The sequence below is a fragment of the uncultured Mailhella sp. genome, assembly GCF_944324615.1.
GTDB lineage: Bacteria > Desulfobacterota > Desulfovibrionia > Desulfovibrionales > Desulfovibrionaceae > Mailhella.
The window spans coordinates 57,672-111,045 of sequence record NZ_CALUWY010000004.1 but is presented as its reverse complement, the minus strand read 5'-3'; the positions used below and the strand labels follow the sequence as shown (position 1 = coordinate 111,045).

Annotated in this window: 39 protein-coding genes and 2 pseudogenes (1 of these 41 running past the window's edge); 24 read left to right on the top strand and 17 right to left on the bottom strand. The window is 60.9% G+C overall.

Going from position 1 to position 53,374, the window contains the following annotated elements; translation table 11 throughout:
* Window positions 1-121 precede the first annotated feature (121 nt).
* The 3 genes and pseudogenes from Q0K07_RS13280 to Q0K07_RS02110 form a co-directional block, all read right to left on the bottom strand.
* The gene (locus Q0K07_RS13280; RefSeq protein ID WP_367178862.1) at window positions 122-421 is read right to left on the bottom strand and encodes an ErpA-related iron-sulfur cluster insertion protein; all 300 of its coding nucleotides are present in this window, start codon (window positions 419-421) and stop codon (window positions 122-124) included.
* Between the two features lie 15 nt (window positions 422-436).
* A complete protein-coding gene (locus Q0K07_RS02115; protein ID WP_294555739.1) occupies window positions 437-1,330 on the bottom strand; it encodes a glycyl-radical enzyme activating protein in 894 nt (297 codons plus the stop codon).
* A 129-nt stretch (window positions 1,331-1,459) separates the two neighbouring features.
* A pseudogene (locus tag Q0K07_RS02110) lies at window positions 1,460-3,905 on the bottom strand (glycyl radical protein).
* Window positions 3,906-4,153: 248 nt separating this feature from the next.
* On the opposite strand from Q0K07_RS02110, the gene Q0K07_RS02105 reads away from it, so the two are divergent.
* From Q0K07_RS02105 to Q0K07_RS02095, 3 genes are all read left to right on the top strand, one after another.
* Window positions 4,154-5,626: a sigma 54-interacting transcriptional regulator gene (locus tag Q0K07_RS02105; protein WP_294555736.1), complete on the top strand. Its 1,473-nt coding sequence runs from the start codon at window positions 4,154-4,156 to the stop codon at window positions 5,624-5,626.
* Between the two features lie 623 nt (window positions 5,627-6,249).
* The gene (locus Q0K07_RS02100) at window positions 6,250-7,752 is read left to right on the top strand and encodes an APC family permease (RefSeq protein ID WP_294555734.1); all 1,503 of its coding nucleotides are present in this window, start codon (window positions 6,250-6,252) and stop codon (window positions 7,750-7,752) included.
* A 172-nt stretch (window positions 7,753-7,924) separates the two neighbouring features.
* Window positions 7,925-8,656 carry a sulfite exporter TauE/SafE family protein gene (locus tag Q0K07_RS02095; RefSeq protein ID WP_294555732.1) on the top strand — a complete coding sequence of 244 codons (732 nt, stop codon included), beginning with the start codon at window positions 7,925-7,927 and terminating at the stop codon, window positions 8,654-8,656.
* 27 nt (window positions 8,657-8,683) lie between these two features.
* Here the strand turns inward: Q0K07_RS02095 and tnpA are convergent.
* Window positions 8,684-9,225 (bottom strand): annotated as a pseudogene (gene tnpA / locus Q0K07_RS02090) (IS200/IS605 family transposase).
* Window positions 9,226-9,384: 159 nt separating this feature from the next.
* A complete protein-coding gene (locus tag Q0K07_RS02085; RefSeq protein ID WP_294555730.1) occupies window positions 9,385-10,293 on the bottom strand; it encodes a 1,4-dihydroxy-2-naphthoate polyprenyltransferase in 909 nt (302 codons plus the stop codon).
* 155 nt (window positions 10,294-10,448) lie between these two features.
* On the opposite strand from Q0K07_RS02085, the gene Q0K07_RS02080 reads away from it, so the two are divergent.
* The 5 genes from Q0K07_RS02080 to Q0K07_RS02060 all read left to right on the top strand — a co-directional run bounded on the left by Q0K07_RS02080 (window position 10,449) and on the right by Q0K07_RS02060 (window position 15,912).
* Window positions 10,449-11,108, top strand: coding sequence for a TetR/AcrR family transcriptional regulator (locus Q0K07_RS02080; RefSeq protein WP_294555728.1), 660 nt, complete (start codon window positions 10,449-10,451; stop codon window positions 11,106-11,108).
* Window positions 11,109-11,230: 122 nt separating this feature from the next.
* On the top strand, window positions 11,231-11,797 hold the full coding sequence (locus Q0K07_RS02075) for a flavodoxin family protein (protein WP_294555726.1): 567 nt from the start codon (window positions 11,231-11,233) through the stop codon (window positions 11,795-11,797).
* A gap of 303 nt (window positions 11,798-12,100) precedes the next feature.
* The gene (locus tag Q0K07_RS02070; protein ID WP_294555724.1) at window positions 12,101-13,804 is read left to right on the top strand and encodes a glutamine--tRNA ligase/YqeY domain fusion protein; all 1,704 of its coding nucleotides are present in this window, start codon (window positions 12,101-12,103) and stop codon (window positions 13,802-13,804) included.
* A 62-nt stretch (window positions 13,805-13,866) separates the two neighbouring features.
* Window positions 13,867-15,186: a phosphomethylpyrimidine synthase ThiC gene (gene thiC / locus Q0K07_RS02065; RefSeq protein ID WP_294555722.1), complete on the top strand. Its 1,320-nt coding sequence runs from the start codon at window positions 13,867-13,869 to the stop codon at window positions 15,184-15,186.
* Between the two features lie 90 nt (window positions 15,187-15,276).
* The gene (locus Q0K07_RS02060) at window positions 15,277-15,912 is read left to right on the top strand and encodes a hypothetical protein (RefSeq protein WP_294555720.1); all 636 of its coding nucleotides are present in this window, start codon (window positions 15,277-15,279) and stop codon (window positions 15,910-15,912) included.
* Window positions 15,913-16,028: 116 nt separating this feature from the next.
* Here Q0K07_RS02060 and argB read toward each other — a convergent pair whose 3' ends face one another.
* The gene (argB, locus tag Q0K07_RS02055; protein ID WP_294555755.1) at window positions 16,029-16,925 is read right to left on the bottom strand and encodes an acetylglutamate kinase; all 897 of its coding nucleotides are present in this window, start codon (window positions 16,923-16,925) and stop codon (window positions 16,029-16,031) included.
* Between the two features lie 230 nt (window positions 16,926-17,155).
* On the opposite strand from argB, the gene yajC reads away from it, so the two are divergent.
* The 3 genes from yajC to secF all read left to right on the top strand — a co-directional run bounded on the left by yajC (window position 17,156) and on the right by secF (window position 20,403).
* Window positions 17,156-17,521: a preprotein translocase subunit YajC gene (yajC, locus tag Q0K07_RS02050; RefSeq protein WP_294555718.1), complete on the top strand. Its 366-nt coding sequence runs from the start codon at window positions 17,156-17,158 to the stop codon at window positions 17,519-17,521.
* 114 nt (window positions 17,522-17,635) lie between these two features.
* Window positions 17,636-19,216: a protein translocase subunit SecD gene (gene secD / locus Q0K07_RS02045; protein ID WP_294555716.1), complete on the top strand. Its 1,581-nt coding sequence runs from the start codon at window positions 17,636-17,638 to the stop codon at window positions 19,214-19,216.
* Window positions 19,217-19,287: 71 nt separating this feature from the next.
* Window positions 19,288-20,403, top strand: a complete 1,116-nt coding sequence (secF, locus tag Q0K07_RS02040; RefSeq protein ID WP_294555714.1) for a protein translocase subunit SecF — start codon at window positions 19,288-19,290, stop codon at window positions 20,401-20,403.
* A gap of 237 nt (window positions 20,404-20,640) precedes the next feature.
* On the opposite strand, the gene Q0K07_RS02035 is transcribed toward secF, so the two are convergent.
* On the bottom strand, window positions 20,641-21,789 hold the full coding sequence (locus Q0K07_RS02035; protein WP_294555712.1) for an ATP-grasp domain-containing protein: 1,149 nt from the start codon (window positions 21,787-21,789) through the stop codon (window positions 20,641-20,643).
* A gap of 8 nt (window positions 21,790-21,797) precedes the next feature.
* Window positions 21,798-22,769 carry an ABC transporter ATP-binding protein gene (locus tag Q0K07_RS02030; RefSeq protein WP_294555709.1) on the bottom strand — a complete coding sequence of 324 codons (972 nt, stop codon included), beginning with the start codon at window positions 22,767-22,769 and terminating at the stop codon, window positions 21,798-21,800.
* Window positions 22,770-23,059: 290 nt separating this feature from the next.
* Here Q0K07_RS02030 and Q0K07_RS02025 point away from each other — a divergent pair, with 290 nt between their 5' ends.
* Window positions 23,060-24,670 carry a glucan biosynthesis protein gene (locus Q0K07_RS02025; protein ID WP_294555707.1) on the top strand — a complete coding sequence of 537 codons (1,611 nt, stop codon included), beginning with the start codon at window positions 23,060-23,062 and terminating at the stop codon, window positions 24,668-24,670.
* A 124-nt stretch (window positions 24,671-24,794) separates the two neighbouring features.
* The gene (gene mdoH, locus Q0K07_RS02020; protein WP_294555705.1) at window positions 24,795-27,257 is read left to right on the top strand and encodes a glucans biosynthesis glucosyltransferase MdoH; all 2,463 of its coding nucleotides are present in this window, start codon (window positions 24,795-24,797) and stop codon (window positions 27,255-27,257) included.
* Between the two features lie 437 nt (window positions 27,258-27,694).
* On the opposite strand, the gene infB is transcribed toward mdoH, so the two are convergent.
* The 4 genes from infB to Q0K07_RS02000 are packed head-to-tail and all read right to left on the bottom strand — an operon-like array spanning window position 27,695 to window position 33,035.
* A complete protein-coding gene (gene infB, locus Q0K07_RS02015; RefSeq protein WP_294555703.1) occupies window positions 27,695-30,886 on the bottom strand; it encodes a translation initiation factor IF-2 in 3,192 nt (1,063 codons plus the stop codon).
* Window positions 30,879-31,094, bottom strand: coding sequence for a DUF448 domain-containing protein (locus tag Q0K07_RS02010; protein WP_367178863.1), 216 nt, complete (start codon window positions 31,092-31,094; stop codon window positions 30,879-30,881). Before Q0K07_RS02010 ends, infB begins: the two co-directional genes overlap by 8 nt.
* Window positions 31,095-31,125: 31 nt before the next feature.
* Window positions 31,126-32,406, bottom strand: coding sequence for a transcription termination factor NusA (nusA, locus tag Q0K07_RS02005; RefSeq protein WP_294555699.1), 1,281 nt, complete (start codon window positions 32,404-32,406; stop codon window positions 31,126-31,128).
* Window positions 32,403-33,035: a ribosome maturation factor gene (locus Q0K07_RS02000; protein WP_294555698.1), complete on the bottom strand. Its 633-nt coding sequence runs from the start codon at window positions 33,033-33,035 to the stop codon at window positions 32,403-32,405. Before Q0K07_RS02000 ends, nusA begins: the two co-directional genes overlap by 4 nt.
* A gap of 502 nt (window positions 33,036-33,537) precedes the next feature.
* On the opposite strand from Q0K07_RS02000, the gene Q0K07_RS01995 reads away from it, so the two are divergent.
* The 11 genes from Q0K07_RS01995 (at window position 33,538) to pnp (ending at window position 47,469) form a co-directional block, all read left to right on the top strand.
* A complete protein-coding gene (locus tag Q0K07_RS01995) occupies window positions 33,538-35,826 on the top strand; it encodes an anaerobic ribonucleoside triphosphate reductase (RefSeq protein WP_294555696.1) in 2,289 nt (762 codons plus the stop codon).
* Between the two features lie 11 nt (window positions 35,827-35,837).
* Window positions 35,838-36,023, top strand: a complete 186-nt coding sequence (gene nrdD, locus Q0K07_RS01990) for an anaerobic ribonucleoside-triphosphate reductase (RefSeq protein ID WP_077073998.1) — start codon at window positions 35,838-35,840, stop codon at window positions 36,021-36,023.
* A gap of 307 nt (window positions 36,024-36,330) precedes the next feature.
* Window positions 36,331-38,343 (top strand): cation:proton antiporter, encoded by a 2,013-nt coding sequence (locus Q0K07_RS01985; RefSeq protein WP_294555692.1) that lies wholly within the window; start codon window positions 36,331-36,333, stop codon window positions 38,341-38,343.
* Window positions 38,340-39,617 (top strand): DNA-processing protein DprA, encoded by a 1,278-nt coding sequence (gene dprA, locus Q0K07_RS01980; protein WP_294555690.1) that lies wholly within the window; start codon window positions 38,340-38,342, stop codon window positions 39,615-39,617. The genes Q0K07_RS01985 and dprA overlap by 4 nt, the downstream gene beginning before the upstream one ends.
* Window positions 39,614-40,600, top strand: a complete 987-nt coding sequence (locus Q0K07_RS01975) for a tyrosine recombinase XerC (RefSeq protein WP_294555688.1) — start codon at window positions 39,614-39,616, stop codon at window positions 40,598-40,600. The genes dprA and Q0K07_RS01975 overlap by 4 nt, the downstream gene beginning before the upstream one ends.
* A 105-nt stretch (window positions 40,601-40,705) precedes the next feature.
* A complete protein-coding gene (locus Q0K07_RS01970) occupies window positions 40,706-41,503 on the top strand; it encodes a type III pantothenate kinase (RefSeq protein ID WP_294555685.1) in 798 nt (265 codons plus the stop codon).
* Window positions 41,504-41,557: 54 nt separating this feature from the next.
* Window positions 41,558-42,874: a phosphopyruvate hydratase gene (gene eno / locus Q0K07_RS01965; RefSeq protein ID WP_294555682.1), complete on the top strand. Its 1,317-nt coding sequence runs from the start codon at window positions 41,558-41,560 to the stop codon at window positions 42,872-42,874.
* A gap of 109 nt (window positions 42,875-42,983) precedes the next feature.
* Window positions 42,984-43,676 (top strand): outer-membrane lipoprotein carrier protein LolA, encoded by a 693-nt coding sequence (locus Q0K07_RS01960; protein ID WP_294555680.1) that lies wholly within the window; start codon window positions 42,984-42,986, stop codon window positions 43,674-43,676.
* A gap of 149 nt (window positions 43,677-43,825) precedes the next feature.
* On the top strand, window positions 43,826-44,752 hold the full coding sequence (truB, locus tag Q0K07_RS01955; protein ID WP_294555678.1) for a tRNA pseudouridine(55) synthase TruB: 927 nt from the start codon (window positions 43,826-43,828) through the stop codon (window positions 44,750-44,752).
* A 39-nt stretch (window positions 44,753-44,791) separates the two neighbouring features.
* Window positions 44,792-45,055, top strand: coding sequence for a 30S ribosomal protein S15 (gene rpsO, locus Q0K07_RS01950; RefSeq protein WP_144277213.1), 264 nt, complete (start codon window positions 44,792-44,794; stop codon window positions 45,053-45,055).
* Between the two features lie 161 nt (window positions 45,056-45,216).
* Complete coding sequence (gene pnp, locus Q0K07_RS01945) at window positions 45,217-47,469, top strand: polyribonucleotide nucleotidyltransferase (RefSeq protein WP_294555750.1); 2,253 nt, start codon at window positions 45,217-45,219, stop codon at window positions 47,467-47,469.
* A gap of 217 nt (window positions 47,470-47,686) precedes the next feature.
* Here the strand turns inward: pnp and Q0K07_RS01940 are convergent, their stop codons facing one another.
* The 5 genes from Q0K07_RS01940 to Q0K07_RS01920 all read right to left on the bottom strand — a co-directional run.
* Window positions 47,687-48,457 (bottom strand): SDR family NAD(P)-dependent oxidoreductase, encoded by a 771-nt coding sequence (locus Q0K07_RS01940; RefSeq protein ID WP_294555675.1) that lies wholly within the window; start codon window positions 48,455-48,457, stop codon window positions 47,687-47,689.
* 78 nt (window positions 48,458-48,535) lie between these two features.
* Entirely contained in the window at window positions 48,536-49,429 is an 894-nt protein-coding gene (locus tag Q0K07_RS01935; RefSeq protein ID WP_077071572.1) for a DMT family transporter, read from the bottom strand.
* Between the two features lie 224 nt (window positions 49,430-49,653).
* The gene (locus Q0K07_RS01930; protein ID WP_077071573.1) at window positions 49,654-51,504 is read right to left on the bottom strand and encodes a TRAP transporter large permease subunit; all 1,851 of its coding nucleotides are present in this window, start codon (window positions 51,502-51,504) and stop codon (window positions 49,654-49,656) included.
* A 78-nt stretch (window positions 51,505-51,582) separates the two neighbouring features.
* On the bottom strand, window positions 51,583-52,590 hold the full coding sequence (locus tag Q0K07_RS01925) for a TRAP transporter substrate-binding protein (RefSeq protein WP_294555671.1): 1,008 nt from the start codon (window positions 52,588-52,590) through the stop codon (window positions 51,583-51,585).
* A 148-nt stretch (window positions 52,591-52,738) separates the two neighbouring features.
* Window positions 52,739-53,374: the final stretch of an FAD-dependent oxidoreductase gene (locus Q0K07_RS01920; protein ID WP_294555668.1), read on the bottom strand. 1,356 nt of this gene lie beyond the right edge of the window; the window shows 636 of its 1,992 coding nt (coding positions 1,357-1,992); its start codon lies off the right edge, out of view; its stop codon occupies window positions 52,739-52,741.

The window sequence follows — 53,374 nt, the reverse complement described above, 5'->3', positions numbered from 1 at the left end:
GAAAGTAGCGTTTGATACGAGCAATCTGTTCATGAGAAAGATAAAAAAGTTCCTTCATGGCATCCTCCCTATGCCGATAATAAGAACTTTTTACCCTTTTGGCAATTAATGAGTCCTGAGCCTAGATCTGCGCGTTCAGCGCGGTAAGCACCACCTGCCTGTCTTCGTTGAAGCTCAGCTCAAAGGCCTTGCCGTATTTCGTGAGAAAATCGTTGTCGGCAATGAAGGGGACATCCTCCACGACAATCTTTTCGTCCTCATCCTCATCCATTTCATCCATGCCCAGACCGAGCACGATCTTGCAGTGTCATCCGCCCCCGACTTTGTATTCACGAAGGCGCACGCAGGCTTCCTCATCCTCGTCTTCCAGCATGGCGCGGAGCTTTTCCAGCATCTCTTCGCCGATGGTCACGGTAAACATGGTCAGCATCCTCTTTTATACGATAACGGTGGAAAGGCCGTGCCTTGCAAAACGCTCGCGCACCCTCTGCAGAGCCTCCGGCGTGTACTGCTCCACTGCCGGGAAGGGCAGGGAGAGCGCCGCATACTTGTTGCGGCCGAAGGCGTGACACGGCATGATTTCTATTTCATGGCGACCGAAGGTTCCGAAAAAGTCCGCCATGGCAGTGATGTTTTCCTCGGAGTCATTAAGGCCGGGCATGAGCGGCATGCGGATATGCACTTCCCTGCCGGAGAGAAGCGCCGCCCTCATGTTGCGGAGAATAAGGGCGTTGTCCTGCCCCGTGAGGGCCTTGTGCTGTTCGGGGTCCATGTGCTTGATGTCGAAAAGGAAAAGATCCGCCATCTTCAGGACCTTGTGGAAACGCTCCTCCGGGCAGAAACCGCAGGTGTCCACGGCGACGTGCCAGCCTTCCAGAACCGAGGCTTCCACAAGATCCAGAAAGAACTGACCGCCGGAAGTGGGCTCCCCGCCGCCGAACGTGACGCCGCCGCCGGAATTTTCATAAAAAAGCGCGTCCTTGCGCAGTACGGCCATCACCTCTTCCACACTCATGAGCCGTCCGCTCATTTCCCTTGCCCTGGTGGGGCATACCAAGGCGCAGGCGCCGCAGTCGCGGCACTGTTCCCTGTCCAGGCGGGAAACGCCCTCTTCCATGGAGGAAGCGCCGGAGCGGCAGGCTCTGACGCAGGCGCCGCAACCCGTGCAGAGGTTGCGGAAGAAAAGCAGCTGGGGAGTGAAAAGCTGGGATTCGGGATTGCTGCACCAGAGACAGTGCAGCGGGCAGCCCTTGAGAAACACGGTGGTTCTGATACCGGGCCCGTCCTTGGTGGACATGCGCTGAATATTGTACACGGTTCCCTGGCTCATGATCCTTCCTCCCCGAAGGCGGCCGTTTTGCGGGCCGGAGGATGTCTTTCCCACCCATCCTCCGGCCGGTTGTCTGTCATGGGCGGAGCCGCTGCTCCGCCCGCTTCTGTGCCTCAGGCTTTCCTGCGGTCAGCCCGCATATTCCGTGCGCTTGATGATCTCGTTCTGCACACCGCGGTCGAGGCGGGTGAAGTAGGCGCTGAAGCCGGCCACGCGGACCACGAGATCCTTGTATTCCTGCGGGTTGTCCTGCGCATGCTGCAGAGTGTCGGAGCTGACGCAGTTGAACTGGATGTGCGAGCCGCCGTAATCGCAGTAGGTCTTGATGAGCGCAATGAGATTGCGCGCGCCCTGCGGGCCTTCCAGCGCGGAGGGCAGGAACTTCACGTTGAAGTGGTTGGCCCCGTAGCGCACGGTGTCGATGGCTTCCGCGCCGGACTTGATGAGCGCGGTGATGCCTTCGTGGTCGGTGCCGGGCATGGCGGACACACTGCCGTCGGTAAGGGCGACGCCCGCCTTGCGGCCCGTGGGCAGAGCGCCCATGAGCGAACCGAAGTAGTTGTGGTACGAGAGGGAATAGGCATCCAGGGGCGTTCTGTAACCGAAGCAGTCCGGGCCGATGGAGCTGTGGATTTCGTCCACGTCATGGTAGAAGCGCTGCACGAAGGCCTCGATTTCGGGATAGTCGTTGCCGTGCTTGGGCGCTTCAAAGCACATCTTGCGGATGTCTTCGTAGCCTTCAAAGTTGGCCTTGAGCGCTTCCAGAAGCTGATCCATGGTGATCTTCTTCGTGTCGAACACCAGATGCTTGATGGCCAGCAGAGAGTTGGCGGCATCCACACCGGCGGTCATGATGGGGTTCACCTGCGGATAGCGGGTGCCGCCGGCTTCCTCGCACATGCCCTTCTCGATGCAGCCGTCGTACATGACGGAACGGAACACGCTGGGCACCACCTGCAGACGCGCCATCTGGCTGAGGTCGGAATGGTGGCGGGAAATGGTGAACAGGTGCCTGAGCTGTTCCTTGCAGGCTCCGTACAGTTCTTCAAAGTCCTTGAATTCGCGCGGATCGCCGGTTTCCACACCCACCACCTTCTTGGTGGAGGGGTCCTTGCCGTTGTTGAGCAGAAGTTCCACCACCTTGGCCAGGCAGGGCTGGTCTTCCTGCGTGATGAAGCTTCCCTTGCCGCAGATGCCGGTGGACACGCAGCCGTAGTTGCCGCAGTTGCGGGCGTCTTCCAGGGTGATGCCGTCCTTATACTGGGCGAAGCGGGCGAGGTTGCGCTCGATGACCACGGTGTTGTTGAGAATCTGGGGCTGGCCGGAACCGCCGCGGATGCACTCCACCACCTTGTTCAGGTACGAGGGCTTGAGCTTGGGATGATAGAGCAGCGTCAGCGTGGGCTGAATGCCGCGCATGCGGATCTGCGTTTCCAGCAGCAGTTCTTCCAGCTCGGTGCTGGCGTCGCGGCCGTCGGCATCCACACCGCCGATGGTGATGGTCTGGCCGGTATGGCCGGACAGGGTCTTGGCATAGGAGCCGCCCTGGTATTCGCCGAGTTCCATGTGCTTGATCCACTGGAACTTGAGCAGAGTGATGACCTGCTCCCGGGTGAGCTTTCCTTCCTCGATGTCCTTCTTGTAGAAGGGGTACATGTACTGGCCATAACGGCCGGGAGAGGTGGCGCAGGCCATCTGTTCCACTTCAATGGCCAGATGCACGAACCAGAAGGACTGGATGGCTTCGCGGAAGTTGCGGGCGGGGTATTCGGGCACGCGGCGGCAGATTTCCGCGATTTCCAGAAGTTCGGCCTTGTTCTTCGGATCGGTTTCAGCTTCGGCCGTCTTTTCCGCAAGCTCGGCATAGCGGTGGGAATGGGCGATGACGGCTTCCACGGCCACGATCATGGCACGGTAAAGGTCGTGACGTTCCTTGTTGTCCAGGGTGGTGGGGCAGTCGCGCAGGCGCTGTTTCAGATCATCGACCACCCAGCGCAGGCCCTTGTTGAGCGCCTTGGGGTAATCGGCAATGCCGGAACCGGAAGCCACGCTCACGTTGTCGTAGTACATGCCCGCCTTGGAATACTGCGCGGGATTCACCCCGTACTTGTCCTTGTACATCTTGTTGTTCAGGGCGATGCAGGTACGGTTCTTCCACTTCTTGTACACCTTTTCCAGAAGCTCTTCCGTCTCCTGGGGAATCTTCATTTCCCCGAGGGAGGTCATCTTGGCGAGCTGCATTTCGTCCTTGATCCAGGAAACGTTCCATTCCGGATAGGGGATTCACGCCGCAGCGAATGCCCGTGAGCGTGCCCACAATGGGGTTGCCGTCGAGAAAGATCTTCTTGGTCAGAAGCACGCGCTCAAAGAGCTTTGCACGGATGTACAGGGTGGATTCTCCGGCAAATTCCTCGTACACGTCCAGAAGGCAGCGAAGCCTTTCCGGGTCCATGACCTGGGGGGCGGTCATGAGGAAGTCCTTCAGTTCCGAGACGCGCTGTTCGGCAGTGTCCCAGTTGATGGCGTAACCCTGCCCTTCCACGGGGGCAGAGGGAGTGAACTCTATGACGGACATGGGTGTCTCCTGTTGGAAATGTTAGAGGCCGGGGAAAAATCGCTTGCTTGTGCCCATGGCAATGCACAAAGCGTGCCAAAATTCCCATGCTATATATAACATATTGAAATAATACTATTTATTATGATTTTCCCGCGTGTTTTTCCCGGTGAAATTTTTTCGAGGCTATAAAAAAACTTTCTTTTTAGAAAAGAATTTTTATACATGGGAAAATTTTATCACTCTTTCCCCAAAGAGAGGATTCTCCCATGTTCATCGGTACGGATACTTTCACCAATGTCAGCAGGTCGACCGTGATGAGCCCTGCCATGCGGTCGGTATGGGATCGCATGAGCATAGGAGTGGCCGTGGTGGACGCCACCGGCACCTGTGTCTACATGAACGACATCCAGCGCAGGGTGGACGGCTTCACCGGATCGGTGGTGGGCAAGCACATCACCGAGCTTTATGTGCCCAACGAAATGGACTGCATCCCCACCATGGAATGCCTGAGCCGGGGGGTGCCGCTTTTAAGGAAGGCCTACTGGTACAAGACCATCAACAATTCCCTGTTCTCCTCGGTGACGGACTTTTTCCCGCTCTTCGAGAACGGCCGCAAGGACGGCGTTCTGGCCTTCACCATCTGGGTGGACAGCGCGCTTCTCACCGGGGAGACGCGGGCGCGCACACGCCCGCCCGCGCCTTCCAGCGAAGACACAAGGTACACCTTTGAAAGCATCATCGGGCGCGACCCTGCCCTGCGCGGAGCCATAAGCGACGCCAGAGTGGCGGCCAAAAGCGCCGTCCCCGTGATGATCTGGGGTGAAAACGGCACGGGCAAGGAACTTTTCGCCCAGGCCCTGCATGCGGCAAGCCCCCGGCGGCAGCGCCCCTTCATTGCCGTGAACTGTGCGGCCATCCCGGAAAATCTCCTGGAAGGCATCCTGTTCGGCACCTCGAAGGGCGCGTATACCGACGCCGGGGACAAGCCCGGCCTTTTTGAAAAGGCCGACGGCGGAACCCTGCTTCTCGACGAGCTCAACTCCATGCCTCTCGGCCTTCAGGCCAAGCTTCTGCGCGTGCTTCAGGAAAAGAAGATACGCAGACTCGGGGCCCATACGGAAAAGGATGTGGATGTACGCGTCGTCAGCATCCTGAACGAACCTCCGCTCACCGCCGTGGAAAAAGGCATACTGCGCAACGACCTCTACTACCGCCTCGCCGTGGTGGGCATCTGCGTTCCGCCCCTGCGGGAGAGGCGCGAAGACATTCCCCTTCTGGTCTCCTCCTTCCTGCTGCGTCCGGAAAACGCGGCGGAGGATGTCCGCGTTTCCGACGCGGTCATGAAGCTTTTCTGGGAATATTCCTGGCCCGGCAACATCCGCGAGCTTCTGCACGTCATGGAAGGTTCCCTGGCCCTTCTCGGCGACCGCACCGTCATTGATGAAGACTGCCTGCCCCGCCAGTTCCGCGACGCCTGCTTCGGAAACCGCAAGGTCTCCACAGGCCTCGCCCCCATGGGCAAGGAACCCATCTCCGTGCCGGACGACTACCGCGACGTGAAGCGCAACAGCGTCATTCCCCTCAAGGAAAGGCTCAACGCCTTTGAATCGCGCTGCATCCGCAACGTACTGCGCGTCACCGGCGGCAACATTTCCAAGGCTGCGCGCATCATGGAGCTCACCGGCCCCGGCCTGCGCTACAAGATGAAGCAGCTCGGCATAAGCGAAGACGACTATTGATCCCGGAAAACGCCGGGAAAAACGCGCCGTTACAGGAATATTGCGCAGAAAAACCGCGCTTTTCCGTGCCGTGCGGCCGTGCCCCTGAAAAATCTCTTCCGCAGTCTCCGGCGCGCAGCTTCCCGCGCCGGAAAACCATGCGCGGCGCACGAAAAAGGCGCCGGCATACGCTTTCCCCGCTCAGCGCGGCTTTGCCGGGCCGCGCTGAGCGTTTTTTACCGGCGAATTAAAGAAAAAAATAACAAATCAGAGGCTGTTTCACCCTGCCGTTCCGGTTTTTCCCTTCTTTCCCTCTTCCCGTTCGCTCTTATTTTCACATTTTTCTTTCTAAAAAGAAAAAATTTTTTTCATTTTTTGTACTTTTCTTTTTCTCCGCTTTCAGGCAGTCTCGTGCACACATTTTTAATCCTTTGTTTTTCAAGGATTAGCGGGGAGTTCTCCAGAAACGGAATGTTGGCACGCTTTTTGCTTTCATGTTCCGCAACTCACATTTTCTATGGGCTCATCGCATAGAAAACCGCTTGCTTGTGTCTGTCCGCTGCATCGCTCCCTCAGGAGAGTACCCGCACAGAACTTCCTCTTTTGAAGCTTCTGTTTCCCCTACATCACTCAAGGGCAACGTCATGTCTGAAGCAAAACTTAAAAAATCCCTTTCTCCCATGCAGGTCTGCGCTCTCGCGCTGGGTTCCATCGTCGGCTGGGGCTGCTTCGTTCTTCCGGGCGACCTCTTTCTTCCCTCCGACGGCCCTCTCGGCACGCTGCTCGGCTTCCTTGCCGGTGCCATACTCATTTCCTTCGTCGGGGTATGCTACAGTTACATGGTCAAATACGCCCCCGTGGCGGGCGGCGCCTTCACCTATGCCTATATCGGCTTCGGGCCTACCGCGTCCTTCATCTGCGGCTGGGCGCTGGTCATAGGCTATGTGGCCATCGTCATGATAGACATTGCGGCGCTCTCGCTCATTTTCCGCTTCCTGTTCCCCGGAGTCTTTGAATTCGGAGAGCTGTACACCATCGCGGGATGGAAGGTGTACATGGGCGAAGTGCTGCTCATGACGGCCGGTACCTTTGTCTTCGGCCTGCTGAACTACCGCAGCGTGGGCATGGCGGGCAAGCTGCAGCTCATCCTCGCCTTCATGCTCACCTTCGGCATCATCGCCTTCTTCTTCGGCGCCAACTCCCTTGATTCCGCCGGTATCAGCAATCTCGTTCCCCTGTTTGCGGAAAACAAGTCCCAGGCCGCCTGCGTCATCAGCATCTTTGCCCTTTCTCCCTTCCTCTTCGTGGGCTTCGACACCGTGCCGCAGGCTTCGGAAGAATTCGCCTTCGATCCCGGCCGCTGCCGCAACATCATGGTCATTTCCATCTTCGTGGGCATGATGCTCTACGCCATGGTCATGCTGGGCGTGGCCATCGCCATCCCCTACCCTGAACTGCTGGCCAAGATGGAAGAAATGCGCAATGCGGGCGGCCATGCCTGGGCCACCGGCTATGTGGCCACGCTGGCCTTCGGCAAGTTCGGCTCCATCATTCTGGCCTGCGCCGTGTTCGGCGCGGTGTGCACCGGCATCAACGGCTTCTTCGTGGCCGCCTCCCGTCTGCTTCTCGCCATGGCCAGAGGCCGCATCCTGCCCGAATGGTTCGGCCGCATCCACCCCACCTACCACACCCCCTACAACGCCATTCTCTTCACCGCCATTCTCGCCCTGTTCACCCCCTTCGCCGGCCGTTCCGCCGTGGGCTGGACCGTGGACATGAGTTCCGTGGGCACCGGCATCGGCTACCTCTTCACCTGCCTCGTCGCCCGCCGCGCCATCCTGAGCAGCAGCAATGCCGCCGGAAAGAACCTCGGACTGTTCTGCTGCATCATGGGCACCATCTGCTCCATCCTCACCCTGGTGCTGCTGCTCACGCCCGGTTCCCCCGCCTACATCTCCTTCGCGCCCCGCTGCGTGCTGGCTCTCTGGGTGATTCTCGGCTTCGTGTTCTACTACTCCAACAAGAAGGTGTGGAGCGATCTTTCCACGGAAGAACTCTCCCACAACATTCTCGGCGGCGCCGACATCCCGGTGCTGTTCAAGAAAAATTCCCTTCAGAATCAGCCTGAAAAAGAACTTCAGGCCTGAGCAACACCCCGGCCTGCGGGCCGGGGTTTCCTCCCGCCGGCCTTTCCCCTGCGCGCCCGGGAAAGGCCGGCTTTTTTCTGAGAAGCTCCGGGCCGGACCGCTCCCGCTCTCCGGGACGCCGCCCCTTTCCGCCGCCTCCCAACGCGGGCGACAGCGCCCTCTGGAGAAAAGCATGGAATTCACTTCCCTCATCGTTTTTTTCTGCTGGTTCGCAGGGGGCTTCGTCTCCGGCGTCACCGGCATCGGGGGGGCCATGGTCGCCGTTCCCGTAGCCGCCATGTTCCTGCCCATGCACGAGGTCATTCCCTTAAGCTGCATTCTGAATGCCGCCATGGACGGAAGCCTTGCATTCCTGTACTTCCGCCACTGCCGCGTGCCCGCCCTGTGGCCGCTTCTGCTCGGCGCTCTGCCCGGTTCCTTTGCGGGCCTTGCCATGCTCCGCATGCTTCCCGGCGCAGTGCTTCAGGGCGCGGTAGGCATTCTTCTCATCGTCTATGTTCTCTGGCAGCGCGCGGCCAGACCCGGGGCCAGAAAAAAGGATTCCTGGATAGCCGGAGGCGCAGCGGGATTCGGCGCAGGCCTGCTCGGCACGGCCATATCCTTCGACGGACCGCCCGCCGGAGCCTATGCCCTGTACCGGGGCTGGGAACCGCGCGAAGTGCTGGGCACGCTCGGCATATTCTTCCTCATCCGCAGCCTCTTCACCTGCCTTCTTCAGGCAAAGGCCGGATTCTACACGCCCGAGGTCATAAGGTACGCCATGTACGGCATCCCCGCCTGCGTCGCCGGTGCGCTGTGCGCCTTCCCCGTGGTCAGACGCATCCGCGTGGATCTCTTCCGCAGGGCGCTCATGCTCGTCATCGCCGCCGCCGGGCTGGTCTGCCTGTGGCAGGCCTTTTCCTGAACCGCCTTGTGCGCCTGTAAAACTTTCTTACCAGCCGCGCCCCGGCAGGCGCATGGACGATCTGACATCTGCATTTCTGCTACCGGCGACCGTAAACGAGCCTCCGGCGTACGGGATGTTCAGCTGTTCTCCGAGTTTATCCCCGGCCGGTTGATACATGATGTACTCGGCTGTCTTTGCCTTATTCCTGCCTGCCGTGTCGACATGGTAGCCACGGCACCAGAACTCCCGATGACGGTATGTGCACTTCAGTTCGCCGAACTGTTCCCATATCATCAGGCGCTCTTTCCTTTCACCTATCCCACAAACGCCGACATACTCATCTTGGGCGGGATCTCAAGCAACCTATGGATGTGGTCGGGACAACATTCCGCTTCCACTATGTTCACGCCCTTCCGCTCACATAACTTTCGTCATATTTCTCCTATGACCCTTTTCTTCTCACCATGGAAAACCTGTCGGCGATATTCTGGTGCAAAGACTATATGATATTGGCAGTTCCGTTTCGTATGCGCCAAATTCCTGGCGTCACCCGTCGTGGCCTCCTTTGGATTTGCTTGAGGGCGCAATTGCCGGACCGCACCTCTTTCCCGGCAAATCAAAAAGAGGGTTTATCACTTACGCACAACTATAAGTTTTTTTGTACCCCCAACCTGGCTGCTTTTTTCTTTTAACCCAAAAGGCCCGGAGAACATGCTCCAGGCCTTTTTCCAAACACAGGAACAGCCCTATTTCAATGCCGCATCCAGCAGCATGCCCGCCGCAAAAAGAACGCTGAACACAAGAATGTTGCGGGAAGTGAGTCCGAGGCAGCGGTTGAGGGCACGGCCTTCGTATATCGACGACATCATGCTCCATACCCGGTAATGCAGCGGCAGGAAAAGAAGAGGCAGCAGTCCGGCCCAGAACAGGCCGTGAGGCATGAGGCAGAGCGCGAAGGCACAGGCGAACCCGCCCTGCGCCAGATAGTAGCGCAGGCCGAATTCCGCGCCGAAACGGGCGATGAGCGTTTTCTTGCCCGAAATCCGGTCCTGGTCACGGTCGCGGAAATTGTTGATGGTGAGCAGCAGATTGATGCATACCCCCACCGCAAGCCCCGCAAACGTGGCCTGCGGCGACCATGCCCCGGCCTGCACATAGTAGGTGAAGCCCACGGCCACCAGTCCGAAGAACACCACCACCATCACGTCGCCCCAGCCGTGCGCGGCCAGAGGATAGGGCCCTGCGGAATAGAGGTAGGCGCTCACAAGGCATATCAGCGCCACCCCCAGCATGCTCCAGCCGCCGTAAAAGGCAAGAGGAAGCCCCGCGCAGAGCGCAAGCCCGAGGTCGATGAGTATGCCGGTCTTCATCTTTTTCGGCGATATCCAGCCCTGCGCGCAGGCGCGGCGGGGGCCGAGGCGGTCCTCTCTGTCGTTGCCCTGTTCAAAGTCGCTCACATCGTTGATGAAATTGGATGCAATCTGCATAAGCACGGCAAAAAGCATGCACAAGAGCGCGGGAACGGGACGGAACACGCCGGCCCATACGGCGAGGGAACAGCCCACGAGCACGGGCGAAAGCGCCGCCGCGAGAGTTTTCGGCCTTGTCGCCAGCACCCACGCATACAACGAATCCCTGCGAACTTCATGTTCCATATCGCCACTCTCCCGCGGACACTCCGCATAATGTCATCTTGACGCCCCCTCGGGGGCGAGGGCAGAATAGCGCATCTCACAGGCAAAGAAAAGAAAACTTCCTCCGTCTCCGCATTCCCCTCCGCGAAGGCGGACAACCTTTACAAAGGCTTCTCATGGCGGCAGCATCCGGCAACACGACCCCGCGCGGCAAGGGCCGCCCCCGCAGTTTCGACAAGGACGCGGCCCTTCTCAAGGCGCTGGACATCTTCTGGCGGCGCGGCTACGAGCCCGCCTCCATTTCCGAACTGTGCTCGGCCATGGGCATCAACGCGCCGAGTCTCTATGCCGCCTTCGGCAACAAGGCCGGGCTTTTTCTCGAAGCCGTGGCCTTCTACGAAGAGAAATACTGGCTGGAACCTTCCCGCAGGTTCCTGGAAGAAAAGAACTTCTACCTTGCCGTGCACGATTTCTTCACCGAAGCGGCCCGTATCTTGCTTTCCCCCGACACTCCCTGCGGCTGCATGGTGGTGCTCGCGGCCGTGAACATCTCTGAAGAAGAAACGGACATCATTCAGGACCTGCGCAAAAGACGCCTGGAAACCAGGGACATGTTCGCCCGGAAAATACGGCAGGCCGTGGATGAGGGGCAGCTCCCGGCGGATACCTCCCCTGAAAGCCTGGCCTGCGCCTTCAACACCTTTCTGGAAGGGATGTCCCTTCAGGCCCAGAGCGGCATGAGCGTCAAGGAAATGGAAGCCATGGCCTCCTATGCCGTACGGATGCTGCCGAAATGGCGCAACCACCTGAAACAGCTCCCTGATTCCTCCGAGTAACCCCCCTTCATCATCCGATTTTTTCCCTTGGGGAAATATTTTTGTATCGGTTAATAAAAATATGTTGACTATTTTTATAGCAATCGATACAAATTTTCCATACCCATCAGGGAGGAACGCATATGAAACGGAACATCATCATTCTCAACGGCAGCCCGCGCAGAAACGGCAACACCTCCGCCCTTTGCGACACCTTCACGGAAGGGGCGGAGGGAGCGGGCCACAGCGTCACCCGGTTCAACCTTCAGGGGATGAACATACACGGCTGCCTCGGCTGCATGAAGGGCGGCAAAGATGAGGCGAGCCCCTGCGTACAGAAGGACGATATGGCTCTCATCTACCCCGCCTACCGGGAAGCCGACATCGTGGTTCTGGCCTCGCCCATGTATTACTGGGGCTTCACCTCCCAGCTCAAGGCCGCCTTCGATCGGCTTTTCGCCGTGGCGGAGCTCGATCCCCAGTACCGCAACCCGCATAAGGACTGCGTGCTTCTCATGGCTGCGGAAGGCGATTCTCCGGACAACTGGAAGCCCGTGCTTGACTATTACCATACTCTTCTTGCCCAGCTCGGCTGGCGCGACCTCGGCACGGTTCTGGCCGGAGGGGTGTTCCAGGCAGGCGACATTCTCAAAAACGGCGGACATCCGGCCCTCAGGCAGGCCCGGGAACTCGGCGCGTCCCTGAGCTGAAGACCTGCCGGAAACCGGCCGGTCTTCCTCCGATGACCCGGGCCGCGACAAAGCCGCGCCTTTCGTGCTGAGCGAAAGGCGCGGCCTTGTCTTCCGCCTGAGGCAACAGGGAATGTTCCCTGCAGGCCGAAAAGCCTCTCCCCCCTGTCCCGTCCGGCCCCGGCCTCCCCTGATGAATTGACCTTCCTTCCCGACAAAGGTATTCTTTTCAGCCGTCAGTCATTCAGGATACGCGGCGAAAACGCCGCTCCAACGCCGCCCGGCGCGCCCTGAACGCGCAGCGGCAAAACGCATGAGGCCCCCATGAGCCAGAACATCCCCGCCCCTGAAGCGGAACGCCCCCAGGGCACCGATTTTCTCCGCGCCCGCATCAATCAGGACAATCTCACCGGCCGCTTCGACGGACGCGTGCATACGCGCTTTCCTCCCGAACCCAACGGATACCTGCATATAGGCCACGCCAAGTCCATCTGCATCAATTTCGGACTGGCGAAGGAATACGGCGGTCTGTGCAACCTGCGCTTCGACGACACCAACCCCGTGAAGGAAGACACCGAATACGTCGATTCCATCCAGCAGGACGTGCGCTGGCTGGGCTTCGAGTGGGCGGGCGAAGTGCACTACGCCTCCGACTACTTCGATCAGCTTTATGAATACGCCGAAAAGCTCATCATGATGGGCAAGGCCTATGTGGACGAGCTTTCCGCCGACGAAATACGCGAATACCGCGGCACGCTCACCAGACCCGGCATCCCCAGCCCGTGGCGCGACCGCCCGGCAGAAGAGAGCCTCGATCTCTTCCGCCGCATGAAGGCCGGCGAATTCGAAGACGGCAAGTATGTGCTCCGCGCCAGGATAGACATGGCTTCGCCCAACGTCATCATGCGCGACCCCACCATCTACCGTATCCGGCACGCCTCCCATCACCGCACGGGCGACAAGTGGTGCATCTACCCGATGTACGACTTCACGCACTGCCTTTCCGACTCCATAGAGGGCATCACCCATTCCATCTGTACGCTGGAATTCGACAACAACCGCGAACTGTACGACTGGGTACTGGACACGCTGGGCGTCTACCATTCGCAGCAGATAGAATTTGCGCGCCTGCAGCTCACCTATACCGTGCTTTCCAAGCGCAAGCTCATACAGCTCGTGAAGGAAGGCTATGTGCGCGGCTGGGACGACCCGCGCATGCCCACCATTTCCGGCCTGCGCCGCCGCGGCTACACGCCCGAAGCCATCCGCGACTTCTGCTCGCGCATAGGCATAGCCCGTGCCGCCGACTCCATCGTGCACTACAGCCTGCTGGAATTCTGCTGCCGCGAACATCTCAACGCCGTCACGCCCCGCTGCATGGCCGTGCTCGACCCCGTCAAGGTGGTCATCACCGACTATCCCGAGGACAAGGTGGAGGAATTCGAACAGCCTCTGCATCCCGAAGATGCTTCCTTCGGCAGCCGCAAGGTGCCTTTCTGCCGTGAAATCTACATCGAACGGGACGATTTCCGCGAAGATCCGCCCAAGAAGTACTTCCGCCTCGCCCCCGGCGTGGAGGTGCGGCTCCGCTACGCCTATTACATCACCTGCACCGAAGTCATCAAAGACGCGGAAGGCAACATCGTGGAGCTTCACTGCACGCACGATCCCTCCTCCCGCGGAGGCTCCAGCCCCGACGGCCGCAAGGTCAAGGGGACGCTGCACTGGGTGAGCGCCCGCCATGCCGTGCCCACGGAAGTGCGCCTCTACGAACAGATGTTCACCACGGAGACCGACAGCGACATTGAAGAAGGCAAAACCTTCCTCGACTACTTCAACCCCGACTCCGAGAAGGTGGTCACGGCCATGGCGGAACCCTACCTGGCCACGCTCCCCGCAGGGAGCCATGTGCAGTTCGAGCGCGTGGGCTATTTCTGCGCCGACCCGGACGGCACGCCGGAAAAGCCCGTGTTCAACCGCACCGTGACGCTCAAGGACTCCTGGGCGAAAATAGAAAAGAAGCAATAAGCGGACAAGGGAGCGCCCTGCGGCGCTCCCTTCCGAAAAAAGGACTGCCCGAAGGAGGCATCATGTCCATTTTTGAAAAGAATCAGGCTCTGGCAGAGCTGTTTGAACAGCACAAGGCCCGCCTGTGCGAGGAAGAAGGGCTCACCGAGGAAGAAATACGCTCCGCCATCGAAGCGGGCACCATGGTGCTTCTCGGCAACCCCCGCCACCAGAACGTGAAGCCCATTCTGGTGGGTCAGCCCGCCCGCGTGAAGATCAACGCCAACATCGGCACCTCGCCCTTCCACTGCAGCGTGAAGGGCGAAATGCGCAAGCTGAACATCGCGCTGAAGGCCGGGGCCGACACCGTCATGGATCTGTCCATTGCGGGCGACCTGGACGACATCCGCAGGCAGATGCTGGAAGCCTGCCCCGCGCCCCTCGGCACCGTGCCCATGTACGGCGTGGCGCAGATCTACATCGACCGTGGGGAAGACCCGGCCACCATCGATCCTGAAGTCATCTTCGCGGACGTGGAAAAGCAGGCCGAACAGGGCGTGGACTTCATGACGCTGCACTGCGGGCTTACCCGCCAGGGCGCGGAATGGGGCGCCAAGGGCGGCCGCACCATGGGCATCGTGTCCCGCGGCGGCAGCATTCTTTCCCGCTGGATGCTCCGCAACGACAAGGAAAACCCCCTGCTCACCGAATTCGACCGTCTGCTCGACATCGCGCTGCGCTATAACGTCACCCTGTCCCTCGGCGACGGTCTGCGCCCCGGCGCAAACAGCGACGCGGGCGACGCGGCCCAGTGGATGGAAGTGATCATGCTCGGCCAGCTGGCCCGGCGCGGCCTGGAAAAGGGCGTGCAGTGCATGATCGAAGGCCCGGGCCATGTGAGCCTGAACGAAGTGGAAGCCCAGATCGTGAGCATCAAGAAGCTGACCAACGGCGCGCCCCTCTATGTGCTCGGACCGCTGGTCACGGATGTCACGCCCGGCTATGACCACATTGCCGGAGCCATCGGCGGCGCCCTTGCCGTGCGTGCGGGCGTGGATTTTCTCTGCTACCTCACCCCGGCCGAGCACATCACCCTGCCCGACGAGGAAGACGTGAAGCAGGGCGTCATGGCCTCGCGCGTGGCCGCACAGGCCGGTGAAAACGCGCTGGGCACGCCCCGCGCCAGAGCCAGGGAAGCCCGCATGTCCAGGGCCCGCATGGAACTCGACTGGGATGCCATGCGCGACATCGCCATCGACCCCGAGCTTCTGGAAAAGCGCCGCGAACCCCACAAGAATGAGGAAGCCTGCGCCATGTGCGGCAACTTCTGTGCCGTGCGCATGATGCGCGAGGGCAACCCCGCGGCCGTCGTGCCTTCCCACTGCCAGCATCACCATAAATAACGATACGCAGGCAAAGCCCGGAAGGGCCGCGCTTTTTCCCGGAAAGGCCGCATCGCACCGATGCGGCCTTTCTGCCGGAAGGATCAGAACATGTGCAAGAAAACGGCCGTCATACTGATATGCATGCTGATGATGCCCCTTTTCGGCGCGAATGCCTTCGCCGGAGCGGCGAAAGGCGGCAGAGAGCTGAGCGCACGCCAGGCCTTCGCTCTCATCCCCACGGAAATCTTTGAAAATACCCATTCTCCCCTGAGCGAGGAGGAAAAGGATCAGCTCGCGGAACAGGGCATCAGCGCACAGTGGATCATGACGAAGAGCCGGAAGGATGTTCTGCGCCTCGAATCGGCGGACGGCCTTTCCCGGGTGAATCTCCGCCTCTTCCGCTCGGACAGGGGCGCCGTGGCGGCCTTCCGCACCGAAGACGACGCCGGGGAATGTATTTCCGAGCTGTGGTTCATCAGCTCCGGCGGGCATGCCGCGCCCCTTCCCCTGCCGCCGGAACCTCCGAGCGCCGACTTCTTCCGCCCGGACCGCGAACTGCCGGGACGGCTTTCCGCAAGCTGCACCTTCTGCGTGTTCGCCATGGGGCTGGAGGCCCTGCCCTCCTTCACCTCCGACGGCATTCCCTGCGATCTTGCCACGGACAACGCCGTCTACTACCTCTGGAACGGAAGAAACTTCATCAAGAAGATAAAGCGCGTGACCGGAGAAAAAAACGGGCAGTAAGGCCCGTTTCCGCGTCTTTCCCTCAGGCTGTTCCGCCTGAGCCCACAAAAAAGGGGCGGCCGGAGCCGCCCCTTTTTTGCTGTCCTTCCCGTCTCCCGGGAAAAAACTCTGCGCGTCTACTTCACAATGGCCGTGCCCACGCCCTGATCGGTGAGCAGTTCCAGCAGCAGGCAGTTTTCCACGCGGCCGTCCACGATGGTCACCTTGTCCACGCCCTGGCTTATGGCGTTCATGCAGCAGTTGATCTTGGGGATCATGCCGCCGGTCAGGGTGCCGTCGGCCAGAAGACGCCTGGCATCGGCGGAATCAATGTGCTCGATGAGCTTTCCTTCCTTGTCCAGAATGCCGGCCACGTCGGTGAGCATGAGCAGGCGGCGGGCCTTGAGCGCTCCGGCCACGGCCCCGGCCACGGAATCGGCGTTGATGTTGTAGGTGTTGCCTTCCTCATCCACGCCCACAGGGGCGATGACGGGCACGAAATCGTCGTGAATGAGCGAGGTGAGAAGCTGCACGTTCACCTTCGTGACTTCGCCCACGTTGCCGAGGTCGATGATTTCCGGCGGCTGCTGTTCGCCGTGGCTGATGGTCATGGCGAGCTTGCGGGCTTCAAGAAGCATGCCGTCCTTGCCGGAAAGGCCCACGGCACGCGCGCCGGTCTTGTTGATGAGGTTCACCACGCTCTTGTTCACCGAGCCCACGAGCACCATTTCCACCACGTCCATGGTGGCCTTGTCCGTCACGCGGTGGCCCTGACGGAACTCGGACTTGATTTCCAGCTTGCTCAGCATCTCGTTGATCTGCGGGCCGCCGCCGTGCACTACCACGGGATGGATGCCCACGAGCTTGAGCAGGCTGATGTTGCGGGCAAAGGAAAGCTTGAGGCTTTCCTCAGTCATGGCATGGCCGCCGTATTTCACGACCACCGTTTCGCCATGATATTCTCGAAGGTACGGAAGGCTCTCGATGAGCACCCGCGACTGCAGGCGGGCCTGTTCCACAGGGTCGGCTGACATGGCCATATATGCTCCTTTGCCGGGCGGGCCCGGCCTTCATGGTTGACTGCGGCCATAGTTCCCGCAATCCATGCGAATGTCCAGCCCCTTTCCCGGAAAGCCGTGCGGCAAAAAGAATGGCCGCCGCCCCGCCTGCGGGCGCTTAAACCATTGCGTAAAAAGGCGCAACAGGTTAAGAAGGTGGGGTCAATGACGCGGACACTTTCCGCAAAATCAACTCTGGAGAATCTATGTTCACTTCCATTGCCTACGCCGCCGGCAACGCGGGCGGCGCCGCCGCTCAGAGCGGCCCCATGGGCGCCTTCGCCTCCCTGGTTCCTCTTCTGCTCATGTTCGCCGTGTTCTACTTCCTGCTGATCCGTCCCCAGCAGAAGCGCAACAAGGAACACAAGGCCATGATCGAATCCCTGGGCAAGGGTTCCTACGTCATCACCTCCGGTGGTCTGCTCGGCCGTATCGTGGACCTGGAAGGCGACATCCTCGTGATCGACCTCGGTGAAACCAAGGTCCGTATGCCGCGCGGCTTCGTGAGCGGCACCTATGATCCCAAGGCCGTCAGCAAGACTGCCGAGGCCGCTCCTGCCGAAAACAAGTAGTTTTTCGGAACACCGTACTTTCCGCTTCCACGCCTCCTTCATGCAGGGAGGCGTGGGGCTTTGTATTATGTTCAGGCACAAGGTCTGACTCCATTATATTTCAAGGATACCACCATGAAAGCTCTGCGTTTGCGCCTGGCCGTCTCCTTCATCGTGCTGATTGTGGTGCTCGCGTACGCCCTGCCCAACATCCCCTTCATCGGCAATTCCGCTCTGGGCACGTTCATGCAGGACCGCATCAGTCTCGGTCTGGACCTCAAGGGCGGCATGAACCTCACCCTGGGCGTGGATGTGGAAAAAGCCCTCCAGAATACGCTGACCGTCACCGGACAAGACATAAGCGACCGCGCCAAACAGGAAAAAATCACCGTCATGAAGCCGCGCCTGAACAGCGCCGGTCTGCTTGAAGTGACGCTTCCGCGCACCGACCAGGCCGAAGCCTTCGACGCCATGATCACGAAATGGTTCCCCAGCCTCCATCAGGCCGCGGCCGACAATACCGCCTCGGGCCATGTCTACACCTTCGAGCTTTCCCCCGAAGCCCGTCGTCAGACGGAAGACATGACCATGGAACAGGTGGTGCGCACCATCCGCAACCGTATCGACCAGTTCGGCGTGGCCGAACCCGATATCCGCAAGCAGTCGGACAATCAGGTACAGGTGCAGCTTCCCGGCATGACCGACGCCGAACGCGCCATTCAGATCATCGGTCAGACCGCGCATCTGGAATTCCACATCGTGCGCGACGACGTGGACCCCTCCGCCATCATGCTGCCTCCGGGCACGGCGCGCTATCCTCTCATCGTCAAGGGCCAGTACGGCACGCAGAGCGAAAGCACCATTCTGCTGGACACGCAGGCCCTCATGGGCGGTGAGGACATCACCAACGCCCGCCCCGCCTTCAATGAATTCGGCCAGGCCTATGTGGCGCTGGAATTCAACAACCGCGGCGCGAACAACTTCGAGCGCATCACCGGCGAAAACATCAAAAAGCGCATGGCCATCGTGCTGGACGGCAAGGTGTATTCCGCCCCCGTCATTCAGGACCGCATCGCAGGCGGCAAGGCCTCCATCACCGGCAACTTCACCACCGAAGAAGCGCAGGACCTCGCCATCGTGCTGCGTGCAGGCTCCCTGCCCACCCCCGTTTCCGTGCTGGAAGAACGCACGGTCGGTCCTTCCCTGGGCAAGGAATCCATCAACAGCGGCATCAAGGCCTCTCTGGTGGGCGCGGCGGCCGTGGTTCTCGTCATGCCCCTCTACTACGGGCTTTCCGGGATCATCGCCGACCTCATGCTCTGCTTCACCATCACCATTCTGCTTGCCGGCATGACGTTCTTCGGCGCCACCCTCACCCTGCCCGGCATCGCCGGCATCGTGCTCACCATAGGCATGTCGGTGGACGCCAACGTGCTCATCTTTGAACGCATCAGGGAAGAACTCAAAAGCGGCATGTCCGCCATGGAAGCCGTCACGGCAGGCTTCAGCCGGGCCAGTATCTCCATCATCGACTCAAACCTGACGACACTCATCACGGCCGCCATCCTGTACCAGTTCGGCACAGGCCCGGTACGCGGTTTCGCCGTCACGCTGTCGCTGGGTATTCTGGCCTCCATGTTCACGGCGGTCTTCGTCTCGCGCGCCGTGTTTGAAACATGGATCTCCCGCTCCGGCAGTCAGAAAATCAGCATCTAGCGCCTTTTTGCTGAAGGGCGCATACCGCGCCCTTCAGCAGACAAACGCTCCTGAACCAAGAGGGCCTCTTCATGGCATTCGCAATTCTTTCCCGTCAGACCAACATCGACTTTGTGGGTTTCCGCCGCATAGCCTTCAGCATCTCCGGCTTCTTCATCATCCTCGGCCTGTTCGCCATCATCTGGAACGGCGGCCTGCGCTACGGCGTGGACTTCGCGGGCGGCGTGATGGTGCAGATCGAATTCGCCCAGCCCATCCCCGATGAGCAGGTGAAAACGGCGCTGCAGGATGTGGACCTGCCCGGACTCACCGTACAGCAGGTGGATACCGAAAACCGCGACTACCTGCTGCGCTTCTCCATGCCTTCCGGGGAGAATCAGGACCTGCGCGAACAGGTGTCCACCGCGCTCAGCTCCAGCATTCCCGACAACGCCTCCACCATACAGCGCCTGGAATCCGTCGGTCCCAAGGTGGGCAACGACCTGCGCAACATGGCCATCGAGGCCCTGTTCTACGCCGTGCTGCTCATTACCGTCTACATTTCCGGCCGTTTTGAATACAGCTGGTTCATGGCCGGCGCCATGGCCCTCGTGCTCTGGGGCGCCGTGTACGGCGCGTCGTATCTCGGCTTCAACAGACTCTGGGGCGTGGCCATCGGCATGATCATCACCATCATCTGCTGCTGGAAGCTGAAGCTCAACTTCTCCCTGGGCGCCATCCTCGCGCTCATCCACGACGTCATCGTCACCCTGGGCCTGCTCACCCTGATGGGCGTGGAAATCGACCTCAACGTCATCGCCGCCCTGCTCACCCTGGTGGGCTACTCCATCAACGACACCATCGTCGTGTACGACCGCATCCGTGAAAACCTGCGCGCCGTGCCTGCCGACGCCAATCCCAAGCCCACCATGGGCGAGATCATCAACAAGTCGGTGAACCAGACGCTTTCGCGTACCATCATGACTTCCGCCACCACACTGGTGGCCAGCTTCTCGCTGTACCTGCTCGGCGGCAACGTCATCCACAACTTCGCGCTCACCATCACCCTGGGCATCATCTTCGGTACTTTCTCCTCCATCTTCGTGGCTTCCCCCATCCTCATCGCCTTCGGCGACGTGGATCTCTACCACGCCAAGACCAATCAGAAGAACGATTACGAACGCCCCGGCGAACACGGCATCGTGTAACAGACGCTTCCTTCATCCGCAGGGCCCCGCTTTTTCCGGAAAGCGGGGCCTTTTTCATGCCCTCCGGGCCAGGCATCTCTGAAGCCCGGACCCGCCTTCCCGGAAAAGCAGGGGGAAGAGAGCGGCGCTTTGCTTCCCGCCCTTCCGGCATGCGTCTCTCCGCCGCATGGCCGGAAAAGGGCATAAAAAAAGCGGAACCCCCTTCCGGAAGTTCCGCAGAATGCGCCGAAGCACAGGCTAGTTCAGGTATTCGGTCAGATCGCTTCTCAGAATATGGTCAAGTTCCGCCCGATCCGAAGCCTTCGTCTCGGTGAACAGGAATCCGAACACCGGACCGGTATGGTAGTCGATGGGCCGCAGCTCCAGCACCTTGCCGAAGGAGGCGCAGAGCCTGTCGTAGTAGAACACGTCCTCACTCTTCAGGCAGGCCGGAGGATTGAGCACGATGAAGGAATAGATCCTGTCTTCCTTCCCCTTCAGCAGGCTGTCCCAGTCGGGGCGGATGTCGTTCAGGAAATAATCGTAGGTGCGGAAGCCGTAGGCGTGCAGCGAAAGATCGGTGAGGCACCAGCCCGCAAAGCGCAGGGGATTGGCCTCGATGGGAATGATCCTGCCGTTCTCCACGCGAAGTTCCAGATGAACCGGCAGATTGCGCGCGCCCACTTCCTCATTCATGCGGTTGAAGAAGTCCGTGAAGGGCTGGAGATGTTCCCGGATGATGGATGCGCCGGAGCAGTACAGGCGGTCGCTCACATCGTCGGCGGAAGCGAATTCATGATGGAAGATGTTGACGATGACGGCCTTGCCCTCGCCGTCGTAATAGAAGTCCACGGCGTATTCCTCGCCGCCGATGTACTGTTCCAGAAGAAAACGGGTATTGGCCACCACGCTTTCATCGTACTGCTTCTTCCAGTCGGCGGAGTGGCTGCGTATGTCCTCAAGGGCTCTCTTCCAGTCCTGCTCGTTGAAGACGGTGTACACGCCCACGCTGAAGAAGCCCACGGAAGGCTTGAGGATGAAGGGCGTCTTCAACTCATGAAAGTCGATGTTCTCCAGCTCTTCCGCCGCGACCTCGCGGAAAAGAAAATCGGGATAGATCTTGGAGAGCATGCGGCGGAAGGCGGCCTTGTCCTTGCAGAGGGCTATGCCCTTCTGCAGCCCCTTGTCCGGGGAATGACGCAGCACCCACGAAAGGGAATTCTCGCAGGTGGTGTAGATGCGCTCGCCCTTCGCGAGCAGCGCGTCGGCCTCCTCGTCGGAAACAAGGTGGAACGTGCCTTCGGGCGCGGCGGCAAGCGCGGCCTCGTTACGCAGCACGGGAGTGCGGCTTTCGGCCAGATATTCCTTCAGCTCCCGGGATACATACTGTTTGTCGAGAATGATCATGCATATCCTCACAACGGAAAGTGGCAGCGCACGGCATGCCCCTGGTTGACGAAAACAAGAGGAGGTTCCTTTTCCCGGCACAGCGGCCCCGCATGGGGACAGCGGGGATGGAAGGCACAGCCTTCCGGCGGGGAAAGAGGACTCGGCATCTCACCGGAAAGAAGCGTATTCCGGCCCCGGCGCGAAGGATCGCGCGAAGGTGCGGCGGCCAGAAGGGCTTCGGTATAGGGATGGGCGGCATGGGAGAATATCTCCCGGCAGGAGGCCGTTTCCACCACGCGCCCGAGGTACATGACGGCCACATGATCGCTCATGAAGCCGATCACCCCGAGATCGTGGGAAATGAACAGGTACGCCAGGCCCATGGACTGCTGCATGTCCTTCAGAAGGTTCAGCACCTGCGCCTGCACCGAGGCATCCAGCGCCGACACGGGCTCGTCGCACACCAGCGCTCCCGGCCCGGCCACCACGGCCCGGGCCACGGCCACGCGCTGCCGCTGACCGCCGGAAAACTCATGGGGATACCTGTCGATATGCTCCGGCTGAAGCCCCACGCGGGAGAGTATCTCCCGCACCTTCTCCCGGCTTTCTTCGCGGGAAAGGGGGCTTCCCGCCGCCTTTGCGGCAAGAACAAGAGGTTCCGCAATGCTGGCGCCCACGGTCTGCCGCGGGTCCAGCGAAGAAAAAGGATCCTGAAAAATCATCTGAATACGGCTCGCCCTCTCAAGGGCCGTCCATTCCCGGATGGGGCGGCCGGAAAGCAGCACCTCGCCGGAGGAAGGCGGCAAAAGTCCCGTGGCCATGCGCGCCAGCGTGGACTTGCCGCAGCCTGATTCGCCGACAAGCCCCAGCGTTTCCCCGGGAAAAAGCGCAAGACTCACGTTGTCCACGGCCTTGACGCTTGCCGGGCGCGGATCGAACAGCCCCTTCCGCACGGAGAATTCCCGGCTCACCTTGTTCAGTTCCAGCAACGCATCCATAGATGTTCCTGTTTCAGTATCGTGAAAAAACTTCCGTTCCGGCCGGATATCCTACCTTAGGCTCCCCCGTGCCGCAAGCGGATAAAATCTCTGGACATAGAGCCGTTCCCGCTTTAAGTAGGGAGGAAAGAAGAAGCTCACATGCGTCCCGTATGCCCCGCCCGGCCGAAACGGCCTTCACCAGTGTCCGTAAACAGTCCCGGCGTGTATGCCCGGCGCTTTTTTCTACTGCCGGACTGAGACCCCTTCTGCTGGATAGAGAATCCCCAATCTTCAGGGAGTTACTTCCTATGTTTCATCGCATGATCCTTTCCTTCTGCCTGCTGGCCGCCCTTCTTGCGGAACCTTTTTCCGCCCGGGCCGCGGAACCCTTCACCTTTGCCGACGTGCAGGCCCGGGCACAGGATCTGGCGTCGACGGCCTATGTGCCCACCACGCCCGTGCCCGAATTTCTCACCAATCTGAACTACGACGAATGGAGCTCCATCCGCTACCTGCCGGAAAAGGCGCTCTGGGCCGAGGAGGGGCTGCCCTTCACCGTGCAGTTCTTCCACCCCGGCCTGTACTATGATCTGCCCGTGCGCGTGCATGTCGTCAACAGCGACGGCGTGGAGGACATCGCCTTCGATCCTTCGCTGTTCCAGTACGGAAGCGAAGAGCTCTCCAAACAGGTGGCGCAGACCAAGGGCATGGATTTTGCGGGGCTGCGCCTGCATTATCCGCTGAACCGCGCCGATTACAAGGATGAACTGGCCATCTTCCTCGGCGCCTCCTATTTCCGCGCTCTGGCCGCAGATACCCATTACGGCATCTACTCCCGCGGCCTTGCCATCGACACCGCCACGGCGCAGGGTGAGGAATTTCCCTATTTCAAGGAATTCTGGATCGTGAAGCCTGCGGCGGACGCCAAAGACATCACCATCTACGCCCTCATGGACAGCGCGAGCCTGGCCGGCGCCTACCGCTTCATCATCACCCCCGGCTCTCCCACCGTCATGGAAGTGAAGTGCGCGCTCTTCACCCGGAAGGGCGCCAAGAACTTCCAGAAGATAGGCCTTGCCCCGCTTACCAGCATGTTCTTCTACGGTGAAGAGAAGAACGGCCGCCCGGGCGACTACCGCCCCGAAGTGCACAACTCCGACGGCCTGCTCTATGTGAACGGCGACAAGCACTGGTTCTGGAGCCCCCTCGCCAATCCCAAGCGCCTCAGCGTGAACACCTTCCCGCTCCTCAATCCCCGGGGCTTCGGGCTCATGCAGCGCGACAGCGACTTCAAGAGCTATCAGGACATCACCGCAAAGTATGAAAAGCGTCCTTCCCTGTGGGTGGAGCCCGAAGGCGACTGGGGTCCCGGCACCCTGAACCTGGTGGAAATCCCCACCGACGATGAGATGCACGACAACATCGTGGCCTTCTGGACCCCCGACAAGCCGCGCGACAAGAACAATCCCGACCAGCCCGAGGCCGAACTGCGCTATCCCGACACGCAGATGTACGCCTGGAAGCTGTACTGGATGCCCCCGCAGACCTCGCGCCATGAACTCGGACAGGTGACCTCCACCCGCATTTCCCGCAACGGCGACACCATGACCTTCCATGTGGACTTCGCCGGCGGAGAACTCGCCACCCTGCCGGAGGACACGGGCCTTGCCAGCATCGTGGAAACGCCCGAGCCCATTCCGCTTCTGGAAAAGAGACTGCTGCGCAACGATGCCACCGGCGGCTGGAGACTGGCCTTCACCGTCCGCCTGCCCAAGGAGGAAGGCGTGATCCAGAGCCTCATGGCCGCACGCAAGGGCCCCGTCAATCTGCGTTTCCGCGCCCAGCTCAAGAAGGGTGAAAACCTCCCCGATCCCATTACCGAAACCTGGATCTACGACTGGCAGCTCCAGCCTCAGTAATCTGATCATCGAGGGGCCTTCCGCATCCCGCGGAAGGCCCCGCCTTCCGGGACACTCATAAGGGCCGCCCTGCGCGCCCCTTCTTCCCGGCGGCAAAAAACCTCCAGCCTCAAAAGGTCTTCGCATGAATTCCTATCAGGATATGGATTTCCGCGTCCGCGACCGCATACTGCTTTATGCGCGCGGACTGAACCTGTCGCCCAGGGAAAGCGTGGAACTTGCCCTGGAAAGTCTGAAACGCTGCTCCTCCGACCACCCCGACTACGAAGAGGCACTCGCCTGCCTTCACGCCATTCTGGCCGAAAAGGGGCGTGAGCTCATTCCCGGCGACGACGCGCCCCACCTCATGTCCGCCCCGGGCATGACCCGCAGTTCCATGCTTGCGGAAGAACTGGACCGCACGCCCTGGATAAGCATCTTCAAGAAAACCCTGAGCCGCCTTTTCCGCATCTTCCCTTCCGGCATGAAGGAACGCGCCACCTGGAAGGACAGCGCCGACCGTCAGCGCCGTCAGCTTGAATGGGAGCGCGTGGCCGGCCGCCGCCGCAGCCTGCTCATGACGCTCATCCTCGTGCCCGCCGTCATCGGCGCCTACCTCATGTACAGCATCCTGCCCCAGCAGGGCATAGAGGCCGTCAAAATCGTGACGGCCGTGCTCTTCGCCATCCTCTTCGGCTGGATTTCCATAGGCTTCTGGATGTGCGTGGCGGGCTGCTGGGTGCTTTCCCGCAAGGTGGACCGCTTCACCCCCACCAGAGGCTGCGACGAGGCCGTCATTCCCGACGACTGCCGCACCGCCATACTCTTCCCCGTCTATAACGAAGATCCCCACAGATACATGGCCGGCATCGCCGCCACCTGGCATTCCCTGGTGCGCACCGGCGAAAGCGACAAATTCGACATCTTCATCCTGAGCGACTCCACAAGCCCCGACGCCTGGGTGTCCGAGGAAGAGGCCTGGTACGAATTCTGCAGCAAGGAAGACTGCTTCGGCCATATCTTCTACCGCCGCAGGCGCAACAACACCAAGCGCAAGAGCGGCAACGTGGCCGACTTCTGCCGCCGCTGGGGCGCGCAGTACAAGTATATGATCGTGTTCGACGCCGACAGCGTCATGAGCGGCCGCACCATGGTGCGCATGGTGAAATCCATGGAGCTGCACCCGGAAATGGGCATGATACAGACGCCGCCCCTTGCCGTGAACATGAACAGCCTCGTGGCCCGCGTGCAGCAGTTCGCCAACCACCTCTACGGCCCCGTGTTCGCCACAGGGCTGCATTTCTGGCTGCTCGGCGACGCCCAGTACTGGGGACACAACGCCATCATCCGCGTGGACCCCTTCATCCGTCACTGTCAGCTGCCCACCCTGCCCGGCCGCGGTCCCCTCGCGGGCGACATACTGAGCCACGACTTCGTGGAATCGGCGCTCATGCGCCGCGCAGGCTACGGCGTATGGCTGGCCTATGACCTCGACGGCTCCTGGGAAGAAACGCCGCCCTCCCTCATCGACGAACTCATCCGCGACCGCCGCTGGTGCCAGGGCAACCTTCAGCACAGCCGGCTCATCTTCTCCGGCGGCATCTTCCCCACGCACAGGGCGCTGTTCATCAACGGCATCATGTCCTACGCCTCGGCGCTGCTGTGGTTCTTCTTCCTGGTGTTCAGCTCCATCCAGGCCGTGACGGAAGCCTTCATTCCGCCCACCTACTTCCCGAGCAAGCCCACGCTCTTCCCCATCTGGCCCACATGGTACCCGAAATGGGCGCTGCTGCTTCTGGGAAGCACCTGCATCATGCTGTTCATGCCCAAGATCTTCTCCATCATCCTCACGCTGAAGAAAGGCGGAGCCAAAAACTTCGGCGGCACGACGCGCATGTGCATGAGCGTGCTTGCGGAAGTGCTCATTTCCACCCTGCTTGCGCCCGTGCGCATGATCTTCCACAGCTTCTTCGTGGTCACCACCCTGCTCGGCTGGAAGGTGTCGTGGAACACCCAGAACCGCAGCGACATGGGCACGAGCTGGGGCGACGCCATACGCTTCCACTGGTGGGGAACGCTCATCGGCATCATCTGGGGCGGACTCATGTGGCTCATCAATCCGGGCTTTTTCTGGTGGTTCTCGCCCATCGCCATAGGCCTGGCCCTTTCCATCCCCCTTTCCGTGTTCACAAGCCGCGTGAGCTGGGGCCTGGCCGCCCGCCGCATGGGCCTGTTCATCACCTCCTCGGAACTCAGGGAAGACCCGGAACAGGCCGACATGCACAAGGAACTCGCCCGGCCCGACCGCTACTCCCCCTTTACCATCGCGCCTTCCCGGGGCTTTACGCGCGCCGTGGTCATTCCCCGCGTGCACGCCCTGCACATTGCGCTCATCCGGCGCCGCACCTGGGAACGTCCCATAGGGGAAAGCCGGGAAAAAATGCGCCGCAGTCTGCTTGCCAGAGCCCTGGAAAAAGGCCCCTTCGGCCTTTCCAAACAGGAAAAATCCGCCCTGCTCATGGATCCGCGCCTGCTGCACGAACTGCACAAGAAGGTGTGGCAGCTTCCTCCCGACAAGGGGCATGACTGGGGCGTGGCCCAGAACTGACGCTCTTTCCAAGGTATGAAAAGGCCCGGAGAACATGCTTCTCCGGGCCTTTTTTCATGCCTTCTCCCGCCACGGCCGCATGCTCCGCAGCCGTCCTCTTCCCTTCCCTGCATGAAGGGCCCCGGAAAGCACATCCCCGCACGGTACGACAATGCCGCCTTCTTCTGCCGTACAAGGAAGGCTCCCGCGCGCTGTTTCCGGCACGCTTCAGAGGCATCTGGAGCCTTTTTCCCCGCCCTGCGGTATTTCCCCTCCTCCCCACCGGAAAAGAGCGCTGAACGGCGCAGGAAAGGGATAAAAAAGCCTGCCTGAAGAACACGCGGGAACCTTTGTGCAGGCTTCTTTCAAGGAAGCGCTGTTAAACGAAGCGGGCGGAAAGCATGTGCTTTCCGCCCGCGTTTCATGCGTAAGGTTCCGCCTTGCGGCGCATCCTTCCGTTAGTCGAGAGAGGCCGCCTCTTCCACCAGTTCAAAGGCTTCGATGACGTCGCCGATCTTGATGTCGTGGAAGTTCTCAAGGCCCACGCCGCACTCAAGGTTGCGCACCACTTCGCGGGCGTCGTCCTTGAGGCGCTTGAGGGAAGAGATCTTGCCGGTGTACACCACCACGCCGTCGCGCAGCAGGCGCACGTTGGCCGTGCGGGTAAGCTTGCCGTCCGTGACCATGCAGCCGGCGATGAGGCCGACCTTGGGCACGGAGAAGGTCTGACGCACTTCGGCCTGACCGAGGTACACTTCCTTGGACACGGGAGCCAGAAGGCCGGCCATGGCGCTCTTGATCTCATCCACAAGCTTGTAGATGATGTCGTAGAAGCGGATATCCACCTGCTCCTGTTCCGCCACTTCCTTGACCTTGGCCGTAGGACGCACGTTGAAGCCGATGATGATGGCGTTGGAGGCCGCAGCCAGCATGACGTCGGATTCGGAAATCGCGCCCGCACCGCCATGGATGATGTCGATGCGCACCTTCTCGGTGCTGAGCTTGCGCAGGGATTCGGTAATGGCTTCCAGAGAGCCCTGCACGTCGGCCTTGAGCACCACGTTGAGCACCTGGGTTTCCTGAGCGTCCGCGCTCTGCTTGAGGAAGTTCTCCAGAGTCACGCGGGAGACCTTGGCCAGTTCCTTTTCCCTCAGCTTGGTGGCGCGGGATTCGGCGATGCGGCGGGCGGTCTTTTCGTCGTCAAGGCACACGAACTCCTCACCGGCTTCCGGTACGCCCTCAAAGCCCTGGATTTCCACAGGCATGGAAGGTCCGGCTTCCTTGATCTTGCGGCCCTGGTCGTTGAAGAGCGCACGCACACGGCCGGAGAACACGCCGCACACGAAGACATCGCCCTGATGGAGCGTGCCTTCCTGCACCAGCACGGTGGCCACGGGGCCGCGGCCCTTGTCGAGCTTGGCTTCCACCACATGGCCGCGGGCGGGCTTGTCGGGGTTGGCCTTGAGTTCCAGAATTTCGGCCTGAAGGGCGATGAGTTCCAGAAGGTCGTCGAGGCCCTTGCCCGTCTTGGCGGAAACCATGCCCACCACGGTATCGCCGCCCCATTCCTCGGGCTGGAGGCCCAGCTCGGAAAGTTCGCGCAGCACGCGGTCGGGGTTGGCGGTTTCCTTGTCTATCTTGTTCACGGCCACCAGAATGGGCACACCCGCCGCGCGGGAGTGGTTGATGGCTTCGCGGGTCTGTTCCATGACGCCGTCGTCGGCAGCCACCACGAGCACCACAAGGTCGGTGACCTGGGCGCCGCGGGCGCGCATGGCGGTGAAGGCCGCGTGGCCGGGCGTATCGAGGAACACGATGTCGCCGCGCTTGGTCTTGACGTGATAGGCGCCGATGTGCTGGGTGATGCCGCCGGCTTCGCCGCTGGTCACGCTGGTCTTGCGGATGGCGTCGAGCAGCGAGGTCTTGCCGTGGTCGACGTGGCCCATGATGGTCACGACGGGCGGACGGGGCTTGAGCATTTCCGGAGTATCGGCAGTGGCGGGGAGCAGGTACGCTTCTTCGGAGAAGCCCACCTTTTCCACTTCATAGCCGAATTCCGAAGCCACCAGGGTGGCGGTGTCGATGTCCAGGGCGTTGTTGATGGTGGCCATCACGCCGAGGCCGAAGAGAATCTTGATGATCTCGCTGGACTTCACGCCCATCTGATGGGCCATGTCCGCCACGCGGATGGATTCCTCCACGCGGATCTTGCGCTTGGCGGCCTTCATGGGCTGGGTGGACTGGCTGGGCGCCTGATGCTGCTGCTTCTTGGGCTTGTGCGAACGGCGGGTACGCACCATGCCTTCATCGTCGTCCATGTCGGGACCGCCGTGACGGCGGCTGAAATCATCGGAATCCTGGGGGAAGTCCACGGAACGGCGGCTCTTGTTGTTGCGCTTCTTGCGGCTCTGTTCCCCTTCCATGGGCGGCTGCTGGCCGAAGGGCGGCGTAAAGGGCGCGCCGCCGGAGGAACGACCGCCGGAAGGACGGTTGCCCGAAGAACGGCGGTTGTCGCGATCTCTGCCGTCACGGTCTCTGCTGTCGCCGTCGCGGCCTTCGCGCGCGTCGGGGCGCGGAGCGCGGGAATCGCGCATGTCACGGCGTCCGCCGTCGCGGCGGCTGTCGCCGTCACGGCCGGAGCGGCCTTCCGAAGGAGAAGCCGGGCGCACGATGCGGGCCTGGGTGGGATCGGGGCGGGAAATCACGCGCACGCGGGGCGCGCCTTCCGTTGCGGGGCTCTGGGCCTTCTTGCGGGCGTCCTCGCCTTCCCCTTCCTCGGGAGTATGGCGGCGTTCCTGCACCGGAGGCAGCAGGCTGGGCTGAGAAGAACCTTCCGGTTCCGCAGAGGCGGCGGGAGCGCGGCGGGGACGGTCACCCCTGGGCGCTTCGCTCTTCACTTCAGCGGAGGGGGCGGCCTTCACTTCCTGCGCGGGCTTTTCCTCCCGCACGGGAGCGGCCTGCACGGGGGCGGGCTTCGGCGTCACGATGCGCGCGGCAGGCACTTCCACCTTGCGGGCACGGGGAGCCTTGTCCTGACGGGCTTCCACGGCGGGAGCCTCGGCAGCGGGAGCAGCCTTCACTTCCTGCACGGGCTTTTCCACCACTTTTTCCGCAGGCTTCTCAACGGGCTTTTCCACGGCGGCGGGCTTTTCGACAGCCTTTTCCGCGGGCTTTTCCACCACTCTGGCCTCGGGCGCGGCGGGAGCGGGAGCTTCCACCACCCTGGCTTCAACAGGAGCTTCCGTCACAACGCGGGCAGGGCGCACAATGCGGGCCACGGGAGCCGCTTCGCGGGGAGCTCTGGCCTTTCTGGGGGCCTTTTCCGCGGCAGGCGCGGCCTTCGCCTCCACAGGGGCGGCTTCGGGAGCGGCGGCCGTGGTCTCCGCGACGGCAGGCGCGGCCTTCTCTTCCACTACGGGCGCGGCAGGAGCTTCCGCTGCTGCCGGCTTGGAACGACGACGTATAATAACATCCTTGCGGACAACTTCCACAGAGGCCTCCGACTTTTTGACCTTGACTTTTTCGTATTCTTCCGGGGAGAGAGAGCCTTTTACCGTCTTTTCTATCCCGGCCTCGCGCAGGCGGGCCACGAGTTCTTCGGGCTTCATGCCCTGCTCGGTTGCGGCATCCTTTATCTTGATTCTATCCATTCTTGCTCCCCTTGTGAGATTTGCGCCTGAACTTCATGCCTGCGAAACGCTCCCGGCACTGCGGGTCGTCGCACACATACCAGCCTCTGCCGGGCCTTGTCTGAGCTTTGTCTGCTTCAAGCCCGTTCCCGGCGGCGACGCCTTCTGGGGCAGGCACATGACGCATAAGCTGCGACTTGGCAAAGCGCCGTCTGCACACGACACACATGCGGACGGGCCCCTGCCTTTCCGCCATGCTGCTATTCCTCTCCCGCTTCCGTTTTTTCCTCTTCCACGGAATCGCCTTCCACCACGGGGCTGAGGAAGTTCACGGCGGCGCGCAGATCGGCAATGCGCGCATCGGTAAGATCCAGCTTTTCCGCAAGTTCCGCGTCGGTGGCGCCGCGCAGGGCGTCGAGGGAACGGAACCCGGCTTCCATCAGCTTGTCCACCGGAATCTCGGCCACGCTGGCCACCTGTTCCAGACCGCGTCCGGCGGCATTGGCCTCATGGTAGCGGGATTCGGTGAAGATATCGATCTTCCAGCCCAGCAGCTTGGCCGCGAGCTTGACGTTCTGACCCTTGCGGCCGATGGCGTTGGTGAGCTGATCGTCCGGCACGGTGACTTCCAGAAGATTGGCGGCCTCGTCCACATTGATGCGGGAAACCACGGCCGGAGCCAGAGCATTGCGGGCATAGGTGGCGATATCGGGGTTCCACACCACGATGTCGATGCGCTCGCCGTGCAGCTCCTGCACGATGTTCTGAATGCGGGAACCGCGCACGCCCACGCAGGCGCCCACGGCGTCGATGTCGCGCTCACGGGAGAGCACGGCCACCTTCGCGCGGGAACCGGGATCGCGGGCCACGCCCATGATCTGCACGCTGCCGTCATCCACTTCCGGTACTTCGCGGCGGAACAGGGCCGCCATGTAGTCGCGGTGCGCGCGGGAAATGATGACCTGCGGGCCGCGGCCTTCGCGGCGCACGTCGATGATGAGGGCCTGGATGCGGTCGTTGCGCTTGTAATGTTCGCGGGGAATCTGCTCCTCGCGGGGAAGCAGCGCTTCGGTGCGGCCGAGATTGATGACCCAGCCGCCCTTGTCGCGGCGCTGCACCATGCCGCTGACGATTTCACCCACGCGGTCCTTGAATTCCTCATAGATGAGTTCCTGCTCGGCGTCGCGCATACGCTGAATGATGACCTGCTTGGCGGACTGGGCGGCAATGCGGCCGAGATCCTCCACCTTGAGGCGGAAGCCCATTTCGTCGTCGATCTGGATGGAGGGATCGTGCTGACGCGCCTCTTCCAGAGAAATCTGGGTGAGCGGGTCTTCCACCTCATCCACCACGAACTTGAACTGGAAGACCTCGATGTCCCCGGTATCGTCGCTGTAATGTACTTCCACGTCCAGATCGTCGCCGTACTTGCGCGTTACGGAGGTGCGCACGGCTTCTTCGAGGGTGCTGACGAGCATGTCGCGGTCAAGCCCCCTGTCCTTGCTGATCTGTTCAATGGCTTTCTTCAGTTCCAGGCTCATGCTTTTTTACCTCCGCCTTTGCCGGACGCTTTCTTTGCGTTCTTTCCGGCTCCGGGCTTGCTGGTGTCAGGAAAAACGGGAATGAGGCGCGCCTTTTTGACCTGATTCCAGCGGATGACCACATCCGCAGGCTCGGGCTTTTCGCCCGAGGCAGGCGCAAGAAGCACCTCCATGATGAACTGCCCGTCGGAAACGGACTTGAGCGGCCCCTTGAACCTGCGCCGCCCGGGAATATCGGGATGCGGGTCCGCAAGCGTCACGTCGATGTCGCTCCCCGCATAGGAAGCAAGCTGGGCGGGCTCGAAAAACATACGGTCCAGACCGGGGGAAGACACTTCCAGCACCCAGGCGTCGGAAAATACCTCGTCGACTTCCAGGGCCAGTCCGACCATGCGGGAAATTTCCGCGCACTGATCGACGGAAACGCCCTCCAGCACGCCGTCTTCGCCGTTTCCGGCCTCTGCGGCACCGGCACGGCCCGCCGGAGCGTCCACATACACGCGCACCACCGTGCGCCCTCCGGCCACCACTTCAATGCCCCAGAGCATCAGGCCGAAAGAAGCTATCACAGGTTCCGCCGCTTCACGGACACGGCGGATGATCTGTTCAGCAGAAAGACCTTTTCCCATGCATCATACCTTATATAATAAAAAAAGGGAGGCCGTCGTCAGGCCACCCTACCAGACCGCCTTGCGCGGTGCATCAGGATGTAAGAAAGGCAAGATCCGGAATGGACCTCACCTTCCACTGCGTGGAACCCTTTTACCCGTGACTTCGTCCCTTGTCAAGAGTGCGACGCGCCCCGTCCGGGCCCGCTTCCCGCACAAAAAATTTTTTTAGAATGCGCCGAAGCCGCGCCCTCAGTCGAATCTCATGAACGGAACTTCCGCTAAGCTTCCGTTCTTTTCGGAACGACGCTTGACCCGCTCCTTCCGGCAGGCTAGGCTCTTCTTCTCAGGTTCGGGAAAGATGGGTTCCCGTTCCTTGGAAGACGCCTGAAAACCTTGTTCGCAGAATTTGGAATTCCGGCTGTTTTTGTCAGTATAGCCAAACAGTTATTGTAACGCCGAATATCCGGCGCATACCCTGGCCCCGGCCAGGATAAAAGGTTCAGAGGTTTCAGAAAAGGTTATGATCCGCTTCATCAAGAAACGAGATTCGCGCGTAGTTCCTTTCGACATAGCCAAGATAGATGAGGCGATCTTTCGTGCGGCAAAAGCTCAGGGCGGCACCGACCGCGCCATGTCCCGCAACCTTGCCGACCAGGTGCTCGACATGCTCGAAGCCGAAGGCAACGACACCCCCGACGTGGAGCATGTGCAGGATCTGGTGGAAAAGGTCCTCATCGAAGCCGGTCATGCCCGTACCGCCAAGGCCTACATCCTGTATCGCAACGAACGCACCCGCGTGCGCGAAATGAAGACCCGCCTCATGAACACGCTGAAGGATCTTTCCTTCACCGATGCCAAGGAACTGGACCTCAAGCGTGAGAACGCCAATATCGACGGCGACACGCCCATGGGCACCATGCTCCGCTACGGCAGCGAGGCAGCCAAGGCCTTCTACAAGAATTATCTGCTCTCGCCCGAGTTCAGCCGCGCCCACGAGGAAGGCGACATCCATATTCACGACCTCGATTTCCTGTCGCTGACCACGACCTGCTGCCAGATCGACATCAAGAAGCTGTTCAACGGCGGCTTCAACACCGGTCACGGCTTCCTGCGCGAGCCCAACAGCATTCAGTGCGCAAGCGCCCTGGCCTGCATCGCCATTCAGTCCAACCAGAACGATCAGCACGGCGGACAGAGCATTCCCAACTTTGAATACGGCCTCGCTCCCGGCGTGGCCCGCAGCTTCATCAAGAACATCGACCTTGCCCTCGACATGCGCGACGCCCCCGAGGATTTCCGCGGCGAAGTGAAGAGCGCCCTGCGCGCCTATTCCTTCCCCACCGGGGAATACGCCTCCTTCCGTTCCATCCTCAATGAGGAAGGGCTCGCCTTCGTGCGCGAAACGCTCACCCGGCGCCTGCCTGCGGCCGAAGCCGACCATGTCATCGAAAAGGCCATCGCCAAGACGGACAGAGACACCTACCAGGCCATGGAAGGGCTGCTGCACAACCTGAACACCATGCACAGCCGCGCCGGCGCGCAGGTGCCCTTCAGCTCCATCAACTACGGCACGGACACCTCGCCCGAAGGCCGCATGGTCATCAAGAACACCCTTCTGGCCGAAGATGCGGGACTCGGCAACGGCGAAACGCCCATTTTCCCCATCCACATCTTCAAGGTACGCGAAGGCTACAGCTTCAACCCCACCGATCCCAACTACGATCTGTTCAAGCTGGCCTGCCGCGTGTCCGCCAAGCGTCTGTTCCCCAACTTCTCCTTCATGGATGCGCCGTTCAACGCCCCCTATCTCAAGGGCGACGACCCCAACCATGAAGTGGCCTATATGGGCTGCCGCACCCGCGTCATGGCCAACCGCTACGACAAGGACCGCGAAACCACCTTCGGCAGAGGCAACCTCTCCTTCACGTCCATCAACCTGCCCCGTCTGGGACTCAAGCATCGCGGGGACGTGGAAGGCTTTTTCGAGGAATTCAACGAAAAGATCACCCTGGTGTTCGACCAGCTTCTCGAAAGGCTGGAAATCCAGAGCCACAAGCGCTGCCGCAACTATCCCTTCCTCATGGGACAGGGCATCTGGCTGGATTCCGATGATCTCGCCCCCAACGACGAAGTGGGCGAAGTGCTCAAGCACGGTACGCTGACCACGGGCTTCATCGGCCTTGCCGAATGCCTGAAGGCGCTCATCGGCGTGCATCACGGCGAATCCGAAGAAGCGCAGGAACTCGGGCTGCGCATCGTGCGCACCCTGCGCGAACGGTCCGACGCCAAGGGTGAGGAAACCGGCCTGAACTTCACCGTCATCGCCACCCCGGCCGAAGGCCTCGCCGGCCGCTTCGTCAAGTACGACCGCAAGCTCTTCGGCAGCATTCCGGGCATCACCGACAGGGACTACTACACCAACTCCTTCCACATCCCGGTGTATTTCCCCATCAACGCCTTCAACAAGCTGCGCCTTGAAGCGCCCTATCACGCGCTCACCAACGGCGGCCACATCAGCTATGTGGAAGTGGACGGTGACCCGCTCAACAACCTCCAGGCCTTCGAAGACATCGTCAAGGCCATGAAGGAAATGGGCATAGGCTACGGTTCCATCAACCACCCTGTGGACCGCGACCCGGTCTGCGGTTATACTGGCATCATCGGCGATGTCTGCCCCCGTTGCGGGCGCCATGACGGCGAAGGCATCCCCCTTTCCGTTCTGAAACAGATCAAGGGCTACATCCACGACAGCCGCAACAGCGACGAACGCAGCGAAGCCCACGACAAAATTGCGAATATCAAACTCTAAGGAGCGTTCTCATGGTTCATTGCAAATCCGATGTGGCTGCCGCCACCGACCAGATTCTCGTCGGTTCCAATGTCAAGTTCGAGCGTATCCGCCGCATCACCGGGTACCTCGTGGGTACGCTCGACCGCTTCAACGACGGCAAGGCCGCCGAAGAACGCGACCGCGTGAAGCATTGCAGCATGGATAACTGGAAGTAGTTCTTCCGCAACACCTTCAAACGACGGAGGTGGGCATTCCCCGCCTCCGTTTTTTTTGTCTCTGAAAAAAAAACTCCGCCGCGGCGCAGGGCACGGGCCGCCTGCCCGTGGCGGGCGCAGGGCCTCCGCCTGAAAAAACGCCCTCTCCTTCTTCGTCAGAAACCGGGCTTCCCAAGGCATTCCGGGCGCATCCCTTTCCCGCTCCGTTGCGATTTCTGAAAAAAAGCTCTATAGAATACCGATTCCGGCGGAACCAGATTCCGCCGTCTTCCTCCTCTCCCGGAGGACTCCGCAGGATGGACTCGCCATGGAAGAGCTGATACTCCACGAAATCGTCGTACTGTTTATTCTTTCCATCATCGTCGTTCTGGTCTGCCTCCGCTTCCGCCTGCCCTCCATTGTGGGCTTTCTGCTTACCGGCGTGCTGTGCGGGCCTTCCGCCCTCGGACTCATTCCCAGCCCGGAAGCCGTGGACACCATGGCCGACGTGGGCGTGGCCTTCCTCATGTTCTCCATAGGCATGGAGCTTTCCGGCAAGGAACTGGTACGCCTGAAAAAGCCCCTCTTTCTCGGCGGTTCCTCCCAGGTGCTTCTGACCACGGCCTTCGTGTTCGCCCTCACCTTCTGGTGGTGCGGCCCGCGGCTCGGCATCGTGTACGGCTGCATGGTCACGCTTTCCTCCACGGCCATAGTGCTGAGCATTCTGCAGCAGAAGGCGCTCACCGAATCCCCGCAGGGGCAGGTATGCCTTGCCGTGCTCATTTTCCAGGACCTCGCCATCGTGCCCATGGTGCTCATCTTCCCCCTGCTCACCGGCGGGCTGGAACTCGACATGAATTCCATGATCCTTGCCGCAGGCAAGGGCCTTCTCGTCATCAGCGGCATCCTGCTCTTCGGCAAGTTCATCCTGCACCGCCTCATGTTCAGCGTGGTGCGTACCCGCAGCCGCGAACTCATGATCATGACCACGCTGGGCCTCTGCCTCGCCGTGGCGCTCATCACCTCCTGGCTCGGCCTTTCTCTGGCGCTGGGGGCCTTTCTGGCCGGTCTCATGATGGCGGAGTCGGAATACAGCCTCAACACGCTGGAGAGCATCCTGCCCTTCAAGGAGGTCTTCTCCAGCATCTTCTTCATTTCCGTGGGCATGCTGCTCAACGTGGGCTTCTTCCTTTCCCATCTGCCCGTCATCGCCCTGTGTGCGGCGGGCATCATTGCGGCCAAGATACTCATGGCCGTCCCTGCCGTGCGCATACTGCAGTATTCCATGCGCACGGCGCTGCTTGCCGCCTTCAGTCTGGCGCAGGTGGGAGAATTCTCCTTCGTGCTTGCCAAGTCCGCCCTCGGTCTCGAACTCATCAGCAACGACGCCTATCAGATTTTCCTGGCCGCCAGCATCCTGACCATGGTGCTCACGCCCCTGCTCATCGGCGTTGCCCCGAAGGTGGCGGGAGTCATTCTGAAGCGGCCCGACGTGCAGACGGCGGAAGCCGCGGCCGGAGAAGAGACGGAAGTCACGGATGCGGAAGGCTCCCGCATCATCCGCGACGGGCGTCTGCTCAAGGATCACCTCATCATCATAGGCTTCGGCATAGGCGGACAGATCATGGCCCACGGCGCAAAGCGCTGCGGCATCCCCTACATCATTTCCGAAATGAATCCCGACACCGTGGCGCGCTACCGCGACACGGAGCCCATACGCCACGGTGACGCCTCCTTCCCCCTGGTGCTCGCGCATCTCGGCGCGGCCACGGCAAGAACGCTCGCCATACTCACCTCCGATCCTGCGGGAAGCCGCGCCATCATCGCCAACGCCCGGGCCATGAATCCTTCCCTGCACATCATCGTGCGCACACGCTTCCTGGGCAATCTGAACTCCTACAGGGCGGTGGGGGCCAACGAGGTCATTCCCGAGGAATTTGAAACCTCGCTGGAAGTGTTCGCCCGTGTGCTGAACCACTATCTCGTGCCGCGCCAGACCATCGACGAATACGTCTCCGCCATACGCCGCGAAAACTACGGCATGCAGCGCAGGCTCGGCATGGGCGGTTCCATCATGGAAAGCCTGCCCGACCTTCAGCTTCAGGCCTACGAAGTGGAGGAAGGCAGTCCGGTGGCAGGCAGAACCCTTGCGGAAGCCGCCCTGCGCAAGGAGCACGGCGTCACCGCGGCGGGTGTGCGCCGGGGCGAGAGCATCAACAACAATCCCGATGCGCAGACACGTCTGCAGGCCGGAGACGTGGTCTACCTTCTGGCCACGCAGGAAGCCATGACCAAGGCGGCATGGCTCTTCCATGCCGAAACAGGGAGAGCGCGGGCATGACGGGTCCCGGCCTTGCCGGCCTCGATGAAGACGAGCGGCGGGAATACTGGGCCGCACTGGCCCTGCGCCGCACCCCGGGGCTGGGCAGCCGGAGCGCCTGCCTGCTGCTCCGGCATTTCGGCTCCGCCTACGAAGCCGTGACGCATCCCACCCTCTGGCCCGGGGCGGGCGTGCCCTCCCACAAGGCGGAAGCTCTGGTGCGCAACGACTGGCGCGCCGCGGCACGGCCGGAATGGGAGGCTGCGCGGAGCCTCGACGCCTCCATCATCCTGTGGACGGATCCGCGCTACCCCGCCCTTCTGAAGGAACTTCCCGACGCACCGGCCCTTTTCTACGCCAAAGGCGACCTTTCCCTGCTCGAAGGGCCCTGTGTCGCCGTCGTCGGCTCGCGGAACTGTTCCGGCGCGGCGCTCGATCTTGCCGCGCTCATGGCCGGAGAACTTTCCCGGGCCGGCGTCACCGTGGTTTCGGGGCTGGCCTTCGGTGTGGACGGATACGCCCACCGCGCCGCACTCTCCGGGCCGGGCCGCACCATAGCCGTCATGCCGGGCGGCGTGGACATGATCTTTCCCGCAAGGCACAGGGAACTGTACCTGCGCATGGCGGAGCGCGGCCTCATCGTCAGCGAAATGCCGCCCGGGAGCACGCCCGGCCCCGGGGCCTTCCCCGTGCGCAACCGCATCATCAGCGGGCTTTCCCTGGGCGTGCTCATGGTGGAGGCCGCACACGTCGCAAGCGGCAGCCTCATCACGGCGCGCCTTGCCGCCGAACAGGGACGAAACGTCTATGTGCCCTCGCCGGACGCCTTCCGCGGCCCGTACCGCGAGGGCACAAGAAAGCTGCTGCTTGAAGGGGCGCGCCCCGTATTCCGGGCGGCGGACATTCTTGCCGATCTCTTCCCGCACCTGAAGCATTCCCTGCAGGAAAAGCAGGCCTCCCTTCCGGAAAAAGCCCTCCCTGAGGCGGACTGCTCCGAACATCTCCCAGACCTGTGCCCGGCCGGAGCCTCCGCGCCCGCCCCGGAACAGGCCCGTGCTCCGGAAAAACCCTCCCCACGCCCGGCGGACGACCCCGCACCGGCCATGACGGAAGAGGAGGCGTATCTTCTTTCCTTTCTGCGTGAACAACCGCTTCTTCAGGATGACCTTCTCTACGCCGCACAGGACGGCGGCCGGGAATGGACAAGCGCAGGCGTCAGCGCCACGCTCATGATTCTGGAAGTGAAAAAACTGGTGCGCCGTCTTTCCGACGGCCGCTATGAGGCAGTGTCATGAGCCGCATCACGGAAATCACCGCTTCCCTGCCTGCCGGTCCGGCCGCCTTTCTGGCCTGGCTGGAATTTCAGAAAGGGGCCTCCGAAGCCACGGTGCAGGCCTATGCGCTGGATATTCTGGAGTTTGAAACCTACCTGCACGAGCTGGGCGCCACGCTGGAGCGGCCTTCCGAAATCACGCGGCAGATGGTGCAGGGCTTTTCCGCCTCCTTATTCCGGAAGAACATGGCCCGCTCCTCCATGGCGCGCAAGCTTTCCGCCCTGCGCTCCCTGTTCCGGCACCTGCACAGGCTGCACAAGATAGCCTCCGATCCCTGCTCCGGCGTGCGCAATCCCAGGCAGGATCAGCGGCATCCGGCCATGCTCAATGTGGATCAGACCTTCGCCCTGCTCGACAAGGAGCCTTCCGCCCCCCGCGCCCCTGCCGGGAACGCCTCCCCCGAAGACATCTTTCCTCTGCGGGACAAGGCCCTTCTGGAGCTGCTCTACGGTTCCGGCCTGCGTATCTCCGAGGCTCTCGGCCTGGATGTGAACGACATACGGCCACAGACAGGGCATGTCGTCGTCATGGGCAAGGGCAGCAAGCAGAGGCAGGTCCCCCTCAGCGACACCTGCATCGCCGCACTCTCGCGCTGGATCGCCGTGCGGAGCGAGGTGCCGCCCGCAAGGGGGGAACGCGCCCTCTTTCTGGGCAGACGCGGAAAAAGGCTGGACCGGCGCCAGGCCGCGCGCATTCTGGAAGAGCGGGCCACGGCCGCGGGCATAGTCCAGCACGTTTCCCCCCATGACCTGCGCCATTCCTTCGCCACGCATCTTCTGGAAGGGGGCGCGGATCTTCGCGCCGTTCAGGAACTTCTGGGCCACAGCCGCATCTCCACCACGCAGCGCTACACCCACCTCGACCTTGCCGCCCTCTCCCGCGTCTACGACGCCGCCCACCCCCTGGCCCGGCACGACGGAAAGGACGACGAGAAAAAGGCGTGAGGGCCGCCCTTTTCCGGCCACGGAGGAGCGGCATTTACCCATTGCACACGCAGCGAAGAAGGGGTAAACTCTTTTCTCCTTTTTCCTTTCCCGGGTGGTGCGCGCATGTCTGAACAACTTCTCCTTGCCGACATCGGCAATACCTGCATCAAGCTCGTCTTTGCCCGCCCCGACGCACTGGAAGCCGCCTATTCCCTGCCCACCAGGGCAGAACACACGGCCGACAGTCTGGGCCTCTCCCTCATCCAGCTTCTTTCCCTGCAGGGCCTTGCGGCAAAGGACATCACCGCCTGCGTGGTCTGTTCCGTCGTGCCCGACGTGAACACCCTGTTCCAGGAAGCGTGCCGCAGATACCTGCACAAGGACCCCCTTTCCTTCCCCGGCGACTTTGCCATCGACATGGTCAACGGCTACGATCAGCCGCAGGAAGTGGGCGCCGACCGCCTGCTTGCGGCCTTTGCGGCGCGCAGGCTCTTCCCGGACACGCCCTCCCTCATTTCCGTGGATTTCGGCACCGCCACCACCTTCGACTGCGTTTCCGGCAACACCTATCTCGGCGGGCTCATCTGTCCCGGACTTTTCTCCTCCCGCAACGCCCTTGCCGCCAACACGGCCAAGCTTCCGCGCATTTCCCTGGAAATGACGGATTCGCATGTGAGCATAGGGAAAAGCACCATCACCAGCATGAACCACGGTTTTCTCTTCGGCTTCGCCGCCATGACCGAAGGACTGTGCGAACGGCTGAAGGAACAGCTGCCCGGCCCCACCCTCGTCGTGGGCACGGGCGGCGCGGCGCACGACCTTGCAAAAATATGCCGGGCCTTCGATGTCATCAGGCCCGACCTCATTCTGGAAGGGCTCCGGCTGCTCTGGGCCGGAGGCGGGGCGCGCGCCTCACGATAGCATTCCGTTCTCTTACCCGGCTCTGTCCGGCCACATCTCCAAGGAGTTTCCTCAATGAACAACAGCACCATCACTTCCGTCTGGGCCCGCGAAATCCTCGATTCCCGCGGCAACCCCACTGTTGAAGTGGAAGTCAGCCTCGAATCCGGCCACGTCGGCCGCGCGGCCGTGCCTTCCGGCGCCTCCACCGGCAGCCGCGAAGCCCTCGAAATGCGCGACGGCGACAAGAGCCGCTACAAGGGCAAGGGCGTGACCCGCGCCGTGGAACATGTGAACGGTGAAATCGCCGAAGCCATCGTGGGCCTCGACGCCCTGCGTCAGGTGCAGGTGGACAATACCCTCATCGACCTCGACGGCACCGACAACAAGTCCCGCCTGGGCGCCAACGCCATGCTCGGCGTTTCCCTCGCCACCGCCCGCGCCGCTGCCGAATACCTCGGCCTGCCCCTGTACCAGTACCTCGGCGGCGTGAACGCCAAGATCATGCCCTCCCCCATGATGAACGTCATCAACGGCGGCGCGCATGCCCCGAACAACCTGGACATCCAGGAATTCATGATCATGCCCGTGGGCGCCAAGACCTTCGCCGACGCGCTGCGCATCGGTGCGGAAGTGTTCCACACCCTGAAGGCCATTCTCGCCAAGGACGGTCATGTCACCTCCGTGGGCGACGAGGGCGGTTTCGCCCCCAACCTGAAGAGCCACGACGAGGCCTTCAGCTACCTCATCAAGGCCATTGAGGCCGCCGGCTACATCCCCGGTGCGGAAGTGGCCCTCGGCATCGACGCCGCCTCCTCCGAATTCTACAAGGACGGCAAGTACGTCATCGCCGGCGAAGGCCTGGAACTCACCAGCGAGGAAATGGTGGACTGGCTGGAAGACTTCACCGAACGCTATCCGCTCATCTCCATTGAAGACGGCATGGCCGAAAACGACCGCGAAGGCTGGAAGCTGCTCACCGACCGCCTCGGCGACCACATCCAGCTCGTCGGCGACGACCTCTTCGTCACCAACCCCGACATTCTGGCCGAAGGCATTGAAGACGGCCTCGCCAACGCCGTGCTCATCAAGGTGAACCAGATCGGCACCCTCACCGAAACCCTGGACACCATTGAAATCGCCAAGAACGCCGGGTACGCCACCATTGTTTCCCACCGTTCCGGCGAAACCGAAGACACCTTCATCGCCGACCTTGCGGTGGGCACCAACTCCGGCCAGATCAAGACCGGCTCCGCCAGCCGTTCCGACCGCATCGCCAAGTACAACCAGCTTCTGCGCATTGAAGAAGAACTGAGCGATGTCAGCTTCTTCTTCGGCCCCATCCTCGCCGACAACTACGGACTCACCCAGTCCGACGACGAAGCCGAATAAGCATGCCGGGCGGGCATGCCCGCCCTTGTCAAGGAGCGGCCCGGTCTCTTCCGGGCCGCTCTCCTTCTACCGTTCCTTCCGGCCTCATGCCGGAGGATTGAGGTTTACCATGAGCAAGGCTCTGCGTATCCTGTTCTGTTCCCTCTTCGCCCTCTGCCTTTCCGCCGGGGGCGCCTTTGCCGCGGACATGTCCGCCACGGTGGCAAAAATGCAGGCCGCCTATGCCGCCATGCAGAGCTTCCGCGCCGATTTTTCGCAGCAGCTTCTGCAAAGGGAAAGCGGCGTGGTGGAAAAGCGCGAAGGCGTTCTTCTTTTCCAGAAGCCGCTTCGCGTGCGCTGGGAAACGGCCGCGCCCCATGCCGAACTTCTGATGGTGACGGACAAGGAAATCTGGAACTACCTGCCCGACGAGGAACTGGCCTACCGCTATTCCCGCGAGCTTGCCGAGGATTCCCGTTCCCTCATTCAGGTCATCACCGGCCAGAGCGCCCTTTCCCGCGATTTCGACGTGGAATCCGCCCAGTCCCCGGAAGACGGCGATCTCATTCATCTGCTGCTCTATCCCAAGGACCCCACCACGGAGCTGACCGAAGCGCAGCTGTGGCTCGACCCGAAGACGTCCCTCATCCGCCGCGCCATGGTCATGGACTTCTACGGAAACACCAACACCATCGAGCTGAAGAACCTGAAGCCCGATGCCTCCGTGTCCGACAAGGACTTCCGCTTCACGCCTCCCAGGGGCACGGAAGTGGAAGACCATGTGGAAGCGGCCCATCCCGTGGAAAGGCCCCTTCTGAACTAGCCTGCGGCATCTGAGAAAGGCCCCTGTCTTCTCCGCGCCCGGAACATGGCGGCGCCTGAACGCCCCTTTTCCGGACGCGCTTTTCCCGCGTGCGGCCCCCCTGCGGGGGCTGGACTATCCCGACAATTAAAGGTACACACATTCTTCGCATGGAACAACAGCACGGCATACTGGTACTCAACAAACCCAAGGGGCTCAGCTCCGCACAGTGCATTGCGCGGATCAAACGCCTCGGGCAGAAGAAAATCGGCCACGCCGGCACGCTCGACCCCATGGCCACAGGAGTGCTGCTCGTACTCCTCGGCCACGCCACCAAGCTTTCCGGGTATCTTCTGGAAGGCGGCGTCAAGACCTACGGCGGCACGCTGCGCCTCGGCGTGACCACCGACACCTGGGATGCGGAAGGTTCCATCGTCAGCGAAACGGCCCTCGGAGAGGACGACCTTGCCGAAGGTTCCGCGCTGGAGCAGGCTGCGAGAAACGAAGTCGCGGCCTGGCTTGAGGTGACGGAACAGCCTGTTCCGCCTTATTCCGCCGCAAAGCACCAGGGTCAGCCTTTGTACAAGCTTGCCCGTGCGGGCAAGGAAGTGCCCGCCAAGGTGAAACGCATACATGTTTCGTACGCCGATGTTCAATGGGTGAACATGCCGGACGTACGATTCCGGGTAACGTGCAGTTCCGGTTCCTACATACGGTCCCTGGCCCACAGCTTGGGGATTCGACTTGGGTGCGGAGCCATGCTCACGGAACTGACCCGGGAATACAGTCACCCGTTCGGACTGGACGTCGCCCACACGCTGGATGAGGTCCTCGCCGAGCCGGAGAAGCTGCCCGAATGGCTCATGCCCATCAGCGCCGCCCTGCCGGGATGGAAGAATCTTTCCATCGGCCCCGTGCAGGAAGCGAACCTGAGAAACGGCATCGCCGTTCCCCACACGCCGGAATTCGGAACCTTCCATCCCGGCGAACGCGCCCTCATCACGGCGCAGGACGGCTCGCCTCTGGCCCTGGCGGAAGCCCGCATGGACAGGGATCGCCCTGTCTGGGCAGTGCTTCGGGGGCTTTTTACCCACTAACCTCTGGCAGAAGCCAGAGAGGAGGATACCGCTGTGGCTATGGATTCCGCTCAGAAGCAGGCCGTTATCGCCCAGTTCGCCAAGCACGAAGGCGACACCGGCTCCGCTGAAGTTCAGATCGCCCTTCTTACCGCCCGCATCAACGGCCTCGCCGGCCACTTCAAGGCCAACAAGAAGGACTTTCATTCCCGCACCGGCCTGCTCAAGCTGGTCGGCCAGCGTCGCAAGATGCTGAACTACCTGAAGAAGACCGACATTCAGAGCTACCGTGCCCTGATCGAAAAGCTCGGCCTGCGCAAGTAGTCGCGACAAGGATCTGAAAGCAAGGGGGAGCGGGAGTCATTCCGCTCCCCCATCCTGCATGAACGGGGCAGCAGCCCCCAACCTCAACGCGAGGAAGGAGCATCCGCGAACAGAGGCGAAATTTTCGTCTTTCTTCACGGAGTCTCCTTCCAGGAGTAACCATTATGGGTCTGCTCAACAGCACTCGTGTTTCCGCCACCGTAGGCGGCAAGGAAATCATTCTGGAAACGGGCCGCGTGGCCCGTCAGGCCAACGGCGCCATCTGGATTCAGTGCGGCGGTACCGTGGCCCTCGTCACCGTCTGTGAAGCCCAGCTCGACACCCCCAAGGACTTCTTCCCCCTCACCGTGGAATACGCCGAACGCATGTACGCCGCCGGCCGCATCCCCGGCAACTTCTTCCGCCGCGAAATCGGCCGCCCCAGCGATCATGAAACCCTGGTGGCCCGCCTCATCGACCGGCCCATCCGTCCGCTCTTCCCCAAGGGCTACGGCAATGAAGTGCAGGTGCTCGCCACCGTCATTTCCGCCGACGGCGAAAACGACCCCGACGTGCTCTGCATCACCGCTGCTTCCGCAGCCACCTGCATTTCCAACATTCCCTTCGCCGGTCCCGTGGCCGGTGCGCGCCTCGGCCGCGTGGACGGACAGTTCATTCTGAACCCCACCAATGAAGAGCTGAAGCGCTCCGACATGGACATCGTGCTTGCCGCTTCCCGCGACGCCGTGGTCATGGTGGAAGGCGAAGCCAGGCTCGTCAAGGAACAGGACCTCATCGACGGCCTGAACTGGGCCCACAAGGCCATTTTGCCCCTCATCGACGCTCAGGAAGAACTGGTGAAGCTGGCGGGCAAGCCCAAGAGCGAATTCACGCCCAAGGAAGACGATCCCGAGCTCTTCGCCTATGTGGAGGAACTCGCCATCAAGTCCGGCATGGAAGACGCCCTGCGCACCGTCGACAAGCTGCAGAGAAAGGACGCCCGCAAGGCCGTGAAGGACAAGGTAAAGGCCCTCATGGCCGAAGATGAGCGCTATGCCGACGATCCCGTCGCTCAGGCCGCCATCGGCGAAGTGCTGGAACACCTGGAAAAGAAGCTCGTGCGCCAGAGAGTCATCAACGAGGGCACCCGCATCGACAACCGCGATACCAAGACCGTGCGCCCCATCGAAATCGAGACCTCCGTGCTTCCCCGCGCCCACGGCTCCGTGATCTTCGCCCGCGGCGAAACCAAGACCATCGCCGTCACCACCCTGGGCAGCTCCGCCGACGAACAGAAGGTGGATACGCTGAACGGTGATGAAAGCAAGCGCTTCATGCTGCACTACAACTTCCCGCCCTTCACCGTGGGTGAAGTGAAGTCCGTGCGCGTGTCCCGCCGCGAAATCGGCCACGGCCACCTTGCCGAACGCGCGCTCAAGGCCGTTCTGCCCTCTGCCGAAAGCTTCCCCTACACCATCCGCGTGGTGTCCGACACCGTGGAATCCAACGGTTCCTCCTCCATGGCCGCCGTGTGCGGCGGCTGCCTCTCCCTCATGGATGCGGGCGTGCCCATCAGCGCTCCCGTGGCCGGCGTGGCCATGGGCCTCATCAAGGACGGCGACACCTACACCGTGCTCACCGACATCCTCGGTGATGAAGACGCCCTGGGCGACATGGACTTCAAGATCGCCGGTACCGCCGAAGGCATCAGCGCCATTCAGATGGACATCAAGATCAACGGCCTGCCCACCGAAGTCATGGCCCGCGCCATGGAACAGGCCCGCGTGGCCCGTCTGCACATTCTCGACGTCATGGCCAAGGCCATGCCCGCCGTGCGCGAACTCTCTCCCTACGCTCCCCAGCATGAGGAAGTGTTCGTGAATCCCGAGATCATCCGCATGATCATCGGCCCCGGAGGCAAGAACATCAAGGCCATCACCACCGCCACCGGCGCGGCCATCGATATCGAGGATTCCGGCCGCATCACCATCTTCGCTCCCACGCAGCAGTCCATGCAGGCCGCCAAGGAAATGGTGCTCTATTACGACCAGCACGCGGAACTCGGCAAGAACTACACTGCCAAGGTGAAGCGCATCATGGACATCGGCGCCATCGTGGAAATCCTGCCCAACCTGGAAGCTCTGGTGCACATCTCCCAGCTGGACACCAACCGCGTGGAAAAGACCGAAGATGTGGCCCACCTCGGCGAAGACATGGTGGTCAAGGTCATTGAAATCAACGGCGACCGCATCCGTGCCAGCCGCAAGGCCGTGCTCCTCGAAGAGCAGGGCATTGAATGGAACCCCGAAGATACGGCCCGTCCCGCCCGCCGCGAACGCTCCGACCGTGGTGAACGCGGTGACGGCGAACGTCGTGAACGCCGCGGTGAACGCCGCGACAGAGGCGAACGCCGCCATGAACGCAAGGACGACTGATCCTTCGCGGGCTGAAACAGCATAGAAAAGCCGCCCCGGAACTGTACTGTTCCGGGGCGGCTTTTTCATCCCGTGCCCGCCTTCGGCGGACACGGGGGCAAAAGCGTGTCGTCCGCTCTGTTATCGTTCAAGGCTCTTACAGCTGGCTGTTTTTCCCCTGTGGTCCGTTATCCACACCATCATATATCTTTCCCGACGACACGCCTCCGGCCCTCACTCATGCTTCATCCGAAGGAAAGGTCACATCGGAAAAACGGGGACCTCCGTCGGCCTGACCGGTGGGCATAAGCTCCATATAGCTCACGTCCATGTGCACGGGGCACTCCACCACCCACAAAAGGGCGCGGGCAATGTCCTCAGGATCCAGCGGACGGCCCGTGGCGTATTCCTTTTCGGCCTTTTCCGCGTTGCCCGCGTTGTGCACCAGGGAAAATTCCGTGCGCGTGCGCCCGGGAGCAATGCACGTCACCCGCACGGGCGTGCCCAGAAGATCGGCGCGCATGTTGTCGGAAAGATGGCGCACAAAGGCCTTGCTCGCGCCGTAGACGTTGCCCGTGGGAAAGGCCCGGCTTCCGGCCACGGAGCCCACGTTGACCACATGCCCGCGGCCGCGGGCGAGCATACCGGGCAAAAGCAGCCGCGTGCAGTAAAGAAGGCCGAGAATATTGGTGTTCACCATGGTTTCCCAGGCTTCCGTATCCCCGTCCTGCACGCGTCCATCGCCCGCAAAGAGCCCGGCGTTGTTGAACAGCACGTCCACGGCGGAAAAATCCTCCGGCAGGCCGTCAAAGGCCGCCTTCGTCTCTTCACGGCTCTGTATGTCGAAGCAGAGACCGAAAAAATGCACCCCCAGTTCCCCGCGCATCTTTTCGAGGCGCTCCCTGCGCCTTCCCGTACCGACGACACGCCAGCCGTTGTCGATGAAAAGCCGCGCTGCCGCGCGCCCCAGGCCGGAGGTGGCCCCGGTAATGCAGATGACGTTGCTCATACCTGATCCCCGGATATTCCTGCTTGCGAAGCGGATGTGTTTAAGATGCCTTTGACATGCCCCCCAGGGGAAGCGGCATCAATTCTTTTGTGTATTCCAGCATACAAAAGTCAGAGCACCAATCGTGATGACAAGCCCCAGCAGCATCGACGCCGTGGGAATTTCCGAAAAAAGCATGACGCCGAAGCATAACGCTCCCGTCGGTTCCCCGCCGGAAGCCAGTATGGATACCTTCCCCGCTTCGGCATACAGCAGCGCCCAGGTTATGAACATATACGGCAATACGGACGTAACCAGAGCATGAAGAAGAAGAAAAAAGAGGTGTGGCACCGCATTGCCGGAAACGAATTCACCAATCTTCGCCGTATCCGCCCACGGCAGCAGCACCAGGGCTGTAAAAGCGACGCTGTAAAAGATGATCGTATAGGTATGATAATGTCTGTCCGTGGCCATCCTTGAACAGATACCGTACAGCGCATAGAACAACGCAGACAAAAGCCCGAAGAAAACTCCCGATGAGGAAATCCTCAGCCCCGTCCGCCGTTCAAGCAGCCCGCTTGTCAGAACACAACCGGCAACCGCAAGGCACAGACAGAATATTTTTTTCGGCGTGATCTTCTCATGAAACAGCAACGCGGCAAGAAAAATAACGAAGAACGGCGCGGTACTTAGAAGAACGGCGGCAAGGGACAACGTAAGCTCGTTGATGGCCACATTATAGCACAGGTTAAGCCCCATCATGCCGAGAATGCCTGTCCCCAGAAACTGAACGACATCCTTTATCCGTATCTTCAGCAGGGAGGCATCGCAGACAAGAACGACGCAACACATCGCCAGCGCCGCGAAAACCGCCCTTAAAAACACTATGGTGGCATTATCCATGCCGTGCGTCGTCAAGATCCGTACAAATACGCCCACGGAACCGAACATGATTCCCGCCGCGACGGGAAGAAGCAGCACCATCTGTTTCATTTCATCACCTTTTCACGTCATTCCTTCTTTCTTTCGGAGTGTCTTCCCGGCATGTGCCGCTTTTCTGAAAACAAACTCCTTATGAGAATGCAAAGGCGCGCCATCCGGCAAGGGCGTTCTTATGGGAACCCAGGAAAGCCCCGGGCCTTGCTTCAACGCAAAGCCCGGGGCCGTTTTCCTCCTGCAAGGCTTACCTCGCCCTCATGTGCGGCAAGAAGAAAGGACTACATGAAGCGCGTCAGGAAAAGCGATACTTCAGGAATATAGGTAACGATAAGCAGCATGACAAGCATGGACGCAAGCAGCGGAGCTGCCGCCACTGCGATACGTTCCGTTCGTTCGTCGGAAATGGCTGCCGCCACGAACAGACTCTGTCCCACAGGCGGGGTAATGAAGCCTATGGACAGGTTGCACACCATGATGACGCCGAAGTGCACCGGGTCCACGCCGAGCTTTATCATCATGGGCATGAGGATGGGCGCGAGAATCAGGGTGGCCGAAGCCGATTCCATGAGCGCGCCCACAATGAGCAGAAGAATGTTCACGATGAGCAGCATGGCGAATTTGTTCGACGTAATGGACATCATCCATTCGGAGATGGCGTCGGGAACCTGCTCGATAGCCATCACATAACCGAACACGCTGGCCATGGCCACAAGGAAAAGCACCGTGGCGGCGGTGACGGAGCTGTCTACCAGAATTTCGATGAAATTCTCGCGGGTGATCCCTTTGAGTACGAACATACCCACTAGGAAACCGTACAACGCGGCCACGCCCGCCGCTTCCGTAGGCGTCATAATACCGCCGTAAATACCGCCAAGAATAATGACAGGCACCATGAGCGCCCAGCGGGCTTCCCATACGGCACGGCCGATTTCACCCCAAGTATAGACCTTGTCCTCGCCTTTCCAACCGTTCTTTTTGGAAATATACCATGCTGTCATGCAAAGCATCACGCAGGTAATGATACCGGGCATGATGCCGCTCACAAAAAGCTTGCCGATGGACACATTGGTGATGACGCCGTAAAGCACGAAGGGATTGCTCGGGGGAATCATGACGCCGATGGCGCTGGCGCACGCTACGATGGCCCCGGCGAAGGCCTTGGAATAGCCGCGTTCCACCATGGCGGGAATGGTGATCATGCCGATGGCCGCGCAGGTGGCGATGCCGGAACCGGAAATGGCTCCGAAGAAGGTACATGCAATGACCGTGGCCATGGCCAAGCCGCCGGTACGGCGCCCTATCATCATGTCGGCAAGGCCGATAAGCTGACCGGAAAGCCCGCCCTTACCCATAAAGATACCGGCCAGCACAAAGAAGAAAACGGCCAGCATAGGGAAGGAATCCAAAGAGTTGTAGGCTGTCTGTGCGATGATGTTCAACTGCAGAAAGCCAGAAGCATGTACGGCGAGAGCTCCGGAAAGGCCCAGTACTACGGCAATGGGAATGCCCAGAATCATGCCGCCAAACAGTGAAACCATGAGCACGAAGATGATGCTGTGCTCAAAGCATACCACCGGCGCGGCTACCGAGACGAGAAAAAATAGCGACAGGAGGAACTTCATCCAGCCTTCTTCGCGGATAAGCTTCAGCGTATCCTGAATGACGCGAACGCTCTGGGCAAAGAAACCGAAGAGAAGCACGGAGTAAGGAATCCAGTACGGTATGCGGAGCGTAGGCGTTTCCTGCGGGAACTGGAACTGCAGGCGGATCAGGCGCACGGCCAAGCACATGATGGTGACGGTAAGCGCCAGTGTGGCGATGTTGTTGAACATCAGAATAAAATTATGATACTTCTGAGGAACCAGCCAGTCTATCAACGCCGTCATGCGAATATTTTCACGCCGTTTGATAACGAGCGGAACGGCAAAGTAGGTGCACCATATCAGGCAAAACAGGGCGAGTTCCTCCACGGGAGAGGTATCGACGTTCACCTTGAGCCATGTGCCGAGAATATAGCGGGCGAAAACCTGATACGGAATAAGCAGGCATGATGCTACGCAGGCTATGACGATGATGGGCTTTTCGCCGCTTTCATCCAGCCAGCGCAGGACTTTCTGAAACGTTACCATAGCGGGCTCCTGAAGAAAAAATACGGGTATGCGACCGGAGGACCCCTCCGGTCGGAAAAGATTTTCAGTAATGGAGCATTACTTCTGTACGTCTTGGATGAGCTTGATGAACGCAGGATCGATGTTCTTGGTATATTCGTCATACAGGGGCTGGAGGTTCTTCACGATCTCAGCCTTTTCCGCATCGGTGAGTTCGATGAGCTTGATGTTGTGCTGCTTGCAGTATTCTTCCCCCTTGCGTTCGAATTCCTGGCTCATGTCCCATTCTTCCATCTGGGACTTGCGGCCGGCGTCGAGGATCATCTTCTGCTGTTCGGGAGTAAGGGCGTCGTACTTCGCCTTGTTCATGACCACGAAGATCTTGGCCATATTGTGGCGAGTAACAAGGAAACGGTCTTCGATTTCGGCTCTATTGAAGGAAGCGAAGGTGCCGAAGTTGATGATTTCGCCGTCCACGGTACCCTGCTGAAGGGCGGTGTACACTTCGGTCCAGCCCACGGCGCAGGGGTTCATGGCAAGGGCATTCACAAAGGCCTTTTCAATAGGGGACATGGTCACGCGCACCTTGACGCCGCGCACGCTGGACAGATTCTCCACGCCGGAACGGGGAGTGAAGGCATAGCTTCTGAAAGGGGTGTCAAGGGTCATGACAAGCTTCAGACCGGCCTTCTGCGCTTCGCCGTCCACATACTTGTAGAGAGGGCCAGTGTATGGGTCGAATGCTTCGAGGAACTGGCGGTTCTTTTCAAATGCCACCATATAGGGAAGATCCATGGCCAGAAGGGGCTTGATGAACAGGTTGAGCTGGCTCTGGCCGATGAGGCTGAAGTCCAGAGAACCCTGCTGCGCCATTTCCGTGGCGACACGGTCGTTGCCGAGAACGCCGTTGTTCATCACGCGCACTTCAAATTCTCCCTTGGAGATTTCATTCAAATTCTTGGCGAACTGTTCACAGCCGTAAGTATAGTCGTCATTGGGGCCGCCGGTGTTGGCCAGACGGAAGACGGTCTTGGCATCCGAAGACAGAGGCGACAGCATCATACCGGTAACGGCAAGAACCACACAAAGAACGGAACGCAGATTCATGAGGACTCCTTCTCGCAAAATGGACATTCGGTGGTAAAACCCGGAAAAGGCGCTCCGGCAGTGCGGAGACTGCCTGCCGCGCCGGAGCGCCCTTCCTTCGCTTCCATGGCGGGAAGACGCATACGCGTCTTCCCGGTAAAGGTTGTTCCTACAGGCGGGCAGCGGCATCCCAGCCGGATTCGATGGCGGTTCTGATGGTGCCCACACTGTCGCAGTCGCCCACATTGATAACGTCGAAGGCGGTATCGGCAAAGGAGTCCCTTTCCGCCGCGAGAGAACGGGAACCGGCGCTCACGATGACGGTGTCGGCTTCAATCAGGGTTTCCTTGCCGTCCTTGTCGCACACGGTCACGCCCTTGTCGGAAATGCCCACGCAGCGCGTTTCGGTGAGAGCCGTCACATGGTTGAGGCCCATGTGTTCCTCAAGGCTCATGCGTTCGGAAATCTGCGAATTGGCAGCCAGCCACTTCGTCATTTCCACCACGGTGACTTCGTGGCCCTTGCCGCCGAGCTGAATGGAAAGTTCGCAGCCCACGGAACCGCCGCCCACGATGACGACCTTCCTGCCGATCTTGTCTTCATTGCCGAACACGTCCCACGCGAGCATGGCATGTTCGATGCCGGGGATGGGCGGTACGTTCTGCGTGGCACCGACGGCCACGATGCAGGCGTCGAAATCGGCTTCTTCAATGAGCTTCGGGGTGGCTTCGGTGTTCAGAAGCACCGTGACGTTGCTCTTGGCAAGCTGGGTGATGAAGTATTCGCGCAGGTCGCGCACATGGTT

Coding starts and splice junctions, on each gene's coding strand:
- Q0K07_RS01970 (WP_294555685.1), top strand. CDS start 40,706: ATGTCTGAACAACTTCTCCTTGCCGACATCGGCAATACCTGCATCAAG.
- secF (WP_294555714.1), top strand. CDS start 19,288: ATGGCATTCGCAATTCTTTCCCGTCAGACCAACATCGACTTTGTGGGT.
- Q0K07_RS01985 (WP_294555692.1), top strand. CDS start 36,331: ATGGAAGAGCTGATACTCCACGAAATCGTCGTACTGTTTATTCTTTCC.
- Q0K07_RS02000 (WP_294555698.1), bottom strand. CDS start 33,035: ATGGGAAAAGGTCTTTCTGCTGAACAGATCATCCGCCGTGTCCGTGAA.
- Q0K07_RS02070 (WP_294555724.1), top strand. CDS start 12,101: ATGAGCCAGAACATCCCCGCCCCTGAAGCGGAACGCCCCCAGGGCACC.
- Q0K07_RS01940 (WP_294555675.1), bottom strand. CDS start 48,457: ATGAGCAACGTCATCTGCATTACCGGGGCCACCTCCGGCCTGGGGCGC.
- Q0K07_RS02095 (WP_294555732.1), top strand. CDS start 7,925: ATGGAATTCACTTCCCTCATCGTTTTTTTCTGCTGGTTCGCAGGGGGC.
- Q0K07_RS01930 (WP_077071573.1), bottom strand. CDS start 51,504: ATGGTAACGTTTCAGAAAGTCCTGCGCTGGCTGGATGAAAGCGGCGAA.
- Q0K07_RS02030 (WP_294555709.1), bottom strand. CDS start 22,769: ATGGATGCGTTGCTGGAACTGAACAAGGTGAGCCGGGAATTCTCCGTG.
- Q0K07_RS02060 (WP_294555720.1), top strand. CDS start 15,277: ATGTGCAAGAAAACGGCCGTCATACTGATATGCATGCTGATGATGCCC.
- mdoH (WP_294555705.1), top strand. CDS start 24,795: ATGAATTCCTATCAGGATATGGATTTCCGCGTCCGCGACCGCATACTG.
- truB (WP_294555678.1), top strand. CDS start 43,826: ATGGAACAACAGCACGGCATACTGGTACTCAACAAACCCAAGGGGCTC.
- Q0K07_RS02010 (WP_367178863.1), bottom strand. CDS start 31,094: ATGTGTGTCGTGTGCAGACGGCGCTTTGCCAAGTCGCAGCTTATGCGT.
- rpsO (WP_144277213.1), top strand. CDS start 44,792: ATGGATTCCGCTCAGAAGCAGGCCGTTATCGCCCAGTTCGCCAAGCAC.
- secD (WP_294555716.1), top strand. CDS start 17,636: ATGAAAGCTCTGCGTTTGCGCCTGGCCGTCTCCTTCATCGTGCTGATT.
- eno (WP_294555682.1), top strand. CDS start 41,558: ATGAACAACAGCACCATCACTTCCGTCTGGGCCCGCGAAATCCTCGAT.
- Q0K07_RS02105 (WP_294555736.1), top strand. CDS start 4,154: ATGTTCATCGGTACGGATACTTTCACCAATGTCAGCAGGTCGACCGTG.
- argB (WP_294555755.1), bottom strand. CDS start 16,925: ATGTCAGCCGACCCTGTGGAACAGGCCCGCCTGCAGTCGCGGGTGCTC.
- Q0K07_RS02035 (WP_294555712.1), bottom strand. CDS start 21,789: ATGATCATTCTCGACAAACAGTATGTATCCCGGGAGCTGAAGGAATAT.
- thiC (WP_294555722.1), top strand. CDS start 13,867: ATGTCCATTTTTGAAAAGAATCAGGCTCTGGCAGAGCTGTTTGAACAG.
- Q0K07_RS02115 (WP_294555739.1), bottom strand. CDS start 1,330: ATGAGCCAGGGAACCGTGTACAATATTCAGCGCATGTCCACCAAGGAC.
- Q0K07_RS02075 (WP_294555726.1), top strand. CDS start 11,231: ATGAAACGGAACATCATCATTCTCAACGGCAGCCCGCGCAGAAACGGC.
- nrdD (WP_077073998.1), top strand. CDS start 35,838: ATGGTTCATTGCAAATCCGATGTGGCTGCCGCCACCGACCAGATTCTC.
- Q0K07_RS01995 (WP_294555696.1), top strand. CDS start 33,538: ATGATCCGCTTCATCAAGAAACGAGATTCGCGCGTAGTTCCTTTCGAC.
- Q0K07_RS02100 (WP_294555734.1), top strand. CDS start 6,250: ATGTCTGAAGCAAAACTTAAAAAATCCCTTTCTCCCATGCAGGTCTGC.
- Q0K07_RS02085 (WP_294555730.1), bottom strand. CDS start 10,293: ATGGAACATGAAGTTCGCAGGGATTCGTTGTATGCGTGGGTGCTGGCG.
- dprA (WP_294555690.1), top strand. CDS start 38,340: ATGACGGGTCCCGGCCTTGCCGGCCTCGATGAAGACGAGCGGCGGGAA.
- yajC (WP_294555718.1), top strand. CDS start 17,156: ATGTTCACTTCCATTGCCTACGCCGCCGGCAACGCGGGCGGCGCCGCC.
- Q0K07_RS01925 (WP_294555671.1), bottom strand. CDS start 52,590: ATGAATCTGCGTTCCGTTCTTTGTGTGGTTCTTGCCGTTACCGGTATG.
- Q0K07_RS01960 (WP_294555680.1), top strand. CDS start 42,984: ATGAGCAAGGCTCTGCGTATCCTGTTCTGTTCCCTCTTCGCCCTCTGC.
- Q0K07_RS02080 (WP_294555728.1), top strand. CDS start 10,449: ATGGCGGCAGCATCCGGCAACACGACCCCGCGCGGCAAGGGCCGCCCC.
- infB (WP_294555703.1), bottom strand. CDS start 30,886: ATGGATAGAATCAAGATAAAGGATGCCGCAACCGAGCAGGGCATGAAG.
- nusA (WP_294555699.1), bottom strand. CDS start 32,406: ATGAGCCTGGAACTGAAGAAAGCCATTGAACAGATCAGCAAGGACAGG.
- Q0K07_RS01975 (WP_294555688.1), top strand. CDS start 39,614: ATGAGCCGCATCACGGAAATCACCGCTTCCCTGCCTGCCGGTCCGGCC.
- Q0K07_RS02025 (WP_294555707.1), top strand. CDS start 23,060: ATGTTTCATCGCATGATCCTTTCCTTCTGCCTGCTGGCCGCCCTTCTT.
- Q0K07_RS01935 (WP_077071572.1), bottom strand. CDS start 49,429: ATGAAACAGATGGTGCTGCTTCTTCCCGTCGCGGCGGGAATCATGTTC.